Here is a 57,671-nt window from a genome sequence, read left to right as displayed (position 1 = left end):
ATCGATCAGCACGGTCTCGGTGTTGCGCTGGATGATGCGCACCGGAACGCGCTTGGCCTTGCCGTTGTCGACGGCCCAGATATAGGCGCCGTCGGTCCCCCACTGGATGGCGAGCGGGCTGACTGCCGGATAGGTATCGCCCGGGAACCGCATGCCGATCTGGAAGGACATGCCGGCGCGCAGCGAATCGGCGGGATTGGCGATCGTTGCCTTGACGAGCAGCGTGCGGCTGTTTTCGTCGATATGGTTGTCGATGGCCGAGACGGTGCCGGTATAGACCTGGTTAGGGTTGGCCAGAGGCGTGGCCGACAGCTGGGCGCCAACCTTGACCGCGGCGGCGAAGCGTTCCGGCACCCAGAAATCGACCAGGATGCTGGAGCGGTCGTCGAGCGTGGCGATCGCCGACTGGCTGGTGACATAGTTGCCGGCGGCGATCGGCAGGATGCCGACGGTGCCTTCGATCGGCGCCATGATCGAGCGGCGCTCGAGCGCGAGCTCGGCATCGCGCAGCGCCAGCCTGGCGTTGGCGAGCGTCACCTGGGCATCGGCGACGGCCACGGGCGTGGCCGCATTGGACGCCCTGAGCGACTTCACCCGGTCGAGCTTGGACTGCGCATCCTCGATCGCCACCTGGGCGCGGTCGCGCGCGATCACTTCCGTTTCGGAATCGAGCCTGGCGATGACATCGCCCTTTTCGACATGCGTGCCGGACTGGACCAGCAGTTCGGTAAGGCGCCCGGACGAGTATGGATTGACGGTGACGGTCGCGTTGGCACGGCCGGTGCCGATCGCCTGCAGCCTGTCGTTGATGGTGGCGGTGCCCGCGGGCGAAGCGACGATGGTGACGATCTGACCGGCGCGGTTGCGTCCGGACTGGCCGGGACCAGCGGCGGCGCTTTCCGCTGCAGGAGGTGTCGCGGCGATGGCCCAGTCCATTCCCCAACGCGCCAGTATCTGAGGCGCGCCGGGATAAAAGCGTGCCCAGGCGGCCACGGCGGCGATCAGAATCACAAGCGCTGCAACAATCTGTTTCCAGCTCGACATCGACACTCCAGCGGCAGGATTCGTCTGCCGGATTCCAGCGGAAGCAGGCACTTCGACGATACGGGCTGGGGGCGAAAACCGGCCACGCCAAACCCCAATATCAGCGGTTTATGGCAATTATCACGCAATCGTGCACATTAAATCTCGGTAACGTGAGGTCCGGACGCGGTTCGGACTCTTGCGTTTGCCGCATTTGGCAACCGGCCACCGGTTTCCGCCTCGCTAGCGCAAGCTCTCCAGATCGCGGATGCGCTTGGCGCCAGCCGCTTCCAATTGCCTGGTCACGGCGCCGATGAGGGTTTCGGCGACCACGAACAGGGCGGCGGAGGAATCCCAGGCCGACGGCACGGCGGTACGTCCGGCGATCACGTGGCGGGCGAAGCGGGCGATCGGCGACAGCCACTGGTCGGTGAAGAGAATGATCTGCACGCCGCGGTGATGCGCCTTCTCGGCAAAGCGGACGAGACTTTCCTGGTAGCGGCGGATGTCGAAGATCACCAGGACGTCACGCTTGCCCATGTCGATCAGGCGGTCGCGCCAGATGCTTTCCTGGCCGGCGAGGTGATAGACATCCGGCTGGATGATGGCGAGATGGGCGGCCATGTAGCGGGCCAGCGGATCGGTGAAGCGGCCGCCGATGAGGTAGGTCTTGCCGCGCCGCTCGGCAAGCCGTGCGGCTATGTCGGCAAGCTGTCTGTCGGTGAGGTGCCGGAAGGTCTCGCGCATGTTGTCGAGCGTTGCCTCGAGCATCGGCGAGACGGCGCCGCCGGCCGAGCTTGGATCGAGCGTGCGCGAAGCGGGCGACTGCAATTGCGCCGCCAATTCATCCTGCAGCGCCGACTGGAATTCAGGATAGTTCTGGAAGCCGAGCCTGGCGACGAAGCGCAAGATCGTCGGCGAGGACACGCCGGCCGCGGCCGAGAATTCGGCGACCGTCTTCAGCCCGGTCAAAGGATAGTTGGCAATCAGCGTCTGGGCCGCGCGGCGCTCGCCGGCCGGCATCGTCCCGATGCGGTCCGAGATCAGTTCGGCAATGCTGGAAATCATGTTTTCCCCCGCCTGTTGGCCGCCCGCCGCCGTTTTCCCGAATTCGCGTTTGACAAAGCCGGTCAAACTGTATGAAATCATTCATAGGGACGCAATGAGACAAAATACGTAACATACGATACAGCGCTCCCCCAGGGGACGGCAGCATGGAGAAAGCACGGCCTGTCAGCCTTGCACCGTCTGAAACCGTAAGGGTGACCAACCCTGGCGGCTCAAGCCCCTTCATCATCACTTGCGACCACGCTTCCAACGTCCTTCCCGCCGAGTTCGGGACGCTCGGCCTGCCGGCCGCGGACCTTTCGCGCCATATCGCCTGGGACCCGGGCGCGCTTCCCGTCGCACGCCGCATGGCCGAAGCGCTCGATGCCACTTTGATCGAGACCCGCGTGTCGCGGCTCGTCATCGATTGCAACCGGCCGCTGGACGCGCCGGACCTCGTTCCGCCGGTCAGCGAGACGACAGCCATTCCGGGCAACACGGGTCTTTCGGACAAAGACCGCGCCACGCGGATCGACCTTGCCTGGCGCCCGTTCCACGACACGATCGCCCGGATCATCGACGAGCGGCTGGCGCGCGGCCAGGAGACACGGCTGGTGTCGGTGCACTCCTTCACGCCGATCTACAAGGGCAAGAGCCGGCCATGGCATATCGGCATCATCCATGACGAGGATCGCCGCCTGGCGGCGCCGCTGATATCGGCGCTGCAGCGGCTCTCCGGCGTCACTGTCGGCGCCAACGAACCCTATTCGCCGGCCGACCGCGTCTATTTCACGCTGGAACGGCACGCGCGTTCGCGCGGCCTTGCCTGCGCGATGATCGAAATCCGCAACGACGAAATCGCCGGCGATGCCGGGCAGCGGAAATGGGCGGATCTGCTCACAGGCATATTCTCGAATCTGGAGCCCGACGAGGCCAGGGGCTTCCGACCGCGCGCAATGGGAAAGTCAGTAGGAACGGCCAGCCAAGAACGATAGGGGAACTCCAACATGACAACAGATCACGCAGAGAAATCGGAGGACGTTAAAATCCTTCACAGCATGGGCTATGCCCAGGAATTGGCCCGCCGCATGAGCGGCTTCTCCAACTTCGCCATTTCCTTCTCGATCATTTGCATTCTGGCCGGCGGCATCACGTCGTTCCCGCTGGCGATGGGCACCGGCAGCGGTTTCGAGGCGACCATCGGCTGGGTTATAGGCGGCCTGTTCGCCCTTGTGGTCGCGGCTTCGCTCGGCCAGATCGGTTCGGCCTATCCTACCGCCGGCGGGCTTTACCATTGGTCGTCGATCTTGGGCGGGCGCGGCTGGGGCTGGGCAACGGCCTGGATCAACCTGCTCGGCCTGATCTTCGTCGTCGCTTCGGTGAATGTCGGCGTCTACCTGTTGTTTTCCGGGCTTGTCGCGGGACCGATCCTTGGCCTGGACACATCGACCTGGGGTTTCTGGCAGCAGACGACGGCGGTTGTCATCATCACCGTCACCCAAGGCCTGTTCAACCATCTCGGCATCAAGACGACAACGATGTTGACCGACTTTTCAGGATACCTAATCCTCGTTGTCGCGGTCGTGCTGACGCTGACCTTCCTGATCTGGGGCGCGCATGGCTTCGATCTTTCGCGGTTGACGACTTTCGTCAACACGACCGGCGATGCCGGCGGTGGCTATGTTCCGACGGCCCGCACGGCGCTGGTGGCCTTCCTGATCGGCCTTCTCTACCCGCTTTATACGATCACCGGCTTTGACGCCTCGGCGCACACCGCCGAGGAGACGCACAATGCTCGCACCGCAGTGCCCAGGGGCATGATCCACGCAGTCCTGTGGTCTCTCGTCTTCGGCTTCGTCATGGCGGTCTCCTTCGTCCTCGCGAGCCCCGACCTCGTGGCGACCGCAAAGGACGGCGGCAATGCCTGGTTCAACCTCTTCAACAACCTGCCGGCGCCAACCTGGCTGAAGGATCTGCTCGGCATCTGCATCGTGCTGGCGAATTATCTGTGCGCGCTGGCCGGGCTCACGTCGACCTCGCGTATGATCTTCGCCTTTTCGCGCGACGGAGGCCTGCCGGGGTCGTCTTTGTGGAAGCAGGTTTCGCCGACCTGGCGCACGCCCGTCCCGGCCATCTGGCTTGGCGTCGTGCTGTCGATCGCGGCCACGCTCTATTCGCCGGCCTTCGCGGCGTTGGCAGCAGGCTGCGCTCTCTTCCTTTACGTCTCCTATGCCATGCCGGTGGCGGCAGGCCTGCTTGCGGAAGGCAAGACTTGGACGGAGTTCGGCCCGTTCCGTCTCGGCGTCTGGTCAAAGCCTTTCGCCATCGTCACCGTGCTCGGGGTCCTGGTGCTGATGTATGCCGGCATCCAGCCGCCCTTCGACATTCTGATCAACTACGCCATCGGATTGATCATTCTGCTGGTGGTTTTGTGGTTTGGTATCGAATCGCGGCGCTTCAAGGGACCGCCGGTCGGTGCCGACATTGCTCGTCGCGCGGCGGAGATCGCGGCCGCGGAAAAAGCAGTCGGCCAGACGGCGAGCTAACGGCAAACGCAATATCGCCCGGTCGGCTCAGGCCGATCGGGCATCGAGGTGCAGGACCGGCCAGCCAAGAACCATAGGGGAATTCCAACATGACGACACCGGGTTATACAGACGTCGACAAGGCGGAGGACGTGAAAGCCCTCCACAGCATGGGCTATGCCCAGGAACTGGAGCGGCGGCTCAGCCGCTTCTCGAATTTCGCGGTTTCGTTCTCGATCATCTGCATCCTGTCGGGCGGCATCAATTCGCTGGCCCAGGCCACGTCGGGCGCCGGCGGCATCGGCATCGGCATCGGCTGGCTGGTCGGCTGCTTCGTGTCGCTCACCTTCGCGGTTGCCATGTCGCAGATCAGCTCGGCCTATCCGACGGCCGGCGGCCTCTACCACTGGGGCTCGATCCTCGGCAATCGCGGCACCGGCTGGGTCACGGCCTGGCTCAACCTGCTCGGCCTGATCACCGTGCTGGGCGCCATCAATGTCGGCACCTGGACGTTCTTCATCGGCGCCTTCGGACCGGCGCTCGGCATCGAGGGCACGCTGACCAACCAGATGATCTTCTTGGTCGTCATCACCGGCGCCCAGGCGCTGATCAACCATCTCGGCATCAAGCTGACAGCGAAACTGACCGATTTCTCGGGATATCTCATCTTCTTCGGCTCGATCCTGATCGCAGTGGTCTGCCTGCTTTCGGCCGAGACCTGGGATTTCAGCCGCCTCTTCACCTTCCATAACTACTCCGGCGACGCCGGCGGCGGTGTGTGGCCATCGGTTTCGAACGCCTGGGTGTTCGCGCTCGGCCTCCTGCTGCCGATCTACACGATCACCGGCTACGACGCCTCGGCGCATACGTCGGAAGAGACCATCAAGGCAGCCTCTTCGGTGCCGCGCGCGATGGTGATGTCGGTCGTCTGGTCGGCGCTGTTCGGCTACCTGTTCCTGGCCGCCTTCGTGCTGATGATCCCGAACATGGACGACGCCGCCAAGCAGGGCTGGAACGTGTTCTTCTGGGCTTTCGACCAGCGCGTCAGCCCCGGCCTCAAGGAGTTCGTCTACCTCGTCGTGTTCATCGCGCAGCTGCTGTGCGGTCTTGCCACCGTCACCTCGGCCTCGCGCATGATCTTCGCCTTCTCGCGTGACGGCGGCCTGCCGGGCTCGGCAGCGCTTGCCAAGGTCAGCCCGACCTATCGCACGCCGGTGGCGGCGATCTGGACGGCCTCGATCCTGTCGGTGCTGTTCGTGTGGGGTTCGACCCTGGTTTCGGTCGCCGGCACCTCGGCCTATACGATCGTTGTATCCTGCACGGTCATCTTCCTGTTCCTGTCCTTCATCGTGCCTATCGTGCTCGGCATGATGGCCTGGGGAACGCCGAAGTGGGACAAGATGGGCCCGTGGAACATGGGGCGCGCCGTCTTCATGCTGTTCGGCTTTCTCTCGATCGTATCGATGATCCTGATCTTCGTCATCGGCATCCAGCCGCCGAACGACTGGGCGCTCTATATCACCGTCGGTTTCTTCATCCTGACGGCGATCGTCTGGTTCGCCTTCGAGCGCAACCGCTTCCAGGGTCCGCCGCTCGGCGACATCATCGCGGCGCGCCAGGCAGCGATCAAGGCGGCCGAACAGGCGGTCGGCGAGACCGGCCACTGATACTTCGCCTCATGGCCATGGCCGGCGCAACGCCGGCCATGGTTTTGTTTCCCCTCAATCGACAAGCGCTGGAGTGCCAAAGGAATGGCCGGGAATTTCTCGTTCGATCAGTTGAAGAAAGCGGTCTCGAACGGCGAGATCGACACGGTGCTGGCCTGCATCGTCGACATGCAGGGCCGGCTCTCGGGAAAACGCTTCCTGGCTCAGTATTTCGTCGATTCCGCGCATGGCGAGACGCATGGCTGCAACTATCTCTTGGCCTGCGACATCGATATGGAGCCGGTGCCGGGCTACAAGGCGGCGAGCTGGTCGAAGGGCTATGGCGACTTCGTCATGAAGCCGGACCTGTCGACACTGCGGCGCATTCCGTGGCTGGAGAAGACGGCGCTGGTCATCTGCGACGTGCTCGACCATCACGACCATGAGGATTTGGCACACTCGCCCCGCGCGATCCTGAAGAAGCAGGTCAAGCGACTGCAGGAGCGCGGCTATATCGGCTATTTCGCCTCCGAGCTCGAATTCTACCTGTTCAGCGAAACCTACGATTCCGCGCGCAAGAAGCACTGGCAGGGACTCGACAGCGCCTCGCCCTATATCGGCGACTACCAGATCGGCATCACCAGCAAGGAAGAAGGCGTCGTGCGCCGGCTTCGCAACGAGATGGAAGCGGCGGGCATTCCGATCGAGAATTCCAAGGGCGAATGGGGTCCTGGCCAGGAAGAGATCAATGTGCGCTATGCCGAAGCGCTCGACATGGCCGACCGCCACGTCATCCTGAAGAACGGCGCCAAGGAGATCGCCGATTCCGAGGGCAAGGCCATCTCCTTCATGGCCAAATACAATTACGGCCTCGCCGGCAATTCCAGCCACATCCACAATTCGCTGTGGAGCGCGGATGGCAAGACGCCGCTGTTCTTCGACAAGAAGGCCGATTGGACGCTGTCGAGCCTCGGCCAGCAATGGGCAGCCGGGCAGCTCAAATACGCCAAGGAATTCACTTGGTTCCTGGCGCCGTACATCAATTCCTACAAGCGCTTCCAGGCCGGCACCTTCGCGCCGACCAAGATCATGTGGAGCGAGGACAACCGCACCGCCGGCTTCCGGCTGTGCGGCGAGGGCACCAAGGGCATCCGCATGGAATGCCGCATCGGCGGCGCCGATCTGAATCCCTATCTCGCCTTCGCGGCGCTGATCGCGTCCGGCCTTGCCGGCATCGATGAGAAGCTGGAGCTGCAGAAGCCGTTCGTCGGCGACGCCTACCAGGCCTCGCGCCTGCCCGAGATTCCAAAGACTTTGCGCGACGCCACCGAGACGCTGGCCAAGTCAAAGATGCTAAAGCAAGCCTTCGGCGACGACGTGATCGAGCACTATGTGCATACCGCCCGCTGGGAGCAGTTCGAATACGACCGCCGCATCACGGATTGGGAGCTGCACAGGGGCTTTGAGAGGTATTGAAGCTGTAATTCGTGTTGACTGAACGTAACTAAAGCTGTAATTTCGGCTGGTTAAGTTCAGGAGCGTGAAATGGGAAAGTATTCGCCTTTGCGTTCGTACCTCATGGCTCAAGCCGGTGATCGGGTTCCGATGTCGTTCAGCGACATCGAGAAGCTGCTTGGCGAAAAGCTGCCGGCGTCCAAGCAGTATCCGGCTTGGTGGAGCAACAACCCCAGCAACAATCCGATGACAAAAGAATGGCTGGCCGCGGGGTTCCAGACGGAGTCGGTCAATATTGGCGGCGAAAATCTGGTGTTTCGGCGCACCCAGGCAGGTTCGAGTGGCTCAGAGGGGTTTGGTGAATCGGCTCAAGCCGAAATCAGTGGAACACCGTCAAGACACCCGATCTTCGGCTGCATGAAGGGGACGCTTACGATCATGCCTGATGTCGATCTGACGGAGCCTGCCGACCCGGATTGGGGCAAGCTTTATGAAGACTGAGAACCTTCTGTTGGACACCTGCGCGGTCATCTGGATTTCGCAGGACGCACCGATTGCTGAGACGGCGACAACGGCTATCAGCAAGGCTCCTCAGTCCGGCAGGCTGAATGTATCAGTCATGACGGCATGGGAGATGGGCATGCTCGTATCGAAGGGCAGGTTACCGTCGACGAAGACACCCGATCGCTGGTTCGACGAGTTCGTCAACGCGGCGTCCGTCACGGTGGAAGACGTGACGCCGGGCATTCTCATTGCGGCCTCCTACCTGCCAGGCGTCGTTCACAACGATCCGATGGATCGAATTCTGATAGCCACCGCGCGGGAGCGCGATCTGACAATCGTAACGCGTGACAGGGCCATTCTGGCCTATGCAGCGCAAGGTCATATCCGGGCCATCGCCTGCTGAGAACAATCAATTGGAGACGTCTTGTTGGAAACCGTAAAACTCAAATCCCCCATCGATGGCTCGATCTATGCCGAGCGGCCGGTCGCGAGCGACCACGCGATCAACGCGGCCGTCGAGCGCGCCAGGGCGGCGCAGGAGAAGTGGGCCGAGACGCCGGTCGTCGAGCGCGGCAAATACATGTTGGCGATGCTGGAAGCCCTGGTTGCGATGACCGACGAGATCGTGCCCGAGATCGCCTGGCAGATGGGCCGGCCGGTGCGGTATGGCGGCGAGTTCGGCGGCGTCAAGGAACGCACCAACTACATGGTCGAGATCGCCGAAGCCGCGCTGAAGCCGGTGCTTGCCTCCAATACGAAGGACGGCTTCCGCCGCTATGTCAAGAAGGTGCCGCTCGGCGTCGTGCTGGTGATCGCACCGTGGAACTATCCCTATCTGACCGCCGTCAACACCATCGTGCCGGCGCTGATGGCCGGAAGCGCCGTCATCCTCAAGCATGCCGCGCAGACGCTGCTGGTCGGCGAACGCTTCAGCCAAGCCTTCGACAAGGCCGGCCTGCCGAAGGGACTGTTCCAGAACCTGGTCATGAACCACGCCCAGACCGAGAAGCTGCTCGGCTCGGGCAAGATCGACCATGTCAATTTCACCGGCTCCGTCGGCGGCGGCCGCGCCATCGAGAAGGCGGCCGCCGGCACCTTCATGACGCTCGGCCTCGAACTCGGCGGCAAGGACCCGGCCTATGTGCTGCCCGACGCCAAGATGGACCATGCCGTCGCCAATCTTGTCGACGGCGCCTTCTACAATTCAGGCCAGTGCTGCTGCGGCATCGAGCGCGTCTATGTGCATGAGAAGGTCTATGACGAGTTCGTCGAGGGTTTTGTCGCCGAGACCAGGAACTATGTCGTCGGCAATCCGCTGGACCAGGCGACCACGATGGGGCCGATGGCGCAGGCGCGCTTCGCCGACCTGATCCGCGAGCAGAAGGCAGAAGCGCTGCGCAAGGGCGCCAGGGCGCATATCGACATGAAGGTCGAGAACGACAAGCCGGGCTCGCCCTATCTGGCACCGGAAGTGCTGACCGACGTCGATCACCAGATGAGCGTCATGCGCGAGGAGAGCTTCGGGCCGATCGTCGGCATCATGAAGGTGCGCAACGACGAGGAGGCGATCGCGCTGATGAACGACAGCCCCTATGGGCTGACCGCCTCGATCTGGACGCGCGACGCGGAGCGCGCAATTGCCATCGGCGACCGTGTCGAAACCGGCACCGTGTTCATGAACCGCTGCGACTACCTCGACCCGGCGCTGGTCTGGACCGGCGTCAAGGACACCGGCAAGGGGGCGGCGCTTTCGGCCATCGGCTACGACAATCTGACCCGGCCGAAATCCTATCACCTGCGTGAAGCGATCTGACTTTTTGAAAGACAAGACATGTCCAAGCTCATCTCCAAATGGAACTATCCCACCACCGTCCGCTTCGGCGCCGGCCGCATCAAGGAACTGCCAGACGTACTGGCTGCGGCGGGTATCAAGCGCCCGCTCTTCGTCACCGACCCGGGCCTGGCAAAGCTCCCGGTTGTCGCCTCGACGCTGAAAATCCTCGACGACGCCAAGGTTCCCTATGGCGTGTTTTCAGAGGTGAAGCCGAACCCGGTCGAGTCCAACCTCACCGCCGGCATCGCCGTGTTCAAGAAAGGCAAGCATGACGGCGTGATCGCCTTCGGCGGCGGCTCGGCGCTCGACCTTGGCAAGCTGATCGCCTTCCAGGCCGGGCAGACTCGGCCCGTATGGGATTTCGAGGACGTCGGCGACTGGTGGACCAGGGCCAACTCGGACGCGATCGCGCCGATCATCGCCGTGCCGACCACGGCGGGAACCGGCTCCGAGGTCGGCCGCGCCGGCGTCATCACCAATGAGGCGACCCACACCAAGAAGGTCATCTTCCATCCGAAGCTTCTGCCGGCGATCGTCATTGCCGATCCGGAGCTGTCGGTCGGCATGCCGGCCTTCATCACCGCCGGCACGGGCATGGACGCGCTGGCCCATTGCCTCGAGGCCTATTGCGCGCCGGGCTATCACCCGATGGCCGACGGCATCGCGGTGGAAGGCATCCGGCTGGTGTTCGAGAACCTGCCCAAGGCCTTCGCCAACGGCAAGGATCTGGTCGCCCGCGCCCATATGATGAGCGCCGCCGCCATGGGGGCCGCGGCCTTCCAGAAAGGGCTCGGCGCTATCCATTCGCTGTCGCATCCGATCGGCGCGCTCTATGACACCCATCACGGCATGACCAATGCCGTGTTCATGCCCTATGTGCTCGCCTTCAACAGGGAGAGCATCGAGGAGCGCATCGCCCGGCTCGCCGCGTATTGCGGCATCAAGGGCGGCTTCGACGGCTTCGCCAAGGCGATCATCAAATTGCGCAAGGAATTGAAGGTGCCACACGCGCTCCCCGGCCTGATCAAGGGCCTCGACATGGACAAGAAGCGCAAGGCGCTGATCGCCGACATGGCGGTGGTCGACCCGACCGCCGGCGGCAATCCGGTCAAGCTCACCAAGAAAGCGGCCCTGACGCTGCTCGAAAATGCGATCGCCGGCTCCGTCTGAGAGCCGGCTTTCAATGCCGAAGAGTTGAATCAAGGGGCGTGCCAGAGCGGAGGGAGAGGGCAAAAGGCAAGGCGGCTAACCATTAGCCGGAAAATTAAGCGTGGGCTAATTGCTACAGTCCGTTAAAAAGAGTTAACTTTTTTGGCCGCGGGGCTCGGGTTTCAAAAAGCCTTCATCTGGCTGTCACACGAAAACGATACCCGCATCGCAGGCGCCCAACAGCGCCAGTTCAACGGAGAGAACACATGTTCAAGTTCACGGGGAAAGTGCTTTCCCTCTCGGCTGCGGCGCTCTTCGCGTCGACGGTGATTTCGTCTGCGGATTCGCTGGACGATCTCGTCAAGGCCGCGAAGGCTGAAGGCCAGCTCACCACCATCGCGCTTCCGCATGACTGGTGTGGCTACGGGGCAGTGATCGACGCTTTCAAGGCTAAGTATCCGGAAATCAAGATCAACGAACTCAACCCGGACGCCGGCTCGGGCGACGAGGTCGAGGCGATCAAGGCCAACAAGGACAACAAGGGCCCGCAGGCGCCCGACGTCATCGACGTCGGCCTGTCGTTCGGCCCGACCGCCAAGGCCGACGGCCTGCTGATGCCTTACAAGGTGTCGACCTGGGACTCGATTCCGGACAGCGCCAAGGATGCCGATGGCGCCTGGTACGGCGACTATTACGGCGTGCTGTCGTTCATGGTGAACAAGGACCTGGTCAAGGAATCGCCGGCCGACTGGGCCGACCTGCTGAAGCCGGAATTCGCCAATTCGGTCGCACTCGCCGGTGATCCGCGTGCTTCGAACCAGGCCATCCAGGCGGTCTATGCCTCCGGTCTGTCGTCGGGCGCCGCCGCTGGTGAAGCCGCCGGCACCGCTGGCCTCGACTTCTTCAAGAAGCTCAATGCCGCCGGCAACTTCGTTCCGGTCGTCGGCAAGCCGGCGACGCTGGCCCAGGGCCAGACGCCGATCCTGATCAACTGGGACTACAACGCGCTTGCCGGCCGCGACACGCTGAAGGGCAACCCGCCCGTCGACGTGATCGTGCCGAAGACCGGCGTCGTCGCCGGCGTCTATGTGCAGGCGATCAGCGCTTACGCGCCGCATCCGAATGCCGCGAAGCTGTGGATGGAATACCTCTATTCCGACGAAGGCCAGATCGGCTGGCTGAAGGGCTACTGCCACCCGATCCGTTTCAACGATCTCGCCAAGAACGGCAAGATCCCGGCGGACGTGCTGGCCAAGCTGCCGCCGGCTGAGGCCTATGCCTCGGCGGCTTTCCCGACGCTCGACGAGCAGGGCAAGGCCAAGGAAGCCATCAGCAAGAACTGGGACGCCACCGTCGGCGCCAACGTCAAGTAAGACTTGAAGTCCACCGGGCGGCCACTTGGCCGCCCGGCTTTCCCTCGAAAACGGTGCCGGGCGCATGACCGATCTATCGCTTTCAAATCAGTCTGTTGCCACCAAGTCTGCGCCGCCGAACGAGGCGACCGCCTTCCGCCTGCCGACGCAATGGATCGGTGTGGCCCCATTCTTCGTCTTCACCCTGATGTTCCTGATCATGCCGACGCTATATCTCGTCATCGGCGCGTTTCAGACCGGGGAAGGCGGGTTCACGCTCGACAATATCCTGCAGTTGGTCAGTGATCCTTCAATCAGCAATTCCTATTGGGTTTCGATCAAGATCAGCTTCTGGTCGGCCATCGTCGGCGCATTTGCCGGACTGGCGATCGCCGTGGCCATCGTGCGCGGCGGCCTGCCCAGCTGGGTTCGCTCCGCGACGCTGACCTTCTCGGGCGTCGCCTCCAATTTTGCCGGCTTGCCACTTGCCTTTGCGTTCATCGCAACGCTCGGCCGCGTCGGCATCGTGACGGTGCTGCTGCGCGACATATTCAACCTCAACATCTACGCGTTGGGGTTCAATTTCCTGACCACGTGGGGCCTGATCGTGGTCTATCTCTTCTTCCAGATCCCGCTGATGGTGGTCATCATCGTGCCGGCGATCGACGGTTTGAAGAAGGAATGGAACGAGGCCGCCGCCACGCTTGGCGCCACCCAGTGGCAGTACTGGCGCATGGTGGTGATACCGGTGCTGTTTCCGAGCTTCCTAGGCACCGTCATCCTTCTGTTCGCCAACGCCTTCGGCGCCATCGCAACGGCCTATGCGTTCGCCGGCCCGCAGCTCAACATCGTTCCCATCAAGCTCTATTCGCAGATCAACGGCGATGTGCTGCACAACCCGCAGCTCGGCTACGCGATCGCCTTCGGCATGATCGTCATCACGGGACTGGCGAATGTCTTCTACATCTGGTTCCGGACCCGTTCCGAGAGGTGGCTGAAATGAAGTCGGGCAAATTCTGGGCCTGGGTCGTCTTCGGAATCGGCACGGCCTATTTCTTCATCCCGCTGCTGGCGACGTTCGAGTTTTCGCTGCGCATGCGGCGCGGCGTCCATTCCTTCGACGCCTATCAAGTCGTGCTCGGCGATCCGCGCTTCCAGGCGACGTTCCTGTATTCGGTGGTCGCCGCGATCTTCACCATCATTCTCGGCGTGCTGATCGTGGTGCCGGCCGCCTATTGGATCCGTCTCCGTTTGCCTCAAATCAGGCCGATCGTCGAATTCATCACGCTGCTGCCGCTGGTCATTCCGGCGATCGTCATCGTGTTCGGCTATATCCGTATGTACGGCTCGAATTCGCCGCTGCCGTTCCTGGCCAGCGATCTCGGCGCCAGCGCCCTGCTGGTGATCGGCTATGCGACGCTGGCGTTGCCTTATATGTACCGCGCCGTCGACACCGGTCTTCGTACCATCGATGTCAGAACGCTGACGGAAGCCGCGCAAATCCTCGGCGCCGGTTGGGCCACGATCATTACCCGGGTCATTCTTCCCAATGTACTGATCGCCGTTCTGTCGGGCGCCTTCCTGACCTTCGCCATCGTCATCGGCGAGTTCACGATAGCTAGCCTGCTGAACCGTCCGGCCTTCGGCCCCTATCTGCAGAACATCGGCGCCAACCGGGCCTACGAGCCGGCGGCACTTGCCATCATCGCCTTCGCCATTACCTGGGGCTGCATGTCGCTGATCCAGATCCTGTCCCGTTTCGCGCCGAAATCGGCGAACCGCCCGAATTGACCTGAGAGAAAAGCCATGGCCGAGCCATTCCTGTCCATCCAGCATGTGCGAAAGTCCTACGGCGCCAACACCGTGGTGCAGGATTTCAGCCTCGACGTAGAGCCCGGCGAGTTCGTCTCCTTCCTGGGGCCATCCGGCTGCGGCAAAACCACTGTGCTGCGCATGGTCGCCGGCTTCGAGGAGCCCTCGGCCGGCAAGATCGTCGTCGCCGGCAAGGACATCACCAGGCTGAAGCCCAATCAGCGCAATGTCGGCATGGTGTTCCAGGCCTACGCGCTGTTCCCGAACCTGACGGTGGCGCAGAATATCGCCTTCGGTCTGAAGGTGGCTGGCATGTCGAAGCCTGACGCGGACAAGCGCGTTGCAGAGATGCTCGACATGATCAAGCTGCCGCAGATGGCCGATCGCTATCCCTATCAGCTGTCCGGCGGCCAGCAGCAGCGTATCGCGCTCGCGCGGGCAATTGCTCCGAAACCCAAACTGCTTTTGCTCGACGAGCCGCTGTCGGCTCTCGACGCCAAGGTGCGCGTGTCGCTGCGCGAGGAAATCCGATCGATCCAGAAGAAGCTCGACATCACCACTATCTTCGTCACGCATGACCAAGAGGAGGCGCTGTCGATCTCTGACCGCATCGCGGTGATGTATGGCGGCAAGGCCGAGCAGGTCGGCACGCCGTTCGAGATCTACAACCGGCCGGCAACCAAGTTCGTCGCCAATTTCGTCGGCACGCTCAACGTGCTCGAAGGCAAGGTCACCGACGCCTCGACGGGCAAGGTGCAGGTCAACGCCCAGGAAGTCTCGCTCAAGGGCAAGCTTAATGGCTCGAAGTCCGGCGATATGCTGTCGCTGGCGCTGCGGCCGGAAGCGATTTCACTGGCGCGCCAGCCCGGGCACGACACCAGCCTTTCGGGCGAGATCGCCGAAGTGCATTTCCTCGGCTCGGTCATCCGGGTGCGCGTCGGCATCGGCGGCAACACGGTGTCGCTCGACACCTTCAACAACTCGACGACACCGCCGCCGATCGTTGGCGACAAGGCGGATATTTCGTTCTCGTCGGGCGATATGCTGGTTCTGCACTGACGGCCTGGCCGTCTTGACGCCGATAAGACAGGCGAAGCCTTTGCGCCGGCCGAGGGGTAACCCGTCGATCGGCCGGGGCGCGGCTTGCCGGGCACCACAGGCCTTGTCGGATAAATCAACAGTATCCTGCTTCAGGGTACTGCCAAGCTTCGTGCTTCGCCGTTACGATAAGCCATGGCGCTGTTCGAACTTACCCTGATCCTGCTTCTCATCGCCGTCGCGCTGACGGCGGTATCGCGATGGCTGGAGGTACCTTACCCGTCGCTGCTGGCGCTTGCCGGGGTCGGGCTTGCCTTCGTGCCGGGCGCGCCGGTGATCGAGATCGATCCGGAACTGGCGCTTGCGCTGTTCATCGCGCCGGTGCTTCTCGATGCCGCCTATGACACCTCGCTGCGCGACCTGAAGCGCTATCGCCTGTCGCTGGTGCTTTTGGCGCTCGGCGCCGTCATTTTCACCACCGTGGCGGTTGCCTTCGTCGGCTGGAAGATGGCCGGTCTGCCGATCGCGGCCGCGATCGCGCTCGGCGCCATCGTCGCGCCACCGGACGCGGTCGCGGCAAGCGCGGTGCTCAATCAGTTCAAGGTGCCGCACCGCCTCACCGCGATCCTGCAGGGCGAGAGCCTGCTCAACGATGCCACGGCGCTGTTGATCTACCGGATATCGGTTGCGGCAGCCATCGGCACGCTCATGCTCAAAGACGCAGTGCCGGTCATCCTGCTGGCGACGGTCGGCAGCGTTGTCGCCGGCTATCTGTTCGGCCGCTTCTCGCTGCTCACGCTGACGCGCATCGAGGATGCGGCAAGCAGCACCGTCGTGCAGTTCGCCGGAACCTTCGCGGTCTGGATCATTGCCGACAGACTCGGCCTTTCCGCCATCATCACCATCGTCGTTTATGCCATCACCATCGCGCGCACCGCGCCACGCCGCATGTCGGCCCGGCGCCGCGTCAGCACCTATTCGGTCTGGGAATCGGCCGTGTTCGTGCTCAACGTGCTGGCTTTCGTGCTGATGGGCCTGCAGGCGCGGTCGATCGTCGGCCGGCTTTCCGGCGACGGGCAAGGCGAAGCCTTTCTCTTCGCCGCAACGGTGCTTGCGGTCGTCATCGTGGCGCGCCTCGTCTGGGTGGCGGGCTATGTCGCGGTCATACGCTGGTTTGCCCGCCATGGCAGCGAGGAAGAAAGGCGCGATGCACCGACATTTCGCGGCGCCGCGCTTGTGGGCTGGTGCGGCATGCGCGGGCTGGTGACGCTGGTGGTGGCGATTGCCTTGCCGGCCGACTTTCCCGGCCGCGATCCGATCGTGCTGGCCGCCTTCGCGGTCGTCCTCGGAACGCTCGTGCTGCAAGGCATGAGCCTGAAGCCGCTGCTGCGCCGGCTCAATTTCGAGCGGGATACGACGATCGATCGCGAGGTGGCCGAGGCGCGCGTCGCCATCATGCAGGCCGCGCTCGATGTGCTGAGCCGCAAGACGTCGGCCGCTGCCGCCGTCGTGCGGGAGCAGTACGAGGCTCAACGCCGGATCGCCGAAAATCCCGACGACGCGCAAGCCGCAACGGAATACGACCGGTTGCGTCTCTACGCCATCAAGCGGCAGCGCGACAGGTTGGAGGAACTGCGCAGCAATGGCACGATCGGCGACGAGGCCTATCACCGGCTGGAAGAGGAGATCGACTGGTCGGAACTGGCGGCGTCGCCCGCCGGAAGCTTCCAGCCACTGACGACCTATTAGAACGCAGCGGTTCGCTGGTCTCCGTTGGACCATTCCCCCTGGCCTCGCGGCACATTGCAACATCACCGGCGGGGCGATAGAGCGGCTCACCGAAGGCGGTGAACCACTCTACTCTTTGTTTTGACGCAATTCCGGACGGAAAACCGCTCACACTTTTCCTGCAATTGCGCTACTGCGATCACCAGAAGTGAGCCGGTTAATCAATGAAGCTGATCAGCTACAACATCCAGTACGGCTATGGCAGCGACGGGCGCTACGATCTCAGCCGCTGCGCCAGGCTGGTGAACGGCGCCGACATCATCGCGCTGCAGGAGGTCGAGCGGCACTGGCAGCGCACCAATGAGGACGATCAGCCCGAGATCCTGTCCAGCCTGCTGCCCGACTATTACTGGGCCTATGGCCCGGCCTTCGACATGGACGCCAGCGCGAGCCGCGACGGCCGCGTCTTCAACCGCCGGCGGCAGTTCGGCACGATGGTGCTGTCGAAGCTGCCGATCGTCTGGTCGCGGTTGCACACGCTGCCGCTACGGCGCACGCTGAGGCCGCTCAACACCCGCAACGCGGCGCTGGAATGCATGATCCGCACGCCGGCGGGACCGGTGCGAGTGCTTTCCTTGCATCTGGCGCATGTCGCGGCGGAGGAGCGGCTGGAGCAGATCGACTATCTCAATGCCGAGCATCGCCGCGCGCCGTCCGACGGCGGCCCTTGGAGCGGCGTCGACGACGAGCCGCAGCGCAACTGGACGAACGGCCAGACGGAACCGGAAAATCCGTTCGCGGCGATCTGGCTGGGCGACTTCAACATGGAGCCGGGCAGCGCCGAATACCGGCGTATCGTCGGTAGCACGCCCTACCATCGGCGCGCCGCTTACATCGACGGATTCGTCGATGCCGTAGCGGTCGCCGGCGAGTCCGGGCCGGACTTCCATACGCACGAAAAGATCATCGATGGCAGGCTGGCGAAACGACGGCTCGACCATTGTTTCGTCGGCGGCGGGTTGGCCGATCGCGTGCGTTCGGTAACCGCCGATATCGGCGAGGTGGCTTCCGACCATTTTCCGCTCAGGGTCGATATCGATCTGGAAACGCCTTTCGGCTCGACAAGGTCGATGAAACCGACATGACGCTGTTCGTCTTCCTGGCGGTGCTCTCGGCGGCGGCCATGCATGCGATCTGGAACGCGCTGGTCAAGGTGCATCTCGACCGCTTCCTGTCGATCACGCTGATGACGCTCGGCATGGGATTTGCGGCGCTGTTCGCACTGCCTTTCGTCGAGTTTCCGAGGGCCGAAGTGTGGCCCTACATCATCGCCTCGGTGATCTTCCACATGGGCTATCGCACCTTCCTGGTCGGCGCCTACAAGGCGGGCGATTTCGCTCAGACCTATCCGCTGGCGCGCGGCACCGCACCGCTGCTCTCGGCGCTCGGCGGCATCTTCGTGGTCGGCGAGGTTCCGGCGCCGTTCGCCATCGTCGGCATCGTGCTTCTGTCGGCAGGCACGCTGGTCATGTCGTTCCGAGGCGGCGCGCATCTGGAGAAGCTCAATCTGCGCGCGGTCGGCTTCGCGCTCGGCACATCGATCTTCATCGCCAGCTACACACTCTCCGACGGCAGCGGCGCGCGGCTCGCGGCGACCGCGCAAAGCTATGCGGCCTGGCTGTTCGTCTGCGATGCGGCGTGGGCGCTCGTGCTGTGCATTGCGGTCCGCGGACCGCAGTCGCTTCCGGTGCTGGCACGCGACTGGAAAGCCGGGCTGTTCACCGGCGTGCTCAGCGGCGCGGCCTACTGGATCGTGATGTGGGCAATGACCAAGGCGCCGATCGCCTCGGTCGCATCGCTGCGCGAGACCTCGATCCTGTTCGCCATGCTGATCTCTGTGCTGGCGCTGGGTGAAAAGATGACGGCCTGGCGCGCAGCCGCGGCGCTCGGCATCGTTGCCGGCGTCGCGGCGCTCAGGCTCGGATAGCGGGCGCCGTCTCGCGGAAACGGCGCCCTCTATCTCTTCGTTTTTAGCAATTGCGGACGGGCCGCGGCGAAGTCGCGAGCCTTCCCGTTTCACCCTTTTCCCGGAATTGCTCCAACCTCATGGTCCAACACGGCCATCACCTGGCCGCGCTTCTCAGGGCTGAAGCGGATGACGATGATGATGCAGACGGCGACCACACCGGCGAAGAGCGCCAGCGCGTAGCCATAGCTGCTGCCGGGCGCTTCGGCGATACCAGCCTGATACGGACCGCCATAGGACGCAGCGAGATTGCCGGCCTGATAGATGAAGCCGGGCAAGGTCGCCCGCACCGAGCCCGGCGATAGCTCGTTGAGATGTACCGGAATGACGCCCCAGGCGCCCTGCACCGCCACCTGCATGATGAAAGCGCCGATCGCCAGCATGAAGGGCGTGGTCGTGTAGGCCCAGAGCGGAATGGCCGGCAAGGCGATCAGGCAAGCGAGCGTAATGGCGTTGACGCGGCCGATCTTCTCGGACAGCGCGCCGAAGGCCAGTCCGCCGACAATGGCGCCGATGTTGGCGACGATGGTGATCCAACTCACCGTATGCGGATCAAAGCCATGCTGCTTCTTGAGGAAGGTTGGATAGAGATCCTGCGTGCCGTGGCTGAAGAAGTTGAAGAACATCATCAGCACCACGGCATAGAGCGCGATGCCCCAGTGCTTCCGCAGCGTTTCGAGCAGCCCTGGCTTCACGTGCTGGCGGGCTTCGACGAAGGCTGGCGATTCCGGCACATGCGAGCGGATGAAAAGCACGATCAGCGCCGGCACGAAGCTCAGGAGGAACATGGCGCGCCAGCCGAAGGTGAATTCGCCGATCTTCTGCCCGTAGAGCAGCCCGTAGACCACCGCCGCCAGCAGGTAGCCGGCCGGATAGCCGCATTGCAGGATGCCCGAGACCAGGCCGCGCGCGCTCGGCGGAATGGATTCCATGGCAAGCGAGCTACCGAGACCCCATTCGCCGCCCATGGCGATGCCGAACAGGGCGCGCAGCGCCAGGAAAATGCCGAGATTGGGCGAGAAAGCGGCTAAAGCGCCGATCACCGAATAGCTCACGATGTTCAGCATCAGAATGGGCTTGCGGCCATATCTGTCGGCAAGCATGCCGAAGAAGAACGCGCCGATGAAACGCGTCGCCAAGGTCAGGAACAGCGCTTTGGAGACCGCCGGCACGTCGGTCTGGAATTCCGTTGCAATATCGGTGAGCAGGAAAGTCAGAAGGAAGAAATCAAAAGCGTCGAGCGTCCAGCCGAGGAACGACGCGAGTACGGTTTTCTTCTGCTCGGTGGTGAGGTTCAAGGCGGTCCTCCTTTTGCATCCCCCAAAACGAACGATATGTTCCAGGGCGGGTAAAAGAGAACCGGACTGCTGCCGGTTTTAAGCCGGCGAGCGGTCACATTTGCGTCACCTCGAGATCGATGACCGTCAGCCCCTCGGTGCCGCCTTCGAGGGCGGCGACCAGACGGGCGCCGGCGCGCTGATGGGCTTCGTGCACCAGATAGGCGTCACGCGCGGCGGCGTCGCGGAAGTCGATGGTGAAGCCGTGGCCGAAGCCGCGCGCGAACGGCTCGGGGCTGACATTGGCGCTGAACTCCACCTTGCCCATGCCGTCGATGACGGCGCGCAGCGCTTCCAGATCGGCGTGGATCGCCGCCCGCTCGGTCTCAGGAACGTCGTCGCGAAAGCGGACAAAGACGCAGTGCCGGATCATCATTGACGCCTCATGCCGCCTGGTTGCCCTTGAACACGGCCGGCGGCAGCGGCTCGCGGCCGAGGATGAGGTCGGCACCTTTTTCACCGACCATGATCGTCGGCGCATTGGTGTTGGAGGACGGCACGCTCGGCATCACCGACGCATCGCAGATCCGGAGACCTTCGATGCCGCGCAGCCTCAGGTCCGGCGTCACCACGGCCATCGCATCATGGCCCATGCGGCAGGTGCCGACGGGGTGATGATCGGTCTTGGAGGTGCGGCAGGCATAGTCGATGAGGTCGGCATCGCTCTCTAGGTTTGGCCCGGGCAGCACCTCGCGAAGTACGTAGGGGGCAAGCGCCTTCTGCCGCATGATCTCGCGCGCCAATCTAAGGCCCTTGATCGACATGTCGCGATCATAGGGATCGGACCAGTAGTTCGGATCGATGAGCGGATGATCGGCCGGGTCGGCGCTCTTCAGCCGCACCGTGCCGCGCGAGCGCGGGCGCAGGAAGGCGGAGTTCAGCGTCACGCCAGGGTTCTTCAGTTTTTCCACGCCGGCCTCGATGCCGGAGCCGAGGCCCAGATGGAACTGGATGTCGGGGGAGGCGGCCGTCGGGTCGGCGTACCAGAAGCCGCCGGTCTCGAACAGGCTCGAGGCGACCGGCCCCTTCTTGAGCAGCAGGTACTGCAGACCGGCCCATAGGGTGCGGTGCAGCTTGGCGTAATTGTCGTAGGTGTGGTCGCCGGTGCATTCGGCGATCACGAACAGGTCGAGATGGTCCTGCATGTTGGAGCCGACGCCGGGCAGGTCGTGAACGGGCGTGACGCCGACCGATTTCAAATGGTCGGCCGGGCCGATGCCCGACTGCATCAGGAGCTTGGGCGAACCAATGGCGCCGGAGGAAACGATCACCTCGCGTTCGGCGCGCAGGATCGTCTTTTCGCCGCCAAGTCTGTCGACAATCTCGACGCCGACGGCGCGGCCTTTCTCGACGACGACGCGGGTGACCAGCACATCGGTCCTGACCGTCAGGTTCTTGCGGGCGCCGATCGGCTTCAGATAGGCGACGGAGGCGGATGAGCGCCGCGCATTCTTTTGCGTCAGCTGATAGTAGCCGACGCCCTCCTGGCTCGCGCCATTGAAGTCCGGGTTGAAGGGTATGCCCATTTCCTGGCCGGCGCGGAAATACGCCTCGCAGATCGGCAGCGGCGAGATCGGGTTCGAAACGCCGAGCGGGCCCTGGTCGCCGTGATAGTCGTTGGCGAAGCGCTGGTTGTTCTCGGCGCGCTTGAAATAGGGCAGCACGTCGCGATAGCCCCAGCCGGCGAGACCTTCCTCCTTCTCCCAGGCGTCGTAGTCGCGGGCGTTGCCGCGCGTGTAGATCTGGGCGTTGATCGACGAGCCGCCGCCGACCACCTTGGCCTGGGTGTACCAGAAGACGCGATCCTTCATGTGCCTCTGCGGCACGGTCGACCAGCCCCAGGAGGCGATGCCCTTCGTCATCTTGGCGAAGCCCGCCGGCATATGGATCAGCGGATGCCAGTCCTTGCCGCCGGCTTCGAGCAGCAGGACCGAATTCGACGGATCCTCGCTCAGCCGGTTGGCGAGAACGCAGCCGGCCGGACCGGCGCCAACAATGATGTAATCAGCCATTGTTCCTCACAAGCGTGGCACGGAGAGCGCGCCGTCGACATCGATGACCGATCCGGTCGAAAAGCCGAACTTTCCAGAGGCTAGAGCGGCCACGACAGCGCCGATGTCCGACGCCTCGCCCCAGCGTTTTGCCGGTACCAGCCCGCCTTCGATTAGCGCGTCGTATTTCGCGGTCACGCCGGCTGTCATGTCGGTGCGGATGATGCCGGGCCGTACCTCGAACACGCCGATATTTTCGGGTGCCAGCCGCAGCGCCAGGTTCTTCACCCACATGGATAGGCCGGCCTTGGAGATGCAGTAGTCGGCGCGCTCCGGCGAAGCCATGGTGGCGCTGACCGAAGTGATGGTGATGATCGATCGGGCCGCATCCGAATGGACTGCCAGCATTGCCTTGGCGACGGCCTGGCTGAGGAAGGCCGTGCCACGCAGATTGATGCCTAATGCGCGGTCGAAATTCTCCGGCTTCAGGTCCAGCAAGTCGCCGCGCACAACGGCTCCGACGCCGGCATTGTTGACCAGGCAGTCGATGCGGCCGAAGGCTTTGGTCGCGGCTTCGATCAGCCTCGAATGACCAGCGATGTCGGCAATGTCACATTGGGCATAGGCGAATTTCGCGCCGCGCGCGGCGATGTTCTCCGCAAGGCCCTTGGCGGGCTTCTCGGCAAGGTCGGCGACCAGGACGTCGAAGCCGGTATCCGCCAGCGCTTCGGCGCAAGCGAGGCCGATGCCGCGCGCGCTGCCGGTGACGATGGCTGCCGGGCGGGTCATAGGAGACTAGCCTCGTGGACGCAGGCGCTGCCCCCCATCGCCCTGCCGGGCACTTCTCCCCGTATAGTGACGGGGAGAAGGATGCTGTCGCCGGCGCTTTCGCCAATCGCCAGCGCTGCAGAATGAGTGCCGGCGTCGCGGCCAGCCCTCTTATCCCGGCTTACGGGGAGAAGGTGCCGGCAGGCGGATGAGGGGCGGCGCCGACCGATCATGAAGAAAGCTCCGTCTGGCGGATGTAGTCAGCCACGCGCAACGCCTGCGCCGCGATCGACAGCGCCGGATTGACGGCGGCAGAAGTCGGCAGGAAGCCGCCGTCGACGACGAACAGGTTTTGATGGTCCCAGGCGCGGCAGTATGGATCGAGCGGCGAGGTGGCCGGATCGTTGCCCATCTTCACCGTGCCGCACTGATGCGAAGGCGTGCGCTTGTCGAAGGGGCGCGACAGCACGATTGGATAGCCGCAGGCGCGAAGGTTCTCGCGCATAACCTTGGCCAAGCCTTCCAGCGACTGCATATTGGAGCGCCGCCACTGCATGACGATCTCCTTGCCGTCGACCATGATGCGGCTTTCCGGGTCGGGAAGGTCCTCGCACATCAGGTACCAGTCGACGGCGTGGCCGGCCATGTAGTCGAGCGCGAATTTCGGCATCGTCTTCACATTGGCCTTGAGCATGTTGCCGTCGATCTTGCCGAGGAGTTGCACATTGCCGAGCGGCTTGCCGCCCTTGCCGTCGGACAGATAGTAGTCGTTGAGCATCAGCGTCTTCTGGTAGACGCTGTCGTTGCGGCGACGCGGGTCGATCGCCAGCATCGCGCTCGAATTGTGGTTCATGAAATTGCGCCCGACCTGGTCGGAGCTGTTGGCGAGGCCCTTGCCGCCTTTCTTGCTGGTATTGGGCGACGGCGAGCGCAGCAGGATGGCGGCCGAGTTGATCGCGCCCGCCGACAGGATGACGAGCTTCGGCGACAGCGTCTTTTGCGCACCGTTCTGGGTATAGTGGATGGCGGCGATCGACTTGCCGTCCGGCGCGGTTTCGAGCCAGTCGACATGGGCCCCCGTTTCGAGCCGGATGTTCGGATCCTTTAGCGCTTCGGTCAGCGGACCGGTCTGCGCGTCGATCTTGCCCTGGCCGGTGTTGGGAAATGCGTCCCAGCCCGTCTTGCCGTCTTTCAGCCAGGCCTCGATGTCGACGCCGAGCGGCAGCGATGCCGGATGCAGTCCGAGGCTCTTCAACTCGGCGCGGGCGCGCGCGATCGGCGGCTCGTCGGGCACCGGCTTGAAGGCATAGGGGATCGAATGGAACGGCTCGGTCGGGTCCTCGCCGAGTGAGCCGCGCACGCGAAAAAGCTGCTCGGCCTTCGAATACCAGGGCTCGAACTCGTCATAGGAAAACGGCCAGGCCGGCGAGACGCCGCCGAAATGCTCGAGCTCGGCAAAATCCTCCTTGCGGTAGCGGATCAGCACCGCGCCGAAGAACTTCGAATTGCCGCCGACATAGTAGTAGTTGCCGGGGTTGAAGGCAGCACCGCCGGCCTCGCGCCACATTTCCTTCGGCCGGTAGTGCTCGTCGACGAAGATGGAACGCGTCGAGCGCGCATGCGGTGTCGCGGGCAGCGGTTCGCCGCGCTCCAGGATCAGGATCGAGGCGCCGCTGCCGGCCAAGCCGGAGGCGATCGTGGCGCCGCCGACGCCGGAGCCGATGATGACGATATCCGGATTTTTCATAGATCTTTGTTTTGCTGCATGTCGTTGCCCCAAAACCGGACCCAATTTTGGGCGAGAGGCATCAGAGGATGCGCTTCTCGGTCGCGGGGTCGAAGAACACCGCCTTGCTGAGGTTGAAGGCTAAAGGCGTGCTGGTGCCGGGCTGGATCCTGGCATCGGCCCGCAGCCGCGCCACGACGCCCTTGCCACCCAGATTGGTCACGGCGAACGTATCCGAACCCGCCGGCTCGACCACTTCGATATGGCAGTCGGCGGTGGCAATGTTCGAACCGTTGCGCTCGGCGCCTTCCGGATCGGTCAGCGCTTCGGGGCGCACGCCGAAGATCACCTGCTTGTCCTTGAAGGCCGCAAGACCGGTGGGTGCGCCCGGCATCGGCAGCACGATCGGTTGGCGCGCTTCGCGGTCCAGCACCACCGACAGCCCATTGCCATTGGCGTCGATCTTGGCCGGGATCAGGTTCATCGCCGGCGAGCCCATGAAGTCGGCGACGAAGATGTTGGTCGGGTTGTTGTAGATCTCGGCCGGCGTGCCGAATTGCTGCACCTCGCCGTCGCGCATCACCGCGATCTTGGTCGCCAGCGTCATCGCCTCGATCTGGTCGTGCGTGACATAGACGATGGTCGTGCCGGTCGTGGCGTGCAGGCGCTTGATCTCGATGCGCATGTCGACGCGCAGCTTGGCGTCGAGATTGGAGAGCGGCTCGTCGAACAGGAAGAGTTTCGGGTCGCGCACCAGCGCGCGGCCCATGGCGACGCGCTGGCGCTGGCCACCGGAAAGTTGGCTGGGCTTGCGGTTGAGCAGGTGGCCGATCTGCAGGACCTTGGCCACCTTGTCGATCGCCGCCTGGCGCTCGGCCGCCGGCACGCCGCGCATCTCCATGCCGAAAGCGATGTTGCCGGCAACCGTCATGTTGGGATAGAGCGCGTAGCTCTGGAACACCATGGCGATGTCGCGTTTGGAAGGATGCAGGTCGTTGATCGCGCGGCCGTCGACGCGGATCTCGCCCTCGGTGATCTGCTCCAGGCCGGCAATGGTGTTAAGCAGCGTGGACTTGCCGCAGCCGGACGGGCCGACCAGCACCAGGAAGCCGCCCTTTTCGAGCTCGACATTGATGCCCTTCAGGATCTCGACATTCCCGAAGCGCTTCTTCAGCCCATCAATTTCCAGAAAAGCCATGATCGTTCCTTCCGAAAGAGATCATCCCTTGACCGCGCCAGCCATCAGCCCGCGCACGAAATAGCGGCCGGCGACGACATAGACGATCAGGGTGGGGAGCGCGGCGATCATCGCCGCCGCCATGTTGACGTTGTACTCGACCACGCCAGTCGAGGTGTTGACGACATTGTTGAGCGCAACCGTCATCGGCATCACGTCGCCGGAGCCGGCATAGGCGGACGCGAACAGGAAGTCGTTCCAGATGTTGGTGAACTGGTAGATCACCGTCACAACGATGATCGGCAGCGAATTGGGCAGCATGATGCGCCGAAATATCTGGAAGAAGGACGCGCCGTCGACCTGTGCCGCCTTCACCAGTTCGGTCGGGAAGGCCTCGTAATAGTTGCGGAAGAACAAAGTGGTGAAGCCGAGGCCGTAGACCACATGGACGAAAACCAGGTTCACAGTCGAATTGCCGAGGCCGAAATTGAACCCCGTCGCGTTCTGCATGCCAGCGCCGAAGCGGCCGAGGCTGCCGAGGATCGTCGCCATCGGCAACAGCACCGACTGGAACGGGATGAAGCAGGCGAACAGCATCATGGCGAAAACCAGCGTGTGGCCGCGGAAACGCCATTTGGTCAGCACATAGCCGTTCAAGGCGCCGAGCAGCGTCGAGATCAGCACCGCCGGAACGACCATCTTGATGGAGTTCCAGAAGTAACCCTTCATGCCGACGCAGGTCAGGCCCGAGCAGACTTCGCTCCACGCCTTTATCCATGGCGCGAAAGTGGGCGCATGCGGCAGCGCGAGCATGTTGCCGTTCTGGATCTCGTCCATGGTCTTGAACGAGGTGACGAGCATGACGAAGAGCGGCATCAAGTAGAAGATCGCGAACAGCGCGAGCAGCCCGTAGATGACGATGCGGTTGAGCGTCTTGGCGCGGACGCCGCTTGCGGCCTGGCTGGCGGGTGAAGCGACAGCGCTCATCGCGACTTCTCCCTGAGCTCGGAATAAAGATACGGAACGATGATGGCGGTGATGGTCATCAGCATGATCACCGCACTTGCCGAGCCGACCGCCATCTCGTTGCGCTTGAAGGTGAACTCATACATGAAATTGGAGGGCAGCCAGGCCGAGCCGCCGGGCCCGCCGCTGGTCAGCGCCACCACCAGGTCATAGGACTTGATGGCCAGATGGGCGAGCACGATGAAGGCCGATAGGAAGACCGGCCTGAGCAGCGGGACGACGATGCGGCGGTAGAGCTGGAAGGTGGATGCGCCGTCGATCTGCGCCGCCTTCATGATCTCGCCATCGATGCCGCGCAGGCCGGCCAGGAACATCGCCATGACGAAGCCGGAAGCCTGCCAGACGCCGGCGATCACGACGGTGTAGATGACGAAATCCTTGTTCTTGATCCAGTCGAAATGGAAGCTCGTCCAGCCCCATTGATGCAGCGTCTGCTCTAGCCCGAGGCCGGGGTCGAGGAACCACTTCCAGGCGACGCCGGTGACGATGAAGGAGAGCGCCATCGGGTAGAGGTAGATCGGCCTCAAGACACCTTCGCCGCGGATCTTCTGGTCGAGCAGGATGGCCAGGAACAGGCCGAGCGCCAGGCAGATTCCGATATAAAGGAAGCCGAAGATGCCCATATTGGTGATCGAGGTGTACCAGCTCGATGGCGGGTCGCTCTCGAAGGTCCAGCGCCATAGCCGCTGATAGGCGCGGGGGCCGGTGATGGCATAGGACGGGAAGGTCTTGGAATTGGTGAAGGAAAGGTAGATCGTCCACAGGATGAAGCCGTAGACGAAGACGATCGTCGCCGCGAAGCTTGGCGCCAGCACGATCTTAGGCAACAGGTCCTGCAGCCGCGAACGGACCGACGCGCCAGGGCGGGCGTCGTGCTCCGGTGTCAGCTTGATCCGGGTTTCGGCAACTGTGCTCATCGGCTTGTCCAGTACCGGTTTGTCACGGGACCGACCGGCGCGAACCCACGCCAGCCCGAGCAATCCCGGACCTTGCTTCGGTAGAAGACCTCCCCCGCCAGGCAGGGGAGGCTCAGTTCAAGGCACGCCTACTTGGCGTCGTCGATCGCCTTGACCAGCTCGGTCACGGCTTCGTCGGAGGTCTTGATCTGACCATGGACGAACTTCGACACGACATCCGTCGGCAATCGCCTCATGCACGATCAGGCGGCTGCCGGCATTGCAGCATTCGCCGGCGTTGAAGAAGCCGCCGAACACGGCGGCGTCCGCCGCCGCTTCGAGGTCGGCGTCGGGGAAGACGATCTGGCCGTTCTTGCCGCCGAGCTCCATCGAGACTTTCTTCAGGGAATTGGAGGCGGCCGCCATGGTCATCTTGCCGACGCGGGTCGAGCCGGTGAAGGACACCATCTCGACCAGCGGATGGCTGACCATCGGCGCGCCGACATCGGCGCCAAAGCCGGCAAGGATGTTGACGACGCCGGCCGGTAATCCGGCCTCGAGCAGGATGTCGCCGAGCACGAAGGTCGAGGCCGAAGTCATCTCGCTCGGCTTCACCACCGCCGTGCAGCCGGCGGCGAGCGCGAAGGGCAGCTTCTGGCTGACGATCAGGAAAGGGAAATTCCACGGCGTGACGATCGAGACGACGCCGATCGGCTCGCGCAGCACGACGCCCAACATATCGTCGCCGAGATTGGCGTAGCTTTCGCCATGCAGCGTGCGGGCGAGCGAGGCGGCATAGCGCCAGATGTCGATCGCGCCGCCGATCTCGCCGCGCGCCTGGGCGATCGGCTTGCCGGATTCCAGCGCATCGAGGCGGGCGATCTCTTCCAGCCGAGTCTCGATCAGGTCGGCCGTCTTCAGCAGAACCGCCGCGCGTTCGGATGCTTTCATGCGCGGCCACGGGCCGGTCTCGAAAGCCTTGTGCGCCGCCTGAACCGCAGCTTCGACGTCCGCTGCGCCCGCTTGGGCATAGCGGGACACGACGAAGCCATGGCCGGGACTGGCACGCTCGATGCTGCGGCCGTCGCGGGCTTCGACATGCCTGCCGTCGATCAGGAGCTTGTAGGCCCTCGGCGCTTGGGACGCCTCGGCCGGCATGGCAATATTGAGCGGTGCGTTCATCGTTTCTTCTCTAGGATCTCGAAAAGGCTGGCTTCTGCTTGGCCTTGAAGGCGCTGACGCCGGCCTTGAGGTCGTCTGTCAGCGCGATGAAGCCACTGGCCAGCGCCTCGGTCGCGGCGGCGTCTTCCTCGCCCTCGGCAACGCCGATCATCAGCTTGGCGGCCTCGGTCGCAAGCGGGCCGCGCTCGGCGATCTTCTCGGCCCAGCCCTTGGCTTCATCGAAAGCCTCACCGGTTTCGACGACACGGTCGACGATGCCGTGCGCGAGCGCGTCAGCCGCCAGGAAAATCTCGCCGCCAATCGCTATCCGGCGCACGATCTGTGCACCGAAGCGGCGCACGGCGCGCTGTGTGCCCGACCAGCCCGGCACCACGCCAATTGAGGTTTCCGGAAAACCGAGCTTGACCTGGGTTTCGGCGACGCGGAAATCGCAGGCGGCGGCCAGTTCCAGCCCGCCGCCCAGCGCGTGGCCGGAGAGCACCGCGATGGTCGGTTGCCGGAGCCGCGCCAGCCGGTCGAAGACACGGTGGCCGTAGCGCACCCATTGCACCTGGAAGTCGGCGGCACTCATCGCCCCCCAGGCCTCGACGTCGCCGCCGGCGCAAAAGCCCTTCCCTTCGCCACGGATGAGCACGGCGCGAACGCCCTCGGCCAGTTCCGCCTCGTCAAGCGCCGTTTCGAGCGCACGCAGCATCGGGATGTCGAGCGCGTTGAATTTATCCGGCCGCCGCAGCGTGACGATGCCGATGGCGCCGTCCTGTTCGAAGGTGACAAGGCGCTCAGCCATGGGCGACTCCAATGGATGCACCGCCATTCAGCGACAGGCCGATCAGGCGGTCATGATAGAGCGCCGCTGGTGTGACCTTGAGGTCGTTGGCGACGGCGAGCGGGATCTCAGCCTGCGACAGCACATCGCGTTCAAGGTCGATGCCGGGCGTGAGTTCCGTCACCATCAGGCCGTTTGGCGTCAGCTTCATCACGCAACGTTCGGTGACATAGGTGATGTCCTGGCCTTGGGCGACCGCGCGCTTGCCGGAGAAGGAGATGTGCTCGACCTCGTTGACCACCTTCTTGACCTTGCCTTCGGCGTCGATGCGGATGCCGCCATCGGCCAGCGACAGTTTGGCGCCGGCGTTGAAGAAGCCGGAGAAGACAATCTTCTTCGCCCGCGCGGTGATGTCGACGAAGCCGCCGGCGCCGGCGGTGACATGCGGCCGGGCCGAAAGCTTCGAGACGTTGACCGAGCCGTGGCGGTCGATCTGCAGGAAAGACAGGAGCGAGGCGTCGAAGCCGCCGGCCTGGAAATAGATGAACTGGTGCGGCGAGGGCATGATAGCCTCGGCATTGGAGGCGCAGCCGAACTTGAAGTCGAGCAGCGGCACGCCGCCGACCGCGCCCTGCTCGATCACCCAGGTGACCTTGCCGTGCTGGCCTTCCTCGAGAAGGATGCGCGGGACGTTGGCCGAGATGCCGAAGCCGATGTTGACGGCCATGCCGTCGCGCAATTCCATGGCGACGCGGCGCGCGATCACCTTCTGCACGTTCATCTCGGCATTGCGGAAGCTCGACAGCGGCCGGAAGATTTCGCCCGAGATCGCCGGGTCGTAAGGCGTCAGCGTCGTCTGCAACTGGTCGGGCGCCACCACGATGTGGTCGACCAGCACGCCGGGCACGCGCACGTCATGCGGCTTCAGCGTGCCGTTTTCGACGACGCGCTTGACCTGCGCAATGACGATGCCGCCATTGTTGCGGGCCGCCAGTGCCTGCTCCAGCCCGCCGAGATAAGCGCCCTCATGCTCGTAGGTGAGGTTGCCGCGCTCGTCGGCCGTGGTGGCGCGAATGATCGAGATGTTGGGGACGATGGCGCGGAAATAGAGCCATTCCTCGCCGTCGAACTGCTCAACCGAGACGATCGGCTCGCTGGCCGCCGCATTCATGGCGCAGCCCTGGTGACGCGGATCGGCGAACGTGTCGAGGCCGACCTTGGTCAGCACGCCCGGGCGCTTGGCGGCCGCCTCGCGATGCATGTCGAACAGGATGCCGGATGGCACGTTGTAGGCGGCGACCGAATTGTCGCCGATCATCTTCCAGATCTGCGGCGGCTCGGCGGAGGAGGGGCCGGACGGATAGGAGCCGCAAAGCGTGCGCTCCAACAGACCCGGCTTGGCGAGATGGTCGATGCCCTTGATGCCGTACATGTCGCCGGCGGCGATCGGGTGGAGCGTGGTGATCGACTTCGGATGGCCCTGCGTGTCGAAACGCTCGCCGATCGCGGCAAGCACGGCATCCGGGCAACCAAGACCGCTCGACGACGACACCGAGACGACCATGCCGTCCTTGATCAGGCTGGCGGCCTGGGCCGCGGAAACAACCTTGCTCAATTTCCGCTCCCGAGTTTCGGATCGATCGAAACAGTCTTGCCGGTCTTCGCCGACTGCAAAGCCGCTTCGGCGGAGGCCAGCGACCAGATGCCGTCCTCGCCGGTGGCCGAAGGCTGGCCTTCGCCGCGGATCGCGGCATGGAACTGGCGCAGCGAGCGGGCGTAGAGGTCCTCGCGGTCGAAGCTCAATTCTTCCTCGCCCTTGGCCGTGCGCAGCAGCACCGAGCCGACCGGCTTCTGCGTCATCACATTGGTGGCGATCAGCGAGCCTTCCGAGCCATGCACCTCGAAGCCGGTGCCAGCGAATTTTGTCGTGAAGCCTTCATGCGACTGCGCGATGACGCCCGACTTGAAGCGCCAGATGCACATGGCGCCGTCCTCGAGGCCGCCGCCGGCCATGCCCGCCGACTGCGTGAAGGCCGAAATCTCGACAGGATCGTCGCCGAGCACGAAGCGCAGCGTGTCGGCATCATGCACGGTGATGTCGAGCACCACGCCGCCGCCGGCCTCGGGCTTGGTGATGCGCCAGCCCTGCAGGTTTTCCGGCAGGTAGACGGAATGGAAGACGCGCGCCGCGACCGGCTTGCCGATACGACCGGCGGCAATCGCCTCGCGCATGGCGCGATGGGCGCCGGCATTGCGCAAATGGTGGTTGGTGCCGAAGACGATGCCGGCGGCCTTGGCTGCCGCAACCATCTTGCGGGCATCGGCGCTGGTCAGCGCCAGCGGCTTTTCGCACAGCACATGCTTGCCGGCCTTGATTGCGGCAAGACCCTGCTCGAGATGCAGTTCGTTGGTGGTCGAGATGTAGACGGCGTCGATGTCGGCGTCGAGCAGCGCGTCGAGGGTCGAGACGGCGGCCGGAATGCCGTTCTCGCCGGCATAGGTCTTGGCGCGCTCGAGATTCGAGCTCATCACGGCGGCGACCTCGCCACCGGCCTGCGCGCGGATGGCATCGATCATGAACTGTCTGGCGATCGTGCTGGCGCCGATCAATCCCCATCGCACGCTCATGCCGCGTCTCCCACCTGGCTGTTGCGGTCCGGGCCGCTGCTTTCCCGCACGACCAGGCTGACGGCGCCGATATGGTCCTCGGCGCGCGTGGTGCGCGACTGGATCATCTTCAGCATGACGTGAGCGGCGCGCTCGCCGAGACCCGCTGTGTCGACGGCGACGCTGGTCAGCGCCGGACTGTAGTGCTCGGCCTCGGCGACGTCGTCGAAGCCGACGACGGCAAAGTCCGTCCCCGCCTCGAGACCTCGTTTGCGCAATGCCAGCATGACGCCGAAGGCAACCGCATCGTTGAAGCAAAGCGCGGCTGTCGCTGGCTGCACTGCGGCAAGCGCTGTCTCCAAGCAAGCCATGCCGCCCTTGCGGCTGGTTTCGCCTTCGACGATCAGCCGGTCGGAGGCCGGAATGCCGAGCGTTTCGCAGGCTTCGAGGAAACCGCCCAGTCGCTCATGATAGACGACGAGATCGGGCGATCCGCCGAAGAATGCCAGGCGGCGATGGCCCTTGCGGATCAGATGCTCGGTGGCAAGCACAGCGCCGCGATGATTGTCGGGCGCGATCACCGGGATGCGGCTTTCAGGCAGCCGGCGCATGGTAAAGACGATCGGCACGCCGGCCGTTTCGATGCGGCGGAAGGCGCCCGGCGCGGTGCCGCGCGCCGGCGAGACGATCAGCCCGGCCACACCCTGCTCCATCAGCGACTTCAGCACCTCTTCCTGGCGCACCGGGTTTTCCGCGGTGTTGGCGATGAAGGGGACGACGCCCGCCGCCTGGAAAACGCGCTCCATGCCGACGGCAAGCTCGGCGAAAAAGGGATTGGTGAGATCGTTGATCACCATGCCGATGACGTTGGAGTGGGCCTTGCGCAGATTGGCGGCGCCGCGGTTGTAGACATAGCCGACATCCTCGATCGCCTTGCGCACCTTGGTCGCGGTTTCAGGCCGGATCAGCCCGCTGCCCTGCAGCACGAGCGACACCGTCGATTTGGACACGCCGGCCTCGCGGGCGATGTCCAGGATCGTCGCCTTGGCCCGGCTGGCCATCCTCGTCCCGTCCTCCGTGTTTTCGATCGAATTTATTTTGGAACGTTCTAATCATCGTTCGAAATCAGAGTCAATTGCGATTCCGATGAGATTCAAAAAATTGATTGGAGCGGTTCAAAATCTCAAGGAATGCAAGGATTGTTCTAGGGACACCGATGCTCTGCCGGCCTGGGTGCCCTGAATCATAAAGGTTCTTGATTTATTGGAACGTTCCATTTATAGCGACCGCAACGGGAGAGTTCCATGGACATCATCTTGCCTGCGGCAAATGGCGACCGGGTCAGCTACCGGCTCGTCGGCAAACCGGTCGAACCGAGCATGGGCGCGCGGTTTTCACGCATCGCCTATGCCGCCGCCCACGTCGTTGCCGACCCCATCGCCATGGCCAATCCATGGTCGCGGCCAGCAGTCGACTGGGACAGGACGATGGCGTTTCGCCATCATCTGTGGCGGCTCGGCTTCCGCATCGCCGAGGCCATGGACACGTCCCAGCGCGGCATGGGTTTCGACTGGGCGAGCGCGAAGGAGCTGATCCGCCGCTCGATCGCGGAGGCTAAAACGGTGGCGGGCGCCGACCTCGCCTCGGGGGCGGGGACCGATCATCTGGCGCCGACGGCGGCCAAAACGGTCGACGACGTCATCCGCGCCTATGAAGAACAATTCGCCTTCATCGAAGGCGAGGGCGGCAAGGCGATCATGATGGCGAGCCGCGCGCTGGCGGCGATCGCCAAGGGGCCTGACGATTATGCCCGCGTCTACGACCGCATGCTCTCCCAGGCGTCGGGCAAGGTCATCCTGCACTGGCTGGGCGACATGTTCGATCCGGCGCTCAAGGGTTATTGGGGCAGCAACGACTTCGACGCCGCGCTTGACACGGTCGTCGCCATCATCGGGCGGCACGCCGACAAGGTCGAGGGCATAAAGATATCGCTGCTCGATGCCGAGAAGGAAGTGCTGCTGCGCGGCCGCCTGCCCGGCGGGGTGGTGATGTTCACCGGCGACGATTTCAATTATCCGGAACTGATCGCCGGCGACGGCAGGCGGCATTCGCACGCGCTGCTCGGCATTTTCGACGCCATCGCACCCGTGGCAAATGCCGCGCTGGCGAAGCTGGCAGAAGGCGACAAGGCCGGCTACGACGCGCTGATGGTGCCGACCGTGCCGCTGTCGCGCAAGATCTTCGAGGCGCCGACCGAATACTACAAGGCCGGCATCGTCTTCATGGCCTGGCTGAACGGGCACCAGAACCATTTCACCATGATCGGCGGCATGCAGTCGGCGCGCGGCATATGCCATTACGCCGACGTCTTTCGGCTCTCCGACCAGGCCGGCCTGCTGGCAGACCCAGAGCTTGCCGTCGCCAGGATGAAGACCCTGCTGGCGATGGCGGGCATCTGAGCCCATCCCCCGCGCGGGGGATTTGCGTTCCGCCGGTAAATCGTATTCGCTTGCCGAAATAGGCGGGGACGAATATGGCAATGGCGGACAAAGTCGCCCTGGCAGACAAAGTTGCCCTGGCAGACAGGGTCGCCCTTATCACCGGCGTTACCGGGCAGGACGGGGCTTATCTGGCCGAACTGCTGCTCGGCAAGGGCTACACCGTCCACGGCGTCAAACGCCGGTCGTCCTCTTTCAACACCGAGCGCGTCGACGACATCTATGTCGATCCGCATGAGAGCGGGGCGCGCTTTTTCCTGCATCATGGCGATCTGACCGACGCGACCAATCTGATCCGCCTCGTGCAGGAGACGAAGCCCAGCGAAATCTACAATCTCGGCGCGCAAAGCCACGTCCAGGTGAGCTTCGAGACGCCGGAATACACGGCCAATGCCGATGCGCTGGGGACATTGAGGCTTCTGGAAGCGATCCGCATTCTCGGCCTGGAGAAATCGGTGCGCTTCTATCAGGCTTCGACCTCGGAGCTTTATGGCGAGGCGGCCGAGGTTCCGCAAAGCGAGAGCACGCCGTTCCGGCCGCGCTCGCCCTACGCGGCGGCCAAGCTCTATGCCTACTGGATCACGGTCAACTACCGCCAGGCCTATGGCATGTTCGCCGCCAACGGCATCCTGTTCAACCACGAGAGTCCGACGCGCGGTGAAACCTTCGTCACCCGCAAGATCACGCGTGCCGTCGCCGCGATCCATCACGGGCTGCAGGACACGCTCTATCTCGGCAATATCGATGCGTGTCGCGACTGGGGCCATGCGCGCGACTATGTCGAGGGCATGTGGCGCATCCTGCAGCATGACGAGCCGGACGATTTCGTGCTTGCGACCGGCCAGGCGCATTCGGTGCGCGAATTCGTGGAACTCGCCTTCGCCGAGGCCGGACGCATCATTCGCTGGCAGGGCAGCGGCGCCGATGAAGTCGGCATCGATGCTGCCACCGGCGCCGCGCTGGTGCGGATCGATCCGCGCTACTTCCGGCCCACCGAGGTGGACACGCTGGTCGGCGACGCCGCCAAGGCAAGGAGCCTCTTGGGCTGGTTGCACACCCGTCGGCTTCAAGGATCTGGCGGCGGAAATGGGTCCGCGCCGACCTGGCGCGCGTCGGCAGCGCAAGACGTAACGGTCGTTCCACCTAGAGGTTGCGTTATGGACAAGAGCTTCGATCTAGAAGGAAAGCGAATTTTCGTAGCCGGCCATCGCGGGATGGTCGGCTCGGCGCTGGTGCGCCGCCTGGCGGGCGAGAATTGCGAGATCGTGACGGTGGCGCGCAGCGAACTCGACCTTCTCGACCAGGCCGGCGTGCGCCGCTGGATGGCGGACCGGCGGCCGGACGCGGTAATCATGGCGGCCGCCAAGGTCGGCGGCATCCTGGCCAATGACAGCTTCCCGGTGGATTTTCTCTACGAAAACCTCGTCGTGCAGACCAACGTCATCGAGGCCGCCTTCCGCAGCGGGGTGCAGAAGCTCCTGTTCCTGGGCTCGTCCTGCATCTATCCGAAGCTTGCGCCGCAGCCGATCCCGGAAGACGCGCTGCTTACCGGCCCGCTCGAACCCACCAACGAATGGTATGCCGTCGCCAAGATCGCCGGATTGAAACTTTGCCAGGCCTACCGACGGCAATACGGCGTCAACTACATCTCGGCCATGCCGACCAACCTCTACGGCCCGGGCGACAATTTCGACCTCGACAGCAGCCATGTCGTGCCGGCGCTGATGCGCAAGGCGCATGAGGCGAAGCTCACCGGTCAAAAGACCCTGCAGGTGTGGGGGTCGGGCCGGCCGATGCGGGAATTCCTGCATGTCGACGACGCGGCCGACGCCTTTGTCTGGCTTTTGAAGAATTATTCCGGCGATGGCCACGTCAATGTCGGGAGCGGAGAGGACGTCACTATCGCCGAGCTTGCCGGCACCGTCGTATCGGTCGTCGGCGCCGGCGCCGCCATCGTGTTCGATCCGACGAAGCCGGACGGCACGCCGCGCAAGCTGATGGATGTCTCGCGCCTTTTCGCGACCGGCTGGCGTCCGAAATACGCGCTGCGCGATGGGCTGAAGGAGACCTATGCGTGGTTCCTCGAACATATCGAGAAGGGCGATATCCGTCTTGGCGCCGCATGACCCAGCCTCGACCGTGATCGCCGCCACCAGGACCGACGGTTTGGGTGGCCGCCTTCTGGCTATGGTCAACGCGAAGTCCCTCGCCGACACGCTTGGCTATCGCTTCGGCTTTGCCTGGGGGCCGATGCATGACGACAGATTTCACTCGGTCGAGAAGGTCGACAAGATATTCTCCGCCGATTTCATCGACAGACACTGGCTGGGGGAGAGGGTCGAACCCTCGGGTTTCGATGTCCTCGAGGAGATAGCCTTTACGCGTGCCAGTCTCGATGCCGCGGCGGGACGGCAAAGTTTCCGCGGCTGGATCTGCAACGAGTTTGAGATACTGGATTTTTTTCAGGGCCGACCCGAACTCGTCCGACGATCGGAGACATTGCGGGGTTTTGGTTTTTCCCAGGCCGTGAACCAGGCGCTCGATGCCGCCGACAAGCGTCCCTTTCCAGGGCCGATCGCCGCTTTGCACCTTCGCAGCGGCGACATCGTTCGCGGCAAGTATCGCTTCATGCTGGATTTCAGCGACAAGGTCGTGGCCTCGACCTTGGTCAAGGCCGTCGCGTCGGAGCTGTCGTCGAAAGGCTTGGCAACCCTGCTGATCGGTCAAGATCGCGCGACGCTTGAATATCTGCGGTCGGAAACCGGAGCATTGCTGAGCGACGATCTGGGATCGGCGGAATTCGGGGATGAGACGCTCAAGGCATTCTTCGAAATGAGGCTGATGGCGCGGTGCCGGACAATCTATGCAGGCAGCAGCGTCTATGCGTCGATCGCATCGACGATGGGCGATGTCGCTCTCGTCCACCCGAAAACCTTGTTCGACGGTTCGAGAGCCGCGGAAATGATTCTGGCCGAACTGAGCCGCCATCAGAGCGACTACCACCCGCTCGAAGCGGCCTTCGGCTATCAAAGCGCATTTCTAGATCTCGAAGATCAAATCCGCCCCGAGCGGGCAAGAGACATCCTCGAAAAGGCTCACACGCTGGATCCGCAGAACGACGTCTATCCGCTCAAAATCGCGGCGGCGTTCTTTCGCGAGCGCGACTATCGGTCAGGCGAAGCCGTTTTGAAGGCCCTCATGACGGGACAATTCGAAGCCTCTCCGGCAATGCCAGTGCGAGCGATTGGCGTGCTGGTCTGCCGGACATGGCGCGGCGATGTCATGTCGAAAGATTTCGAAGCTTTCTTCGCGGCCGCCGCAGAGGGGCATCCTTACGCCGCGGCGTGCTCGGCGCATATCCTCCATGAAGCGTTCGGGAAGGTGAAGCCGGCGCTGCGGATGATTGCGAGGTCGCTGGAGGCGGAACCGGCCAATGCCTTGTTCAAGAGGATCAAACGGCACATACGGCCATTGACGACGCCTCGGTCCGGTCTTCTGGCGAAAGCGCGGCTGCGGCTCTGGAAGGCCGGGATCCGAATATAGGCGACTGCCGCCATGCCCCTATCTCGAGTTCGTCACCGGCCATTTGTTGCACATCAACGGCGGCGCGCTCATGGTGTAGGCCTGCAATCATCAGGGAGCGCTTCAGCGTGAAGGGATACTGGCTCATCGTCGCAACAGAGATTTCGGACCAGGAGGCTCAGGCCGAATATGGCCGGCTGTGGAAGCCTATCGGCGAAAAGTACCAGGCGCGGACCAATACGACTAAGCAGCCGCCTGTGCTCGTAGAGGCGCGCGATGCCAAGCGCATGATCCTGGTGGAATTTCCGTCCCTGGAGATCGCCAAAGCCTGCTATGCCGACCCGGCCTATGAGGAAGCCAAGCGCTTCGCGCTCAAGGCGTCGAACCGTATGCTCGTGATGTTCGAAGGGGATCTCGGGTAATCGCTATCTGCGGCGCCGCCAGACAGGCACGCGCAGGATTCTGTACTCGCCGGATGCCTAAGTTATTGGAAGGATGGTGGGCGTGACAAGGATTGAACTTGTGACCCCTGCAATGTCAATGCAGTGCTCTCCCGCTGAGCTACACGCCCATCCGAAGCCGCGCATACACCACTTTTGATCCGGCGCGTCAATAGCGGGAATGTGGAAAGACGGCTTCCGTTTGTCGCATCGGCGCAGCATGCGCCAACGCTTCCCTAAAGACGGCTCAGGCCGCCTGCAGCATCTTCTCGACCTCGTTGACGAGATCGCGCAGATGGAAGGGCTTCGACAGCACCTTGGCGTCCTTGGGCGCCTTGGAATCGGGATTGAGCGCGACCGCGGCAAAGCCGGTGATGAACATCACCTTGAGGTCCGGATCGATCTCGGTGGCGCGGCGGGCAAGCTCGATGCCATCCATCTCCGGCATGACGATGTCGGTCAGGAGCAGCGAAAAAGGTTCCTCGCGCAGCCGCTCATAGGCGCTGGCGCCATTGTCGAAATCGCTTACCTGGTAGCCGGCGCGTTCCAGCGCCTTGACGAGGAAGCGGCGCATATCGTCATCGTCTTCCGCCAGCAGAATGCGTGCCATCATGTCCCGTCCGAATCACCCGCCCCAAGCCTGCCGCCGGGCAAGGCCGTTAACCATCCTGTATATGAGGTGGAGCCGGTAAACATCAAGTGAATGAAGGGCATCCGACATCCGGCTCGAGGCGCGGTTTCACTGCCTGAAATGCTGGACATGCCGGGCGCAAGGTGGCAATTTCATGCCATGATGCAGTGCTGTTTCCTGGTTCGTACAAATTGAAGACGGCAGCCGAGGATTTTTCGGTCGTTCCACCCTTCGAAATCCGATCGGGCGCCGAACAGCGCGTGCCTTTCCTGTTCAACTCACCGCATAGCGGCCGCCACTATCCGGAGCGCTTCCTGGCCATGGCGCGGCTCGACCGCAACGCCATTCGCCGGTCGGAGGACTGCTACGTCGAGGAGCTTTTCGGCGGCGCCGTGGCGCTCGGCGCGCCGTTGCTGGCCGCCAATTTTCCGCGTGCCTATCTCGACGTCAACCGCGAGCCCTGGGAACTCGATCCGCGCATGTTCGCGGAGCCGGTGCCGTCCTTCTGCAACATCCGCTCGGCGCGTGTCGCCGGCGGGCTGGGCACGGTGCCGAAACTGGTCGGCGAGGGGCTCGATATCTATCCCGGCAGGCTGCCGCTGGCCGAGGCGGTGGGACGCGTCGAAGCGGTGTACAAGCCCTATCACGAGACGCTTAAGCGGCTCCTGACCAGGACGCATGCCAGGTTCGGCTATGCCGTGCTGATCGATTGCCATTCGATGCCGGCCAGCATCCGCGTCGGCGACAATGGTGTGCGGCCCGACTTCATCATCGGCGACCGGTTCGGCATTTCGGCATCGCCGGCGCTCACCGAGATGGCCATCAGCCTGCTTGTCGACATGGGCTACACGGTCGCGCACAACAAGCCCTATGCCGGAGGCTTCATCACCGAGCATTACGGCAGGCCGGCAAGGCATCTGCATGCGCTGCAGATCGAGGTCAATCGCGGGCTTTACATGGACGAGCGGACGTTCCAGAAATCGGCCGGCTTCGACGCTTTGGCCTGCGACCTCACCCGCTTCTCGGCCGATTTGATGTCGATGCCCGACCATCATTTCGTCGATTTGCCGCTGGCGGCGGAATGACGGCGCGGTCGGCGCGCCGAGTTCTTATAAACGCAATTCCGGACGGAAAACCGCTTCACACTTTTCCTGGAATTGCTCGAAAAAAAGACCGCATCGTTTTCACGACACGGTCGAAGTCTAGGGAGGAAACGCCCAAGGAGGGCATGGACAGGAAAACCTGTCCGATGACAAAATTATTGTGCGCCGCACAAATGTCAATCGACAGCGGGCTTTTTTAATTCAATATGATGTGGAAATTCCGCTTCGGCGGCTCAGATGTGACATTCGGGCAACAGAAAACGGGCATCTGGCCGGTCTTCAGCGCGCCTGTTCCGCGAGAAAGAGCGGCCGGCAAGGGCCGCGATTGGGGAGAGCGACTTTGGATATCAGCACCGATTTCATGCGGCGCATCGCGCATGCCGCCGCCGCCGAAACCTTGCCGCGCTTCCGCAGCCAGGGCGCGGTCACCAACAAGCTTGCGGGAAGCTTCGATCCAGTAACGGAGGCCGATCGCGAGGCCGAACGCGCGATCCGGGCGCTGATTTCCGCCGAATATCCCGAGCACGGCATTCTCGGCGAGGAACATGGCAGCCAGAACCTCGCCAGCCGGCATGTCTGGGTGATCGACCCGATCGACGGCACCCGCGCCTTCATTTCCGGCGTCCCGGTGTGGGGAACGCTGGTCGGGCTGACCGTCGACGGCGACGCGGTCGCCGGCATGATGTCGCAACCTTTCACCGGCGAGTTCTTCTACGCCAACGCATCCGGTTCGCACTATGAAGGACCGGGCGGCCCGCGCAGGCTCGCGACCCGCAAGACGACCGACCTTGCGCAAGCGACGCTGTTCACGACCACTCCGGCCCTGTTCAAGGGCGATGCGCGCAAGCGCTACGACCAGTTCGAGACAAAGGTGCAACTCGCCCGCTACGGCACCGACTGCTACGCCTTCGCCATGCTGGCCGCGGGCTGCGTCGACATTGTCGCCGATCCGGGCTTGAAGCCCTACGACATCGTGGCGCTGATCCCGATCATCGAGAAGGCCGGCGGCGTCATCACCACTTTCGAAGGCGGAGCGGCGGAAAAGGGCGGCGACATACTGGCGGCCGCGACGCCGGAACTGCATGCGGCGGCGATGGCGGCGCTGCGCGGCTGATGCGCTCGGCGGCAAGGGCTGGTCGCCGCAAGATTTCGATCGCGCTCAGGGAGCGTCGCCGGTGCCCGGAATGAAGGCGTCGAAAGCGGCCAGGAGCTGCTCGCGGTAGATGTCCTTCTCCTGCAGGATTTCGTGCTCGGCGCCGTCGATCATCAACAGCGAGCCGACGCGCAGTTTCCTGGCATAGGCTTCCACCGCCCTGGTCGAGACGACCCGGTCGGCGCCGGCGGCGACGATCAGCATCGGCACCTTCACCCTTGCCATGAAATCCGGATCGCTGACGGCTTCCGCGGCGGCAGCGGCGGCCTTCAGCCAGCGGATCGTCGGGCCGCCGAGCGCGAGCTGCGGCCAGGCCTCGTAGATCCCGACATTGCGCCGGTAGCGCCCGGGATCCGAGGTCACCTTGTTCATTTTGAAAGGCGGCGGCACTTTCGGCCGCGGACCGAGCGCGGCGTAGAGCCAGCCGAGACCCAGCGCGCAGAAGACCGCGCAGACGCGCCGCACCGTGCTTATCGAAACCGGCAGGTCGGGCACGGCGAGGAAGGGCGTCAGCAGCACCATGCGGCGCACGCGGTTGACCATCGATGGCGAGGCAAGCAGCGCAATCACCGCGCCCGTGGAGTGGGCGAGGATGTAATAGGGGCCGCGGCAGTCGGGCAGCACGATTTCCTCGAAGAATTGCTCGAGGTCGCGCGTATAGTCGCGAAAGCTGCGGACATAGCCGCGCTGGCGGTCGCGCAGCAGGCGGCTGGAATCGCCCTGGCCGCGCCAGTCGAGGACAGCGACGCTGAAGCCGCGATCGGCGAGATCGCGAATGGTCTCGAAATATTTCTCGATGCATTCGTTGCGCCCCGTCAGCAGAACCACCGTGCCCTGCAGCGGGCGGCTGACAGCGGCAAAGACGCCGTAGCGGATCTTCTTGCCGTCGCGCGTGGTGAAGAAGCCGCCCACGGCATTCCGCGGCGCGGGATTGTCTTCTGTGCGATGGAAAAGATCCGTCATTCGGCGCGTCGATGGTTGCTCTTTTGCCCGGACGGGCGAGGGCCTCGGCATGGTGATAGACGGCCAGGCGGCAAAAGCAAAGGCGTTGCGAGGATTTACGCGGCTGCCCCGCGCAGGGGGAAGGCCGGAAGTGCCTGCGGCGCACTTCCGGCCTCTGTCGATCCGGGAGGAAGGGACGTTGCACCCGGTTCGGCCTCGTCGCGGCGCAGGGAAAGAGGCGCCGCTTGTCTCTGTGTCTTGACGCAATTCCGGATGGAAAACCGCTTCACACTTCTCCTGGAATTGCTCGAACGTGACCAAAGCCTAGCGCTGCATGACTGAACGGATGCCGAAGCGGTGGTTCATCCACCGTTCATGAACGTGGCCGCATTGCGACCGCGAAGAAAACCTTGAAATGGCTTTTTGAGCTTCCCAAATGAAGGCTGTGGCCGCCGATGTCGGGGCCGCTGGCCCATCCGGAACGCCTTTCGAGGGTTTCGCACCGGTCACACGCGAACCATGTTGCTCAAAGGGAGAACACCTATGCGTCACGTTGATTTTTCCCCGCTTTACCGTTCGACTGTCGGCTTCGACCGGCTGTTCACCATGCTCGACTCGCTCGGCCAGCCCGAGACCGCGCAGACCTACCCGCCCTATAATATCGAGCGCACCGGCGAGAACGCCTATCGCATCTCGATGGCCGTTGCCGGCTTCTCCGAAAACGAGATCTCGATCGAGGCGCACCGCAACGTGCTGACCGTCAAGGGCGAGCGCAAGGAAGAGGGCGACGGCGAGGGTTCGGAGCTGCTCTATCGCGGCATTGCCTCCCGCTCCTTCGAGCGCCGCTTCCAGCTTGCCGATCATGTCGAAGTGGAAGGCGCCACGCTGAAGAATGGCCTGCTCTTCGTCGACCTCAAGCGCAACATTCCCGAGGAGCTGAAGCCGCGCAAGATCGCGATTACCCAGTCTTCGGACAAGGCCAAGCAGATCGAGGCCAAGGCCGCCGCGTAACCCGCGGGCTCCATCGCAGACGACGTCTCCCTCCCGAGACGGAAGCGGCGCCGAGAGGCGCCGCTTTTTCGTGCCACCCGCAACGAGCCTTTCTGGCCCTTTTGAAGCATGCGGCGGCGGATCATGAAGGGCGATGTCCGATTTTTCCCTTCTGCTGACGCTCGCCGTGGCAATCACTTTCCTTTTGGCCGGGATTGTGAAGGGCGTCACCGGCATGGGCCTGCCGACGCTGGCGATGGGATTGCTGGGCACCATCATGCCGCCGGTGACGGCGGCATCGCTGCTCATCGTGCCTTCCTTCGTCACCAATGTCTGGCAGCTTTTCGCCGGCCCGAGTTTTTCCGCGATCCTGCGCCGGCTGTGGCTGATGATGGCGGGCATCCTGATCGGCACCATCGCCGGCTCGCGGCTGCTCGCCAGCGACAACGTCAAATGGACGACCGCCGGCCTCGGCGCGGCATTGATCGTCTATGCCGCCTACAGCCTGCTCGCGCGGCAGCCTGTCGTTCCCGCGAAAGCGGAGCGCTGGTTGTCGCCGGTCGTGGGTTTCCTCACCGGCCTGGTCACGGGCGGCACCGGCGTCTTCGTCGTGCCTGTCGTCCCCTACATCCAGGCGCTGGGCTTGAGCCGGGACGACCTGATCCAGGCGCTTGGTCTTTCCTTCACGGTGTCGACGATCGCCCTGGCGCTGGGCCTTGCCTCGCACGGCGCCTTCGAGGTCGGACATCTGGCATTGTCTTCGCTCGCCGTGCTGCCGGCCTTGCTCGGCATGTGGCTGGGGCAGGTGCTGCGCCAGAAAATCAGCCCGGCGACTTTCCGTCGATGGTTCCTGATTTTTCTGGTCCTGCTCGGCGTCGAGCTGTTGCTGCGGCCCTTCCTCGCCTAGCGCACATTACCGGCGCTTCGCCGCGATAATGGCCTCCACGTTCTGCCGGTGAACGGGTTCATAAGGCGCAAAATACTCAACCGCCGTTGTCGCAAAAATGTCGGCGCCGAAGGTCCTCAAATCCTGCTTCGCCAGGTTGGGATCTTGCCGGCAGGCAAGCAGCTTTCGGACATAGGCCTCGGTCGCCGCGATGAAGCTTCTGTCATAGCCGCCGGCTTCGATTGCCTCGAAGGAACCGTGGTTTGGCAGAATTCGATCGAACCGCCAGCCAGCCATGCGCTCGAGGTCGACCAAATGTTCGCCCAAACGTTCCGGTTCCGAGACATAGGTGACGGAATCTTCCAGCGTATCGCCCGCAAGCAGCAGGCCAGCCTGGGGCATCAGCAGTACTGTGCCGTCATGGCTGTGGATTTCGACCTGCCGCAGTTCGATCGGGATCGCTCCCACCGTCAGGCTGAGGCTGTTGTCGAACGTCTTGTTGGGCATAACGAGCGGCTTAATCGGCGGGTTGCCGCTTTCGATGCCGGCGCGACCGCGTTCGAGTGCCGAGGCAGTCAGGGTGTTGGCGATGATCTCGCAATCCTGGAACACCTCGTTGCCGGCGATATGGTCGTCATGCCAGTGGCTGAGCACGACGCGTATCGAGGTCACACCCAGCTCTTCGAGGGTTCGCCGGATGAAGTGGGCATGCGGTAGGGAGACGTGCGTGTCGTAGACGAGCGCCTGCGATCCATCGACGATCGCATAGGTGCAGATGCCGAGCGTGTAAGCGCCGTCGTCGAGCCAATTCGATTCGTCCGACCAGATGCGTACGCCATCGACACGGCCGTCGTAGAAGCCGAGCACATTCGGCGCCGGACGGATCAGCCGCATCGTCGAGCCGAGAGGCGGTCTGGTCATCAGCTTGCCCTCGATTACTAAAAACTCAGCCAAGCAACTGGCCGAGGCGGTCGATCTCTTGCGTCGTGGTGGCGAAGCTGGTGACGAAGCGGTAGATCGCTTCATTGTCGCCGAGGTGGCCATCGAAACCCTGCGGCACGCCCCATTCATAGAATTTGGCACCGGCCGCCTGCAGCTTTTCCGCCGTGGCCCGACCGAGTATGGCGAAGACCTCATTGGCCTGCGGCAGCCAGGCGAGCTTGCCGACCGGCGCGTCCTCGATGGTCTCGGCCAGGTGTGCCGCCATCTGATTGGCGTGACCCGCCATCCGCAGCCACAGATCGTCGGTGAGATAGGCCTCGAACTGGGCCGAGATGAAGCGGGCCTTGGAAAAAGTCTGTCCGGCGCGCTGACGCAGCAGGCGCAGATCCTTGCCGACGTCCGGATTGAGGATCACCACCGCGTCGGCCATCCAGCAGCCATTCTTGGTGCCGCCGAAGGAGATGAGGTCGACCCCGCTCTTCCAGGTCATTTCGGCCGGGCTGACGCCGGTCGCCGCAATTGCATTGGCGAAGCGCGCGCCGTCCATGTGCAGCGGCAGCTTGTGGCGGCGGCTGACCTCTGCGATCGCCTTGACGTCGTCGACGCCGTAGACCGTGCCGACCTCGGTCGCCTGGGTTACGGTGACCGCCATCGGCTGACCGGCGGGCGCCAGATCCTGCGAATAACGCCTTATCGCGCGGTCGAGAGCCTCCAGGTTCATGCGCCCCAGCGGTCCTGGCACCGGCGCCATGCGCGCGCCGCCGGTGTAGAAACCCATCGCGCCGAACTCGTCGACATTCATGTGCGCTTCGGAATGGCAGAGCGCGATGCCGCCGACGCGGTTCAATGCAGCCATCGAAAGCGCGTTGGCCGCCGTGCCGGTCGCGACGAAGAAGACCTGCACCTCGCGTTCGAAGATATCGTTGAAGCGGCGATAGACGGCGCGGTCCAGGTCGCCGTCACCGTAAGCGACAGCGGTGCCGGCGGCATGACGCGACAGGTTGGCCGAAATGTCGGGGTGGACGCCCGCCCAGTTGTCGGATGCAAAGAACATCGAAAGGTCCATATCGTGATTGGCAAAAGCGGCGGGACTTGACCGCTTCGGCAGTCGAAGCGCAAGGGCCAATCATCGGCAAAGCGGTGAAGCCAGCAATCGAGGCCAGAGGACCCGGACCAAAGCTTGCGTTTCCTGTGCTTGTCACGAAATTTTGTGTCGCGGCGCCGCCAAGTTTTTTGTGAATCGGTCTTGTGTGGCCACCTGATTTCTGGCATAAAAAATTTAGGACAGTAGTGCTGTCTTATTTTGTCGCACAAAACAGGCTGGACTGGCGTATGATCGATGCCATTCCGGCCATTGTCGCGAGCGGCGGGTAGACGGCCCGGCTCTGGCCTGTACGATACCGGATGCGAACCGGGCGTATAGCCGTATGGTTCGATTGATTTCGCGAGACGTGCCGCAGGATGAAGGGGAAGCATCATGCTTCCCAAGGCAAACCAGCGCCCTGAAACGGTCGGGGCCAAGGTGGAGAACGGAGGATAGGACGATGACGGAACTGACGCCATCTGCGATCAACGGCCGGGCCGCGCAGACGAAAGCGACAGCCGTTAAAAATACCGTCCTGACCAAAGGGGTGCGAACTGCCAACGGCATGACCGCGCAGGGCCTTTACGATCCGCGCAACGAGCATGACGCCTGCGGCGTCGGCTTCATCGCCAATATGAAGGGGTTGAAGTCGCACCAGATCGTCGCGGACGGTCTGGCGATGCTGGAAAACCTCACCCATCGCGGCGCCGTCGGCGCCGATCCGCTGGTCGGCGACGGCGCCGGCGTGCTGGTGCAGATCCCGGACCAGTTCTTCCGCGAGGAAATGGCCGCCAAGGGCGTCGAACTGCCGCCGGCAGGTCAATATGGCGTCGGCCATTGGTTCATGCCCCAGGACGCGGCACTGCGCGCCCATATCGAAGAGATCATCGCCGAATCGGCGCAGTCGGAAGGGCTGCCGCTCATCGGCTTCCGCGATGTGCCGGTCGACAATTCGTCGCTTTCGAAGGCGCCCGGTATCGTGGCATCCGAGCCGTTCCATCGGCAGGTGTTCATCGGCCGCACGTCCGACATTACCGACGACGAGGAGTATGAGGCCAGGCTTTACCTGCTGCGCAAGGTGATTTCGGGCCGAATCTATGCCGAGAACGACAACAAGGACATCGGCGCCTATTGCGTGTCGCTGTCGGCGCGTACCATCGTCTACAAGGGCATGTTCCTGGCCTATCAGGTCGGCGCCTATTACAAGGATCTCACCGATCCGCGCTTCGAAACCGCGCTGATCCTCGTCCACCAGCGTTTCTCGACCAACACCTTCCCGTCCTGGAAGCTGGCGCATCCCTACCGCATGGTCGCGCATAATGGCGAGATCAACACGGTGCGCGGCAACAACAACTGGATGGCGGCGCGCCAGGCCTCGGTCGATTCCGAACTGTTCGGCAACAACATCTCGAAGTTGTGGCCGATCTCCTATGACGGCCAGTCCGACACGGCGTGCTTCGACAACGCGCTTGAGTTCCTGTTCCAGGGGGGCTATTCGCTCAGCCACGCCATGATGATGCTGATCCCGGAAGCCTGGGCCGGCAACAAGCTCATGGATGCAGACCGCAAGGCTTTCTACGAGTACCACGCGGCGCTCATGGAGCCGTGGGACGGACCGGCGGCGGTGGTCTTCACCGACGGCCGCCAGATCGGCGCCACCCTCGACCGCAACGGCCTGCGTCCGGCGCGCTACATCGTCACCGATGACGACCGCGTCATCATGGCTTCGGAGGCCGGCGTGCTGCCGGTGCCGGAGGAAAAGATCGTGCAGAAGTGGCGGCTGCAGCCGGGCCGCATGCTGCTCATCGATCTCGCCAAGGGCCGCATCGTCTCCGATGAGGAGATCAAGTCGGAGATCGCGACCAGGCACCCCTACAAGACCTGGCTCGCCAACACGCAGCTCATTCTCGAAGACCTGAAGCCGGTCGAACCGCGCGCGCTGCGCAAGGATGTCAGCCTGCTCGATCGCCAGCAGTCCTTCGGCTACACGCAGGAAGACACCAAGCTTCTGATGGCGCCGATGGCCACCACCGGCCAGGAAGCGGTGGGTTCGATGGGCACCGACACGCCGATTTCGGCGATGTCGGACAAGTCGAAGCTGCTCTACACCTATTTCAAGCAGAACTTCGCCCAGGTCACCAACCCGCCGATCGACCCGATCCGCGAGGAGCTGGTGATGAGCCTGGTGTCGTTCATCGGCCCGCGGCCGAACATCTTTGACCTGGTCGGCACGTCGCGCCGCAAGCGGCTCGAAGTGCGACAGCCGATCCTGACCAATGGCGACCTGGAGAAGATCCGTTCCATCGGCCACACCGAAGACCGTTTCGATACCAAGACGATCGACATCACCTACGGCTCGAACGAGGGCGCTGCCGGCATGCAGGGCGCCATCGACCGGCTCTGCGAACGGGCCGAGGCGGCGGTCGCAGGCGGCTACAACATCATCATCCTGTCCGACCGCCAGGTCGGGCCGGACCGCATCGCCATTCCGTCGCTGCTGGCGACGGCGGCCGTGCACCATCACCTGATCCGCAAGGGCCTGCGCACCTCGGTCGGGCTGGTTGTGGAATCCGGCGAGCCGCGCGAGGTGCATCACTTCTGCTGCCTGGCCGGTTACGGCGCCGAGGCGATCAACCCGTATCTTGCCTTCGACACGCTGCTCGACATGCACAAGCGCGGCGAGCTCCCGGAAGAGGTCGACGAGTACGAGGTGGTCTCGCGCTACATCAAGTCGATCGGCAAGGGCATCCTCAAGGTGATGTCCAAGATGGGCATCTCGACCTACCAGTCCTACTGCGGCGCGCAGATCTTCGACGCCATCGGGCTGAAGTCCGATTTCGTCGAGAAGTATTTCACCGGCACCGCGACGCTGATCGAAGGCGTCGGCCTGGACGAGATCGCCACCGAGACGCTCAGCCGCCACAGCGATGCTTTCGGCAGTGATCCGGTGCTGCGCAACAATCTCGACGTCGGCGGCGAATACATGTTCCGCATGCGCGGCGAGGCGCATATGTGGTCGCCCGACGCGGTGGCCAGCCTGCAGCACGCCGTGCGGCAGGGCTCATGGGACACGTTCAAGGACTATTCGGCGCAGATCGACAGCGCGACCGCGCGCGCCCAGACCATTCGCGGCCTGTTCAAGCTCAGAACCGCGGAAGAGACCGGCCGCAAGAAGGTCCCGATCGAGGACGTCATGCCGGCGGCCGAGATCGTCAAGCGCTTCTCGACCGGGGCGATGTCGTTCGGCTCGATCTCGCGCGAGGCGCATACCACGCTGGCGCGGGCCATGAACGCCATCGGCGGCAAGTCCAACACCGGCGAGGGCGGCGAAGAGGCCGACCGCTATCTGCCGCTGCCCGGCGGCGGCAAGAACCCGGAACGCTCGGCGATCAAGCAGGTCGCGTCCGGACGGTTCGGCGTCACGGCGGAATATCTGGTCAATTCCGACGTCATGCAGATCAAGGTCGCGCAGGGCGCCAAGCCTGGCGAGGGCGGCCAGTTGCCCGGACACAAGGTCGACGCCACCATCGCCAAGGTCAGGCATTCGACGCCCGGCGTCGGCCTGATCTCGCCGCCGCCGCATCACGACATCTATTCGATCGAGGATTTGGCGCAGCTGATCTACGATCTGAAGAATGTCAATCCGGCGGCCGACGTCTCGGTCAAGCTGGTGTCGGAAGTCGGCGTCGGCACGGTCGCTGCGGGCGTCGCCAAGGCGCGCGCCGACCACATCACCATCTCCGGCTATGACGGCGGCACCGGCGCTTCGCCGTTGACCTCGCTCAAGCATGCCGGCAGCCCATGGGAAATGGGCCTTGCCGAGACACACCAGACGCTGGTGCTCAACGGCTTGCGCTCACGCGTGGCGCTGCAGGTCGATGGCGGCCTGCGTACCGGGCGCGACGTCATCATCGGCGCGCTGCTCGGCGCCGACGAGTTCGGCTTCTCGACCGCGCCGCTGATCGCGGCCGGCTGCATCATGATGCGCAAGTGCCACCTCAACACCTGCCCGGTCGGCGTGGCGACGCAGGACCCGGTGCTGCGCAAGCGCTTCAAGGGCACGCCCGAGCACGTCATCAATTTCTTCTTCTACGTGGCGGAAGAGGTGCGGGCGCTGCTTGCCGAGATGGGCTACACCCATCTCGATCAGATCATCGGCGACACCGACCTTCTGGAAAAGCGCGACGTCATCCAGCATTGGAAGGCGCGCGGGCTTGACTTCTCCAAGATGTTCTTCAAGCCGGACGCGCCGCATGAGGCGCTGCACTGGACCGAGCGGCAGAAGCATCCGATCGACGACGTGCTCGACCGCAAGCTGATCGAGGCGGCAAAGCCGGCGCTGGATGCCAAGCAGTCCGTTACCATCGAGCTGCCGATCCGCAATGTCGACCGCTCTGTCGGCGCCATGCTGTCGGGCGAGGTCGCCAAGCGCTTCAAGCACAAGGGCCTGCGTGAAGACACGATCAAGGTGAAGCTGACCGGCACCGCCGGCCAGTCCTTCGGCGCCTTCCTGGCGCGCGGCGTGTCGTTCGAGCTGGTCGGCGCGGGCAACGATTATGTCGGCAAGGGCCTGTCGGGCGGCCGCATCGTCATCCGCCCGCCGGAAGAGGCTAGAATCGTCGCGGCGGACTCGATCATCGTCGGCAACACGGTGCTTTACGGCGCCACCGAAGGGGAGGCTTACTTCGCCGGTGTCGCCGGCGAGCGCTTCGCCGTGCGCAATTCGGGCGTGGCGGCCGTCGTCGAGGGCGTCGGCGACCATGGCTGCGAATACATGACCGGCGGCATCGTCGTCGTGCTCGGCAAGACAGGGCGCAACTTCGCCGCCGGCATGTCGGGCGGCGTCGCCTATGTGCTGGACGAGAAGGGCGATTTCGCCGAGCGCTGCAACATGGCGATGGTCGAGCTGGAGCCGGTGCCGGAAGAGGACGACCTGATGGAGAAACTGCTCCATCACGGCGGCGACCTCGATCACAAGGGCCGCGTCGACGTGTCCGGCGACATGACCAGCCATGACGAGGAACGCCTCTACCAGCTGATCTCGAACCATGTGCATTTCACCGGTTCGGTGCGCGGCCGCGAGATTCTCGACGACTGGCAGAACTTCCGGCCGAAATTCCGAAAAATCATGCCGGTGGAATATCGCCGCGCATTGATCGAGATGGAACGCATGCGCATGAGCGTGGCGGCGGAATAAGCATCGGGCAGGCCGGAGAGATGGCTCTCCGGCCGGCATCCTCGCCAACAATCCTGACCCCGAGAGCATGACCCCGACAAGTGGGAACCGGTTTTCGGGCGAAGGTCATGCTCCAACAAGGTGCGGTTGCCAGGGCAGCCTTAAGGGGTTAACGGGTGCGCCGACAAAAAGCGTGCCTTCGGACAGCAGGGACTGACTATGGGCAAGGTAACAGGCTTTCTCGAGATCGACCGGCAGGTGCACAAGTACCAGCCTGCCTCGGACCGCATCCGGCATTTCCGCGAATTCACACTGCCGATGTCGGACAAGGAGGTCGAGAAACAGGCCGCGCGCTGCATGGATTGCGGCATTCCGTTCTGCCACGGGCCGACGGGCTGTCCGATCCACAACCAGATCCCCGACTGGAACGACCTCGTCTACAATGGCGACTGGGACAACGCGATCCGCAACCTGCATTCGACCAACAATTTCCCGGAGTTCACCGGCCGGATCTGCCCGGCGCCTTGCGAGGAAGCCTGCACCCTGAACCTCGAGGACATCCCGGTCGCCATCAAGACGGTGGAGCAGGCGATCGCCGACAAGGCCTATGAAACCGGCCACATTCGGCCTTATCCGCCGGAAAGGAAGACCGGCAAGCGGGTTGCCGTCATCGGTTCCGGCCCGGCCGGCATGGCGGCGGCGCAGCAGCTGGGCCGCGCCGGCCACGACGTGCATGTCTATGAGCGCGAAAGCCGCCCCGGCGGGCTGATGCGTTACGGCATACCGGACTTCAAGATCGAGAAGCACTATATCGACCGTCGCATCGAGCAGATGCAGGGCGAGGGGGTGACCTTCCATTGCGGCGTCAATGTCGGCGTCGACATGAAAGTGGCTGATCTGCTCGGGGAATTCGACGCCGTGCTTTATTGCGGCGGCTCCGAAACGCCGCGTCCGGCCGGTATTCCGGGCGCCGATCTCAGCGGCGTCTACGACGCCATGCCCTATCTGGTGCAGCAGAACCGTCGTGTCGGCGGCGAGCCGATCCAGTCGGTGGCGTGGCCCTCGCACCCGATCATCGCCGGCGGCCAGCATGTCGTCGTCGTCGGTGGCGGGGACACCGCGTCCGACTGCATCGGCACCGCCTTCCGCCAGGGCGCGGTGCGCGTGACCCAGCTCGACATCCGTCCGCAGCCGCCGGAGAAGGAAGACAAGCTTGCGGTCTGGCCTTACTGGGCGACCAAGATGCGCACCTCGTCCTCGCAGGCCGAGGGCGCCGAGCGCGAATTCCAGGTGGCGACGCTGGAGTTCATCGGTGAGGAAGGCCAGTTGACCGGTGTGCGCTGCTGCGAGGTCGACGACAAGCGCAAGCCGGTCGCCGGCACCGAGTTCGTCATCCGCGCCGATCTCGCTTTCATCGCCATCGGCTTCGCCGGACCGGCGGGCGACAGCCTGATGAAGGAGCTCGACGGCGAGATCAAAGTCGTCACCGACAGCCGCCGCTCGAACAATGTCGAGGCCAACGATCGCGACTACAGGACCAGTGTCGACAAGCTCTATGCGGCGGGCGACGTGCGCCGCGGCCAGTCGCTGGTGGTGTGGGCGATCCGCGAGGGCCGCCAGGCGGCGCGCTCGATCGACGAGACGCTGATGGGATCCACGGTTCTGCCGCGTTAAATTGGGCCAGCGAGCCGCAGCCTTTTGCGAAGCTCAGCCTAGCTAAGCAACAGCTTTATCGCCCAATAGAGGCCGATGGCCATCTGGACCAAGAACGCCGAAAATCGAGCCTTGACAGCGGTCGGACTTGTCGACGTCAAATGAATGGCCGACTGCACCAGCCTCGCGCCTAGAAACCAATATGCGAGCGGATCGGTAATCGAGGCGCGCGCGCTCATTATGGCCAGGGCCATGAGACCTCCGAATATGGGAAGGCCTTCGATGCAATTGGCATGGGCGCGCGCCAGCCGCTGCAAGAAGGGCGAAAGACCGGCGTTGTCCGGTGCGAAGCCATTCGCGGGGACGCGGCCGCTCACCACAAGATGGGTGCGCAGGATTTCCATCCATATGAGCAATAAGAGGGTCCAAGTCACGAACCCAAGCAAGGCATAGCCTGTTGCCGACATATTCGCCCCCCGACTTTGACTTCGGTCAAAATCCAACAATGTCATTGTTCGGCTTGGCGCGAAATTGCCGCTACGCAGGAATGTCGGTCACGGAGTCGCCGGCGCCGGGTCGGACTCTACAGCCGTGGTCGCCGGCTGCGGCTTCGGCGGCCAGGAAAAATCGTCGGCGCGGCCGGGAGAGGCGGCCGGCGCCTTGCCTTCCAGGATCAGCTTTCCGCCGGGCAGGTTCGGATCGGCCTTGGCCGGCTGCGCGGCGCCCAGCAGTTCGGTGCCGCCGTCGAGCGACGGGTCGCCGAGCAGCATCGGCGCGGTGCGGTCGACGATGACGGGCGCCGCGGCCGGCTTCGGCGCCTCGACCGGAGCGCCGGCCGGCGCCGACATGGTCGTGACGCTTCCCGGCGCCGCCAGGCCCAGGATCTTGGCCAACGGCTTTTCCGTGTAGAAAGCGAGCTTGCGCTTGCCGGCCTTGGTGACGTTGATGCCGTCGTCGGAACGCAAGCGAACCGGCTGGCCGTTGATGTCCGGGCCGGAGGTGACGAAAGCGCCGTTCTCGTCGACGAAGCCGTCCCAGACATCGACGAATTCGCCGCCATGCTTTTCGGCGGCCGAGTGATAGATGTCGTTGAAGGCAAGCATGTCCGAGTTCATCTTCGACACGCGGAAAGCCGGCATGCCGACCCATAGGAACGGCACTTTGGTGTCCTGGATGGCCTTGCCGAACGCATCGGTGCGGCGCTCGTATTCCTTGGTCCAGTTCTCCGAGCGGGGCTGCTCGCGCACCTCGCCGACCCGCATCTGCTGGCGGTCGTTGGAGCCCAGCATGACGATCACGGCCGACGGCTTCTCGGTCTCGATCAACGACTTGATCTCGACCGGCCAGTTATAGAAATCGTCGCGCACGAAGCCCGACGACCCGTTGCTGCGGGCAACGATCCTGATGGCGGGATTGTCGGCGAAGGCGGTGTCCAGGCCTTCGGCCAACCCGCCCGCCAGAAAATCGCCAACCACCAGCACGACACGGGCGTCGTTCGTCTTCTCAACGATCGGCGTTTCCGGCTCGGCCGGCGGGCGAGGCTTGGATTTCTTCTTCGGTTTCGGCCTTGATTTCTGGATCTCGACCGGTGGCTCGACGCGTTCGCTGCGGCGCGGGAACAGGAGGTCACGCAGCGACCAGCCGCGGCTTTCCTCCTGCGCGAATGCCGGTGCGTGGAAAGCGCCGGCGGCGGTGACGACAAGCACGGCCAGGGCGAGAATCAGGATCGGCGCCCGGCGAATGCCCTGCCTGATACGCGCGACCGACACCAAACACCTCTCCATCCCTTGGCGCATGACCAGGCAGACGCTGGAAAGTCATGCGCAAGCCGAAGCGCTACAGCATCCTTGCCGCCTTTGAAAGGATGCCTGCAGCCATGGGTGGCTCTATTGCTTGCGGAGCCATTTGAGCACTTCCATGCTCGGATAGCCATCCTGGTTCAAGCCGACCTTGGCCTGATAGGCCATGATGGCGGCCTTCGAGCCATCGCCGATCTTGCCGTCGAACTTGCCATCATAATAGCCGTGATCGGAAAGCCGCTTCTGCAGCTCCTGCCGCTCCTCGAAGCTGAGCTTGGTGAAAGGCCGCTGCCAGTCCTGCACCAGGCCGGTGCCGCCGGCGATCTCGTCGGCCAGGAGACCGACGGCCAAAGCGTATTTGTCGGCGTTGTTGTAGGCCTTGATGACCGAGAAATTCCTGATCATCAGGAAGGCGGGGCCGCCGCGGCCGTCCGGCACTTTCAGCGTCGCCTTGTCGGTCAGGTTCTTGAACGGCTTGCCGCTGGCCCTAACGACGCCGAGCGCCTGCCATTGAGCGATCGTCTTTGCGCCGCCGGGCAGCTTGCCGGCTGGTATGGTCACTTCATAGCCCCAGGTCTTGCCGGCCTGCCAGCCGTTCTTCTTCAAAAGGTTGGCGGAGGTCGCCAGCGCGTCGGGAATCGAATTCCAGATGTCACGCTTGCCGTTGCCGTCCATGTCGACCGCATAGCGCTGATAGCTGGTCGGGATGAACTGGGTCTGGCCCATCGCGCCGGCCCAGGAGCCCATCAGATGGCTCTCATCGATGTCGCCGGTCTGCAGGATCTTCAGGGCGGCGATCAGCTGGGTACGGGCATATTTCGAGCGCTTCGGGTCGCCATAGGCGAGCGTCGCCAGCGAACGGATGACGTTGCGCATGATGTCGTCGCGCTTGAGGATCTCGCCATAGTTCGATTCCATCGACCAGATGGCGAGAAGAACATTGCGGTCGACGCCGAATCGCGCCTCGATCCGGTCGAGCCACGGTTTCCATTTCCTCGCCATCGACTGGCCGTTGGCCACCGACTGGTCATGCACGCGGTTGTCGAAATAGTCCCAGGCGGGCGCGGTGAATTCCGGCTGGGTGCGGGCTTTTTCCAACACGACCGGGTCGGGCTCGATGCCTCTCATGGACTGATCGTAAACAGCGCCCGAAACGCCGCCCGCCACCGCGGTGGCGCGGAAACCCGAGACCCACTGGCGGAACCCGGCATCGGCGAAAGCGGGTCCGGCGGGCAGCAGCAAGGCCAGCGTGAGGCCGGCTGCCGTCACCAGTGCCGTCAGGCGCCTCGCAGTGTTGCGAACGGACATCATTTCCTCCTTCGTCAAATCAGGAAGGATCATTCAACGCCGAACCGGGTTAGTATTTAGTTTACCATAGGTGCCGCCGGGAACGAAAAGAGGTGTCGCGGCTTTTAGCTCTCATATTCAACTTGGCCGTTCGGTAGTCCAACATTCCGGCGTGAAAATGATTTCCGCGTGAAAATCTCTGGGGGGATTGCGGAGCATGCAGCCGAGCGGATAATTGGCTGAATCGCAGGGGTGTCAGCATGAAGCGCGTTCGCAAGGCAGTTTTCCCGGTCGCGGGCCTCGGCACGCGGTTTCTTCCAGCCACCAAGGCCATCCCGAAGGAAATGCTGACCGTCGTCGACCGGCCGGTCATCCAATATGTGGTCGATGAGGCGCGCGAGGCCGGCATCGAGCATTTCATCTTCGTGACCGGGCGCAACAAGGCGGTCATCGAAGACCATTTCGACGTCCAGTTCGAGCTGTATGACACGCTCGCCCAGCGTGGCAAGGACGAGCAGCTCGCCCGCCTGCAGCGGCTCCAGCCGGCGCCGGGACAGACGAGCTTCACGCGCCAGCAGGTGCCGATGGGCCTCGGCCACGCCGTCTGGTGCGCCCGCGAACTGGTCGGCGACGAACCGTTCGCGCTGCTTTTGCCGGACATGATCATGCAGTCGGAAAAGAGCTGCATGAAGGACATGGTCGAGCTCTATGCCGAGACCGGCAACAACATCATCGCCGTGCAGGAATGCGATCCGGCCGAGGCGCATAAATACGGCATTGTCGGCCGCGGCGAGGCTACGCATCACGGCTTCCGCATCACCGGTATGGTGGAGAAGCCGAAGCAGGGCACAGCGCCCTCCAACCTCTTCATCAACGGCCGCTACATCCTGCAGCCGGAAATCTTCGGCATCCTGGAAAGCCAGGAACGCGGCGCCGGCAACGAGATCAAG

47 protein-coding genes, 1 tRNA gene and 2 pseudogenes (1 of these 50 running past the window's edge) are annotated in these 57,671 nt (G+C 63.6%); 27 read left to right on the top strand and 23 right to left on the bottom strand.

The annotated features are described in order from the left end of the window. Together FJW10_RS20550 and FJW10_RS20545 are read right to left on the bottom strand one after the other, a co-directional pair. Window positions 1-1,044, bottom strand: the 5' portion of a protein-coding gene (locus FJW10_RS20550) for an efflux RND transporter periplasmic adaptor subunit (RefSeq protein WP_140901420.1). 114 nt of this gene lie to the left of the window's left edge; the window shows 1,044 of its 1,158 coding nt (coding positions 1-1,044); it begins with the start codon at window positions 1,042-1,044; its stop codon lies off the left edge, out of view. 222 nt (window positions 1,045-1,266) lie between these two features. Beyond that, window positions 1,267-2,091 carry a MurR/RpiR family transcriptional regulator gene (locus tag FJW10_RS20545; RefSeq protein WP_140901419.1) on the bottom strand — a complete coding sequence of 275 codons (825 nt, stop codon included), beginning with the start codon at window positions 2,089-2,091 and terminating at the stop codon, window positions 1,267-1,269. A gap of 146 nt (window positions 2,092-2,237) precedes the next feature. Between FJW10_RS20545 and FJW10_RS20540 the strand changes: the two genes are divergently transcribed. The 15 genes from FJW10_RS20540 (at window position 2,238) to FJW10_RS20470 (ending at window position 19,100) form a co-directional block, all read left to right on the top strand. Beyond that, window positions 2,238-3,065, top strand: a complete 828-nt coding sequence (locus FJW10_RS20540; protein ID WP_140901418.1) for an N-formylglutamate amidohydrolase — start codon at window positions 2,238-2,240, stop codon at window positions 3,063-3,065. A gap of 12 nt (window positions 3,066-3,077) precedes the next feature. After that, window positions 3,078-4,616, top strand: coding sequence for an amino acid permease (locus FJW10_RS20535; RefSeq protein WP_140829439.1), 1,539 nt, complete (start codon window positions 3,078-3,080; stop codon window positions 4,614-4,616). Between the two features lie 89 nt (window positions 4,617-4,705). Then, entirely contained in the window at window positions 4,706-6,262 is a 1,557-nt protein-coding gene (locus FJW10_RS20530; RefSeq protein WP_140901417.1) for an amino acid permease, read from the top strand. Window positions 6,263-6,346: 84 nt separating this feature from the next. Continuing rightward, a complete protein-coding gene (locus FJW10_RS20525) occupies window positions 6,347-7,717 on the top strand; it encodes a glutamine synthetase family protein (RefSeq protein ID WP_140901416.1) in 1,371 nt (456 codons plus the stop codon). 69 nt (window positions 7,718-7,786) lie between these two features. Further along, a complete protein-coding gene (locus FJW10_RS20520) occupies window positions 7,787-8,197 on the top strand; it encodes a hypothetical protein (RefSeq protein WP_140901415.1) in 411 nt (136 codons plus the stop codon). Next, window positions 8,187-8,603, top strand: a complete 417-nt coding sequence (locus FJW10_RS20515) for a type II toxin-antitoxin system VapC family toxin (protein WP_140901414.1) — start codon at window positions 8,187-8,189, stop codon at window positions 8,601-8,603. The genes FJW10_RS20520 and FJW10_RS20515 overlap by 11 nt, the downstream gene beginning before the upstream one ends. A 21-nt stretch (window positions 8,604-8,624) precedes the next feature. Continuing rightward, window positions 8,625-10,013, top strand: a complete 1,389-nt coding sequence (locus FJW10_RS20510) for an aldehyde dehydrogenase family protein (protein WP_140901413.1) — start codon at window positions 8,625-8,627, stop codon at window positions 10,011-10,013. 18 nt (window positions 10,014-10,031) lie between these two features. Beyond that, complete coding sequence (locus FJW10_RS20505; RefSeq protein ID WP_140651450.1) at window positions 10,032-11,204, top strand: iron-containing alcohol dehydrogenase; 1,173 nt, start codon at window positions 10,032-10,034, stop codon at window positions 11,202-11,204. Between the two features lie 245 nt (window positions 11,205-11,449). Further along, on the top strand, window positions 11,450-12,556 hold the full coding sequence (locus FJW10_RS20500) for an ABC transporter substrate-binding protein (protein ID WP_140827300.1): 1,107 nt from the start codon (window positions 11,450-11,452) through the stop codon (window positions 12,554-12,556). Window positions 12,557-12,743: 187 nt separating this feature from the next. After that, the gene (locus FJW10_RS20495; RefSeq protein ID WP_246674334.1) at window positions 12,744-13,538 is read left to right on the top strand and encodes an ABC transporter permease subunit; all 795 of its coding nucleotides are present in this window, start codon (window positions 12,744-12,746) and stop codon (window positions 13,536-13,538) included. Further along, a complete protein-coding gene (locus FJW10_RS20490) occupies window positions 13,535-14,326 on the top strand; it encodes an ABC transporter permease (protein ID WP_140651453.1) in 792 nt (263 codons plus the stop codon). Before FJW10_RS20495 ends, FJW10_RS20490 begins: the two co-directional genes overlap by 4 nt. Before the next feature lie 15 nt (window positions 14,327-14,341). After that, the gene (locus FJW10_RS20485; protein WP_140827305.1) at window positions 14,342-15,406 is read left to right on the top strand and encodes an ABC transporter ATP-binding protein; all 1,065 of its coding nucleotides are present in this window, start codon (window positions 14,342-14,344) and stop codon (window positions 15,404-15,406) included. Between the two features lie 174 nt (window positions 15,407-15,580). Next, on the top strand, window positions 15,581-17,134 hold the full coding sequence (locus tag FJW10_RS20480) for a sodium:proton antiporter (RefSeq protein WP_140827306.1): 1,554 nt from the start codon (window positions 15,581-15,583) through the stop codon (window positions 17,132-17,134). 203 nt (window positions 17,135-17,337) lie between these two features. Continuing rightward, a complete protein-coding gene (locus FJW10_RS20475; RefSeq protein WP_140901412.1) occupies window positions 17,338-18,258 on the top strand; it encodes an endonuclease/exonuclease/phosphatase family protein in 921 nt (306 codons plus the stop codon). Next, window positions 18,255-19,100, top strand: a complete 846-nt coding sequence (locus FJW10_RS20470) for an EamA family transporter (RefSeq protein ID WP_140901411.1) — start codon at window positions 18,255-18,257, stop codon at window positions 19,098-19,100. Before FJW10_RS20475 ends, FJW10_RS20470 begins: the two co-directional genes overlap by 4 nt. 89 nt (window positions 19,101-19,189) lie before the next feature. On the opposite strand, the gene FJW10_RS20465 is transcribed toward FJW10_RS20470, so the two are convergent. The 13 genes and pseudogenes from FJW10_RS20465 to FJW10_RS20400 form a co-directional block, all read right to left on the bottom strand. After that, entirely contained in the window at window positions 19,190-20,437 is a 1,248-nt protein-coding gene (locus FJW10_RS20465) for an MFS transporter (protein ID WP_140901410.1), read from the bottom strand. A 94-nt stretch (window positions 20,438-20,531) separates the two neighbouring features. Beyond that, on the bottom strand, window positions 20,532-20,849 hold the full coding sequence (locus FJW10_RS20460; protein WP_140827313.1) for a Dabb family protein: 318 nt from the start codon (window positions 20,847-20,849) through the stop codon (window positions 20,532-20,534). 10 nt (window positions 20,850-20,859) lie between these two features. After that, entirely contained in the window at window positions 20,860-22,488 is a 1,629-nt protein-coding gene (locus FJW10_RS20455) for a choline dehydrogenase (RefSeq protein WP_140901409.1), read from the bottom strand. 6 nt (window positions 22,489-22,494) lie between these two features. Beyond that, window positions 22,495-23,256 (bottom strand): 3-ketoacyl-ACP reductase, encoded by a 762-nt coding sequence (locus FJW10_RS20450; protein ID WP_140901408.1) that lies wholly within the window; start codon window positions 23,254-23,256, stop codon window positions 22,495-22,497. A 208-nt stretch (window positions 23,257-23,464) separates the two neighbouring features. Beyond that, window positions 23,465-24,982: a GMC family oxidoreductase gene (locus tag FJW10_RS20440; RefSeq protein WP_140901407.1), complete on the bottom strand. Its 1,518-nt coding sequence runs from the start codon at window positions 24,980-24,982 to the stop codon at window positions 23,465-23,467. A 61-nt stretch (window positions 24,983-25,043) separates the two neighbouring features. Then, entirely contained in the window at window positions 25,044-26,159 is a 1,116-nt protein-coding gene (locus FJW10_RS20435) for an ABC transporter ATP-binding protein (RefSeq protein ID WP_140827322.1), read from the bottom strand. 21 nt (window positions 26,160-26,180) lie between these two features. Continuing rightward, window positions 26,181-27,125 (bottom strand): carbohydrate ABC transporter permease, encoded by a 945-nt coding sequence (locus FJW10_RS20430; protein WP_140901406.1) that lies wholly within the window; start codon window positions 27,123-27,125, stop codon window positions 26,181-26,183. Then, the gene (locus FJW10_RS20425; RefSeq protein WP_140901405.1) at window positions 27,122-28,081 is read right to left on the bottom strand and encodes a sugar ABC transporter permease; all 960 of its coding nucleotides are present in this window, start codon (window positions 28,079-28,081) and stop codon (window positions 27,122-27,124) included. The genes FJW10_RS20430 and FJW10_RS20425 overlap by 4 nt, the downstream gene beginning before the upstream one ends. 219 nt (window positions 28,082-28,300) lie before the next feature. Continuing rightward, a pseudogene (locus FJW10_RS20420) lies at window positions 28,301-29,242 on the bottom strand (aldehyde dehydrogenase family protein); the annotation flags it as partial. Window positions 29,243-29,252: 10 nt separating this feature from the next. Then, the gene (locus FJW10_RS20415; protein WP_140901404.1) at window positions 29,253-30,029 is read right to left on the bottom strand and encodes an enoyl-CoA hydratase/isomerase family protein; all 777 of its coding nucleotides are present in this window, start codon (window positions 30,027-30,029) and stop codon (window positions 29,253-29,255) included. Continuing rightward, the gene (locus tag FJW10_RS20410) at window positions 30,022-31,623 is read right to left on the bottom strand and encodes an acyl CoA:acetate/3-ketoacid CoA transferase (RefSeq protein ID WP_140901403.1); all 1,602 of its coding nucleotides are present in this window, start codon (window positions 31,621-31,623) and stop codon (window positions 30,022-30,024) included. The genes FJW10_RS20415 and FJW10_RS20410 overlap by 8 nt, the downstream gene beginning before the upstream one ends. Beyond that, window positions 31,620-32,636 carry a Gfo/Idh/MocA family oxidoreductase gene (locus FJW10_RS20405; RefSeq protein ID WP_140901402.1) on the bottom strand — a complete coding sequence of 339 codons (1,017 nt, stop codon included), beginning with the start codon at window positions 32,634-32,636 and terminating at the stop codon, window positions 31,620-31,622. The genes FJW10_RS20410 and FJW10_RS20405 overlap by 4 nt, the downstream gene beginning before the upstream one ends. Next, window positions 32,633-33,676, bottom strand: coding sequence for a LacI family DNA-binding transcriptional regulator (locus FJW10_RS20400; RefSeq protein ID WP_140901401.1), 1,044 nt, complete (start codon window positions 33,674-33,676; stop codon window positions 32,633-32,635). The genes FJW10_RS20405 and FJW10_RS20400 overlap by 4 nt, the downstream gene beginning before the upstream one ends. A gap of 243 nt (window positions 33,677-33,919) precedes the next feature. Between FJW10_RS20400 and FJW10_RS20395 the strand changes: the two genes are divergently transcribed. From FJW10_RS20395 to FJW10_RS20380, 5 genes and pseudogenes are all read left to right on the top strand, one after another. Beyond that, window positions 33,920-35,074, top strand: a complete 1,155-nt coding sequence (locus FJW10_RS20395; protein ID WP_140901400.1) for a dihydrodipicolinate synthase family protein — start codon at window positions 33,920-33,922, stop codon at window positions 35,072-35,074. Window positions 35,075-35,154: 80 nt separating this feature from the next. Then, window positions 35,155-36,244, top strand: a pseudogene (gene gmd, locus FJW10_RS30655) (GDP-mannose 4,6-dehydratase). A gap of 26 nt (window positions 36,245-36,270) precedes the next feature. After that, window positions 36,271-37,239: a GDP-L-fucose synthase gene (locus FJW10_RS30650; RefSeq protein ID WP_210239812.1), complete on the top strand. Its 969-nt coding sequence runs from the start codon at window positions 36,271-36,273 to the stop codon at window positions 37,237-37,239. After that, window positions 37,226-38,656: a hypothetical protein gene (locus FJW10_RS20385; protein ID WP_246674325.1), complete on the top strand. Its 1,431-nt coding sequence runs from the start codon at window positions 37,226-37,228 to the stop codon at window positions 38,654-38,656. Before FJW10_RS30650 ends, FJW10_RS20385 begins: the two co-directional genes overlap by 14 nt. 107 nt (window positions 38,657-38,763) lie before the next feature. Further along, the gene (locus FJW10_RS20380; protein WP_140901398.1) at window positions 38,764-39,057 is read left to right on the top strand and encodes a DUF1330 domain-containing protein; all 294 of its coding nucleotides are present in this window, start codon (window positions 38,764-38,766) and stop codon (window positions 39,055-39,057) included. A 74-nt stretch (window positions 39,058-39,131) separates the two neighbouring features. Here the strand turns inward: FJW10_RS20380 and FJW10_RS20375 are convergent. Together FJW10_RS20375 and FJW10_RS20370 are read right to left on the bottom strand one after the other, a co-directional pair. Continuing rightward, window positions 39,132-39,206: transfer RNA gene (locus FJW10_RS20375), tRNA-Val, on the bottom strand. A 116-nt stretch (window positions 39,207-39,322) separates the two neighbouring features. Next, window positions 39,323-39,685, bottom strand: a complete 363-nt coding sequence (locus FJW10_RS20370; protein WP_006199474.1) for a response regulator — start codon at window positions 39,683-39,685, stop codon at window positions 39,323-39,325. Between the two features lie 164 nt (window positions 39,686-39,849). Between FJW10_RS20370 and FJW10_RS20365 the strand changes: the two genes are divergently transcribed. Next, window positions 39,850-40,791, top strand: a complete 942-nt coding sequence (locus tag FJW10_RS20365; RefSeq protein ID WP_140673697.1) for an N-formylglutamate amidohydrolase — start codon at window positions 39,850-39,852, stop codon at window positions 40,789-40,791. A gap of 358 nt (window positions 40,792-41,149) precedes the next feature. Continuing rightward, entirely contained in the window at window positions 41,150-41,923 is a 774-nt protein-coding gene (hisN, locus tag FJW10_RS20360) for a histidinol-phosphatase (RefSeq protein WP_140901397.1), read from the top strand. 45 nt (window positions 41,924-41,968) lie between these two features. Here hisN and FJW10_RS20355 read toward each other — a convergent pair whose 3' ends face one another. Then, window positions 41,969-42,925, bottom strand: coding sequence for an alpha/beta hydrolase (locus FJW10_RS20355; RefSeq protein WP_140901396.1), 957 nt, complete (start codon window positions 42,923-42,925; stop codon window positions 41,969-41,971). A 522-nt stretch (window positions 42,926-43,447) separates the two neighbouring features. Between FJW10_RS20355 and FJW10_RS20350 the strand changes: the two genes are divergently transcribed. Then, complete coding sequence (locus FJW10_RS20350) at window positions 43,448-43,915, top strand: Hsp20 family protein (protein WP_140901395.1); 468 nt, start codon at window positions 43,448-43,450, stop codon at window positions 43,913-43,915. A gap of 133 nt (window positions 43,916-44,048) precedes the next feature. Then, a complete protein-coding gene (locus FJW10_RS20345; RefSeq protein ID WP_140901394.1) occupies window positions 44,049-44,801 on the top strand; it encodes a sulfite exporter TauE/SafE family protein in 753 nt (250 codons plus the stop codon). 6 nt (window positions 44,802-44,807) lie between these two features. On the opposite strand, the gene FJW10_RS20340 is transcribed toward FJW10_RS20345, so the two are convergent. Further along, window positions 44,808-45,647, bottom strand: coding sequence for an MBL fold metallo-hydrolase (locus tag FJW10_RS20340; RefSeq protein ID WP_348639764.1), 840 nt, complete (start codon window positions 45,645-45,647; stop codon window positions 44,808-44,810). Between the two features lie 79 nt (window positions 45,648-45,726). Further along, window positions 45,727-46,776: a low specificity L-threonine aldolase gene (locus tag FJW10_RS20335; RefSeq protein ID WP_140901393.1), complete on the bottom strand. Its 1,050-nt coding sequence runs from the start codon at window positions 46,774-46,776 to the stop codon at window positions 45,727-45,729. 490 nt (window positions 46,777-47,266) lie between these two features. Here FJW10_RS20335 and gltB point away from each other — a divergent pair, with 490 nt between their 5' ends. Next, the gene (gltB, locus tag FJW10_RS20330; protein WP_140901392.1) at window positions 47,267-52,003 is read left to right on the top strand and encodes a glutamate synthase large subunit; all 4,737 of its coding nucleotides are present in this window, start codon (window positions 47,267-47,269) and stop codon (window positions 52,001-52,003) included. A gap of 198 nt (window positions 52,004-52,201) precedes the next feature. After that, window positions 52,202-53,656: a glutamate synthase subunit beta gene (locus FJW10_RS20325; protein WP_140706916.1), complete on the top strand. Its 1,455-nt coding sequence runs from the start codon at window positions 52,202-52,204 to the stop codon at window positions 53,654-53,656. Between the two features lie 38 nt (window positions 53,657-53,694). On the opposite strand, the gene FJW10_RS20320 is transcribed toward FJW10_RS20325, so the two are convergent. The 3 genes from FJW10_RS20320 to FJW10_RS20310 all read right to left on the bottom strand — a co-directional run bounded on the left by FJW10_RS20320 (window position 53,695) and on the right by FJW10_RS20310 (window position 56,742). Continuing rightward, on the bottom strand, window positions 53,695-54,102 hold the full coding sequence (locus tag FJW10_RS20320) for an MAPEG family protein (RefSeq protein ID WP_140651499.1): 408 nt from the start codon (window positions 54,100-54,102) through the stop codon (window positions 53,695-53,697). A gap of 87 nt (window positions 54,103-54,189) precedes the next feature. Continuing rightward, window positions 54,190-55,407: a DUF459 domain-containing protein gene (locus FJW10_RS20315; RefSeq protein WP_140706918.1), complete on the bottom strand. Its 1,218-nt coding sequence runs from the start codon at window positions 55,405-55,407 to the stop codon at window positions 54,190-54,192. A 114-nt stretch (window positions 55,408-55,521) separates the two neighbouring features. Further along, a complete protein-coding gene (locus FJW10_RS20310) occupies window positions 55,522-56,742 on the bottom strand; it encodes a lytic murein transglycosylase (RefSeq protein ID WP_140706920.1) in 1,221 nt (406 codons plus the stop codon). 239 nt (window positions 56,743-56,981) lie between these two features. Between FJW10_RS20310 and FJW10_RS20305 the strand changes: the two genes are divergently transcribed. After that, window positions 56,982-57,671 (top strand): UTP--glucose-1-phosphate uridylyltransferase (locus tag FJW10_RS20305; protein ID WP_140901391.1); only part of this gene is annotated, 690 nt, incomplete at its 3' end.

It is taken from the genome of Mesorhizobium sp. B4-1-1 (genome assembly GCF_006439375.1).
Classification (GTDB): Bacteria; Pseudomonadota; Alphaproteobacteria; order Rhizobiales; family Rhizobiaceae; genus Mesorhizobium.
Note: the sequence above shows the minus strand (reverse complement) of the source record. Positions and strands in the feature narration are given on the sequence as shown.

Excerpts from the sequence above, each read along its gene's own strand:
- FJW10_RS20545 (WP_140901419.1), bottom strand. The coding sequence starts at position 2,091 with ATGATTTCCAGCATTGCCGAACTGATCTCGGACCGCATCGGGACGATG.
- FJW10_RS20540 (WP_140901418.1), top strand. The coding sequence starts at position 2,238 with ATGGAGAAAGCACGGCCTGTCAGCCTTGCACCGTCTGAAACCGTAAGG.
- FJW10_RS20535 (WP_140829439.1), top strand. The coding sequence starts at position 3,078 with ATGACAACAGATCACGCAGAGAAATCGGAGGACGTTAAAATCCTTCAC.
- FJW10_RS20530 (WP_140901417.1), top strand. The coding sequence starts at position 4,706 with ATGACGACACCGGGTTATACAGACGTCGACAAGGCGGAGGACGTGAAA.
- FJW10_RS20525 (WP_140901416.1), top strand. The coding sequence starts at position 6,347 with ATGGCCGGGAATTTCTCGTTCGATCAGTTGAAGAAAGCGGTCTCGAAC.
- FJW10_RS20520 (WP_140901415.1), top strand. The coding sequence starts at position 7,787 with ATGGGAAAGTATTCGCCTTTGCGTTCGTACCTCATGGCTCAAGCCGGT.
- FJW10_RS20515 (WP_140901414.1), top strand. The coding sequence starts at position 8,187 with ATGAAGACTGAGAACCTTCTGTTGGACACCTGCGCGGTCATCTGGATT.
- FJW10_RS20505 (WP_140651450.1), top strand. The coding sequence starts at position 10,032 with ATGTCCAAGCTCATCTCCAAATGGAACTATCCCACCACCGTCCGCTTC.
- FJW10_RS20500 (WP_140827300.1), top strand. The coding sequence starts at position 11,450 with ATGTTCAAGTTCACGGGGAAAGTGCTTTCCCTCTCGGCTGCGGCGCTC.
- FJW10_RS20495 (WP_246674334.1), top strand. The coding sequence starts at position 12,744 with ATGTTCCTGATCATGCCGACGCTATATCTCGTCATCGGCGCGTTTCAG.
- FJW10_RS20490 (WP_140651453.1), top strand. The coding sequence starts at position 13,535 with ATGAAGTCGGGCAAATTCTGGGCCTGGGTCGTCTTCGGAATCGGCACG.
- FJW10_RS20485 (WP_140827305.1), top strand. The coding sequence starts at position 14,342 with ATGGCCGAGCCATTCCTGTCCATCCAGCATGTGCGAAAGTCCTACGGC.
- FJW10_RS20480 (WP_140827306.1), top strand. The coding sequence starts at position 15,581 with ATGGCGCTGTTCGAACTTACCCTGATCCTGCTTCTCATCGCCGTCGCG.
- FJW10_RS20475 (WP_140901412.1), top strand. The coding sequence starts at position 17,338 with ATGAAGCTGATCAGCTACAACATCCAGTACGGCTATGGCAGCGACGGG.
- FJW10_RS20470 (WP_140901411.1), top strand. The coding sequence starts at position 18,255 with ATGACGCTGTTCGTCTTCCTGGCGGTGCTCTCGGCGGCGGCCATGCAT.
- FJW10_RS20460 (WP_140827313.1), bottom strand. The coding sequence starts at position 20,849 with ATGATCCGGCACTGCGTCTTTGTCCGCTTTCGCGACGACGTTCCTGAG.
- FJW10_RS20455 (WP_140901409.1), bottom strand. The coding sequence starts at position 22,488 with ATGGCTGATTACATCATTGTTGGCGCCGGTCCGGCCGGCTGCGTTCTC.
- FJW10_RS20450 (WP_140901408.1), bottom strand. The coding sequence starts at position 23,256 with ATGACCCGCCCGGCAGCCATCGTCACCGGCAGCGCGCGCGGCATCGGC.
- FJW10_RS20440 (WP_140901407.1), bottom strand. The coding sequence starts at position 24,982 with ATGAAAAATCCGGATATCGTCATCATCGGCTCCGGCGTCGGCGGCGCC.
- FJW10_RS20435 (WP_140827322.1), bottom strand. The coding sequence starts at position 26,159 with ATGGCTTTTCTGGAAATTGATGGGCTGAAGAAGCGCTTCGGGAATGTC.
- FJW10_RS20430 (WP_140901406.1), bottom strand. The coding sequence starts at position 27,125 with ATGAGCGCTGTCGCTTCACCCGCCAGCCAGGCCGCAAGCGGCGTCCGC.
- FJW10_RS20425 (WP_140901405.1), bottom strand. The coding sequence starts at position 28,081 with ATGAGCACAGTTGCCGAAACCCGGATCAAGCTGACACCGGAGCACGAC.
- FJW10_RS20415 (WP_140901404.1), bottom strand. The coding sequence starts at position 30,029 with ATGGCTGAGCGCCTTGTCACCTTCGAACAGGACGGCGCCATCGGCATC.
- FJW10_RS20405 (WP_140901402.1), bottom strand. The coding sequence starts at position 32,636 with ATGAGCGTGCGATGGGGATTGATCGGCGCCAGCACGATCGCCAGACAG.
- FJW10_RS20400 (WP_140901401.1), bottom strand. The coding sequence starts at position 33,676 with ATGGCCAGCCGGGCCAAGGCGACGATCCTGGACATCGCCCGCGAGGCC.
- FJW10_RS20395 (WP_140901400.1), top strand. The coding sequence starts at position 33,920 with ATGGACATCATCTTGCCTGCGGCAAATGGCGACCGGGTCAGCTACCGG.
- FJW10_RS30650 (WP_210239812.1), top strand. The coding sequence starts at position 36,271 with ATGGACAAGAGCTTCGATCTAGAAGGAAAGCGAATTTTCGTAGCCGGC.
- FJW10_RS20370 (WP_006199474.1), bottom strand. The coding sequence starts at position 39,685 with ATGGCACGCATTCTGCTGGCGGAAGACGATGACGATATGCGCCGCTTC.
- FJW10_RS20355 (WP_140901396.1), bottom strand. The coding sequence starts at position 42,925 with ATGACGGATCTTTTCCATCGCACAGAAGACAATCCCGCGCCGCGGAAT.
- FJW10_RS20350 (WP_140901395.1), top strand. The coding sequence starts at position 43,448 with ATGCGTCACGTTGATTTTTCCCCGCTTTACCGTTCGACTGTCGGCTTC.
- FJW10_RS20345 (WP_140901394.1), top strand. The coding sequence starts at position 44,049 with ATGTCCGATTTTTCCCTTCTGCTGACGCTCGCCGTGGCAATCACTTTC.
- FJW10_RS20335 (WP_140901393.1), bottom strand. The coding sequence starts at position 46,776 with ATGTTCTTTGCATCCGACAACTGGGCGGGCGTCCACCCCGACATTTCG.
- gltB (WP_140901392.1), top strand. The coding sequence starts at position 47,267 with ATGACGGAACTGACGCCATCTGCGATCAACGGCCGGGCCGCGCAGACG.
- FJW10_RS20325 (WP_140706916.1), top strand. The coding sequence starts at position 52,202 with ATGGGCAAGGTAACAGGCTTTCTCGAGATCGACCGGCAGGTGCACAAG.
- FJW10_RS20320 (WP_140651499.1), bottom strand. The coding sequence starts at position 54,102 with ATGTCGGCAACAGGCTATGCCTTGCTTGGGTTCGTGACTTGGACCCTC.
- FJW10_RS20310 (WP_140706920.1), bottom strand. The coding sequence starts at position 56,742 with ATGTCCGTTCGCAACACTGCGAGGCGCCTGACGGCACTGGTGACGGCA.